The organism is Kitasatospora sp. NPDC058190 (assembly GCF_042883685.1).
Lineage (GTDB): Bacteria > Actinomycetota > Actinomycetes > Streptomycetales > Streptomycetaceae > Kitasatospora.
This window is the reverse complement of sequence record NZ_JBHVVI010000014.1, coordinates 56,380-111,421: the sequence shown is the minus strand read 5'-3', so window position 1 is coordinate 111,421 and position 55,042 is coordinate 56,380. Positions and strand designations below refer to the sequence as shown.

At 72.4% G+C, this 55,042-nt stretch carries 56 protein-coding genes and 2 pseudogenes; 25 read left to right on the top strand and 33 right to left on the bottom strand.

Going from position 1 to position 55,042, the window contains the following annotated elements; all coding sequences use genetic code 11:
* Positions 1-235: 235 nt before the first annotated feature.
* The 10 genes from ACFVWU_RS09465 to ACFVWU_RS09420 all read right to left on the bottom strand — a co-directional run bounded on the left by ACFVWU_RS09465 (position 236) and on the right by ACFVWU_RS09420 (position 9,129).
* Entirely contained in the window at positions 236-1,456 is a 1,221-nt protein-coding gene (locus tag ACFVWU_RS09465; protein ID WP_387617463.1) for an IS701 family transposase, read from the bottom strand.
* Between the two features lie 363 nt (positions 1,457-1,819).
* A complete protein-coding gene (locus ACFVWU_RS09460; protein WP_387617461.1) occupies positions 1,820-2,488 on the bottom strand; it encodes a TetR family transcriptional regulator in 669 nt (222 codons plus the stop codon).
* Positions 2,489-3,090: 602 nt separating this feature from the next.
* Positions 3,091-3,363, bottom strand: a complete 273-nt coding sequence (locus ACFVWU_RS09455; protein ID WP_387617459.1) for a DUF6253 family protein — start codon at positions 3,361-3,363, stop codon at positions 3,091-3,093.
* The gene (locus ACFVWU_RS09450; protein ID WP_387617457.1) at positions 3,360-4,169 is read right to left on the bottom strand and encodes a maleate cis-trans isomerase; all 810 of its coding nucleotides are present in this window, start codon (positions 4,167-4,169) and stop codon (positions 3,360-3,362) included. The genes ACFVWU_RS09455 and ACFVWU_RS09450 overlap by 4 nt, the downstream gene beginning before the upstream one ends.
* An 8-nt stretch (positions 4,170-4,177) precedes the next feature.
* On the bottom strand, positions 4,178-4,852 hold the full coding sequence (locus tag ACFVWU_RS09445; protein WP_387617455.1) for a transglutaminase family protein: 675 nt from the start codon (positions 4,850-4,852) through the stop codon (positions 4,178-4,180).
* 17 nt (positions 4,853-4,869) lie between these two features.
* A complete protein-coding gene (locus tag ACFVWU_RS09440; RefSeq protein WP_387617453.1) occupies positions 4,870-5,988 on the bottom strand; it encodes an acyl-CoA dehydrogenase family protein in 1,119 nt (372 codons plus the stop codon).
* Between the two features lie 217 nt (positions 5,989-6,205).
* Complete coding sequence (locus tag ACFVWU_RS09435; protein WP_387617451.1) at positions 6,206-6,580, bottom strand: ectoine synthase; 375 nt, start codon at positions 6,578-6,580, stop codon at positions 6,206-6,208.
* A 136-nt stretch (positions 6,581-6,716) separates the two neighbouring features.
* Positions 6,717-6,983, bottom strand: a complete 267-nt coding sequence (locus ACFVWU_RS09430) for a phosphopantetheine-binding protein (protein ID WP_387617449.1) — start codon at positions 6,981-6,983, stop codon at positions 6,717-6,719.
* Complete coding sequence (locus ACFVWU_RS09425) at positions 6,980-8,449, bottom strand: AMP-binding protein (protein WP_387617448.1); 1,470 nt, start codon at positions 8,447-8,449, stop codon at positions 6,980-6,982. The genes ACFVWU_RS09430 and ACFVWU_RS09425 overlap by 4 nt, the downstream gene beginning before the upstream one ends.
* 230 nt (positions 8,450-8,679) lie before the next feature.
* Positions 8,680-9,129 (bottom strand): MarR family winged helix-turn-helix transcriptional regulator, encoded by a 450-nt coding sequence (locus ACFVWU_RS09420; protein WP_380611378.1) that lies wholly within the window; start codon positions 9,127-9,129, stop codon positions 8,680-8,682.
* 242 nt (positions 9,130-9,371) lie between these two features.
* On the opposite strand from ACFVWU_RS09420, the gene ACFVWU_RS09415 reads away from it, so the two are divergent.
* Both ACFVWU_RS09415 and ACFVWU_RS09410 read left to right on the top strand, forming a co-directional pair.
* Complete coding sequence (locus ACFVWU_RS09415) at positions 9,372-10,367, top strand: FkbO/Hyg5 family chorismatase (protein ID WP_387617445.1); 996 nt, start codon at positions 9,372-9,374, stop codon at positions 10,365-10,367.
* Positions 10,355-11,122, top strand: a pseudogene (locus tag ACFVWU_RS09410) (LLM class flavin-dependent oxidoreductase); the annotation flags it as partial. The gene ACFVWU_RS09415 and the pseudogene ACFVWU_RS09410, both read left to right, overlap by 13 nt.
* Positions 11,123-11,201: 79 nt before the next feature.
* On the opposite strand, the gene ACFVWU_RS09405 reads toward ACFVWU_RS09410, so the two are convergent.
* Positions 11,202-12,602, bottom strand: a complete 1,401-nt coding sequence (locus ACFVWU_RS09405; protein WP_387617443.1) for an RNA-guided endonuclease InsQ/TnpB family protein — start codon at positions 12,600-12,602, stop codon at positions 11,202-11,204.
* Between the two features lie 134 nt (positions 12,603-12,736).
* On the opposite strand from ACFVWU_RS09405, the gene ACFVWU_RS09400 reads away from it, so the two are divergent.
* Positions 12,737-14,029: an MFS transporter gene (locus tag ACFVWU_RS09400; RefSeq protein ID WP_387617441.1), complete on the top strand. Its 1,293-nt coding sequence runs from the start codon at positions 12,737-12,739 to the stop codon at positions 14,027-14,029.
* A 213-nt stretch (positions 14,030-14,242) separates the two neighbouring features.
* On the opposite strand, the gene ACFVWU_RS09395 is transcribed toward ACFVWU_RS09400, so the two are convergent.
* Positions 14,243-15,556: an MFS transporter gene (locus ACFVWU_RS09395; RefSeq protein WP_387617439.1), complete on the bottom strand. Its 1,314-nt coding sequence runs from the start codon at positions 15,554-15,556 to the stop codon at positions 14,243-14,245.
* Positions 15,557-15,731: 175 nt separating this feature from the next.
* On the opposite strand from ACFVWU_RS09395, the gene ACFVWU_RS09390 reads away from it, so the two are divergent.
* Entirely contained in the window at positions 15,732-16,541 is an 810-nt protein-coding gene (locus tag ACFVWU_RS09390; protein WP_387617437.1) for an aminoglycoside N(3)-acetyltransferase, read from the top strand.
* A 64-nt stretch (positions 16,542-16,605) separates the two neighbouring features.
* Here the strand turns inward: ACFVWU_RS09390 and ACFVWU_RS09385 are convergent, their stop codons facing one another.
* From ACFVWU_RS09385 to ACFVWU_RS09365, 5 genes are all read right to left on the bottom strand, one after another.
* Positions 16,606-18,132: a M1 family metallopeptidase gene (locus ACFVWU_RS09385; protein ID WP_387617435.1), complete on the bottom strand. Its 1,527-nt coding sequence runs from the start codon at positions 18,130-18,132 to the stop codon at positions 16,606-16,608.
* Between the two features lie 213 nt (positions 18,133-18,345).
* Positions 18,346-19,218 (bottom strand): sulfurtransferase, encoded by an 873-nt coding sequence (locus ACFVWU_RS09380; RefSeq protein ID WP_387617433.1) that lies wholly within the window; start codon positions 19,216-19,218, stop codon positions 18,346-18,348.
* A gap of 105 nt (positions 19,219-19,323) precedes the next feature.
* Positions 19,324-20,454 carry a class I SAM-dependent methyltransferase gene (locus tag ACFVWU_RS09375; protein WP_387617431.1) on the bottom strand — a complete coding sequence of 377 codons (1,131 nt, stop codon included), beginning with the start codon at positions 20,452-20,454 and terminating at the stop codon, positions 19,324-19,326.
* Between the two features lie 147 nt (positions 20,455-20,601).
* Entirely contained in the window at positions 20,602-20,928 is a 327-nt protein-coding gene (locus ACFVWU_RS09370; RefSeq protein WP_387617429.1) for a hypothetical protein, read from the bottom strand.
* Between the two features lie 188 nt (positions 20,929-21,116).
* Positions 21,117-21,725, bottom strand: coding sequence for a polysaccharide deacetylase family protein (locus ACFVWU_RS09365; protein ID WP_387617427.1), 609 nt, complete (start codon positions 21,723-21,725; stop codon positions 21,117-21,119).
* Between the two features lie 7 nt (positions 21,726-21,732).
* On the opposite strand from ACFVWU_RS09365, the gene ACFVWU_RS09360 reads away from it, so the two are divergent.
* A complete protein-coding gene (locus tag ACFVWU_RS09360; RefSeq protein ID WP_387617425.1) occupies positions 21,733-21,903 on the top strand; it encodes a hypothetical protein in 171 nt (56 codons plus the stop codon).
* A gap of 338 nt (positions 21,904-22,241) precedes the next feature.
* A complete protein-coding gene (locus tag ACFVWU_RS09355) occupies positions 22,242-23,102 on the top strand; it encodes an SAM-dependent methyltransferase (protein WP_387617423.1) in 861 nt (286 codons plus the stop codon).
* A 59-nt stretch (positions 23,103-23,161) separates the two neighbouring features.
* Here the strand turns inward: ACFVWU_RS09355 and ACFVWU_RS09350 are convergent, their stop codons facing one another.
* Positions 23,162-24,031 carry an Fpg/Nei family DNA glycosylase gene (locus ACFVWU_RS09350; protein WP_387617421.1) on the bottom strand — a complete coding sequence of 290 codons (870 nt, stop codon included), beginning with the start codon at positions 24,029-24,031 and terminating at the stop codon, positions 23,162-23,164.
* 232 nt (positions 24,032-24,263) lie between these two features.
* Here ACFVWU_RS09350 and ACFVWU_RS09345 point away from each other — a divergent pair, with 232 nt between their 5' ends.
* The 4 genes from ACFVWU_RS09345 (at position 24,264) to ACFVWU_RS09330 (ending at position 27,024) form a co-directional block, all read left to right on the top strand.
* Positions 24,264-24,737 (top strand): SRPBCC family protein, encoded by a 474-nt coding sequence (locus ACFVWU_RS09345; RefSeq protein ID WP_387617419.1) that lies wholly within the window; start codon positions 24,264-24,266, stop codon positions 24,735-24,737.
* A gap of 98 nt (positions 24,738-24,835) precedes the next feature.
* Positions 24,836-25,495, top strand: coding sequence for a hypothetical protein (locus ACFVWU_RS09340; protein WP_387617417.1), 660 nt, complete (start codon positions 24,836-24,838; stop codon positions 25,493-25,495).
* 105 nt (positions 25,496-25,600) lie between these two features.
* Positions 25,601-26,395 (top strand): DsbA family protein, encoded by a 795-nt coding sequence (locus tag ACFVWU_RS09335; RefSeq protein WP_387617415.1) that lies wholly within the window; start codon positions 25,601-25,603, stop codon positions 26,393-26,395.
* Positions 26,392-27,024, top strand: a complete 633-nt coding sequence (locus tag ACFVWU_RS09330; protein WP_387617413.1) for a vitamin K epoxide reductase family protein — start codon at positions 26,392-26,394, stop codon at positions 27,022-27,024. Before ACFVWU_RS09335 ends, ACFVWU_RS09330 begins: the two co-directional genes overlap by 4 nt.
* 70 nt (positions 27,025-27,094) lie before the next feature.
* On the opposite strand, the gene ACFVWU_RS09325 is transcribed toward ACFVWU_RS09330, so the two are convergent.
* From ACFVWU_RS09325 to ACFVWU_RS09315, 3 genes are read right to left on the bottom strand one after another with little or no spacing between them, the layout of a single operon-like run.
* Complete coding sequence (locus ACFVWU_RS09325) at positions 27,095-28,093, bottom strand: adenosine deaminase (RefSeq protein ID WP_387617411.1); 999 nt, start codon at positions 28,091-28,093, stop codon at positions 27,095-27,097.
* A 50-nt stretch (positions 28,094-28,143) separates the two neighbouring features.
* Positions 28,144-29,439: an MFS transporter gene (locus ACFVWU_RS09320; RefSeq protein WP_387617409.1), complete on the bottom strand. Its 1,296-nt coding sequence runs from the start codon at positions 29,437-29,439 to the stop codon at positions 28,144-28,146.
* Positions 29,436-30,029, bottom strand: a complete 594-nt coding sequence (locus tag ACFVWU_RS09315; RefSeq protein WP_387617407.1) for an ArsR/SmtB family transcription factor — start codon at positions 30,027-30,029, stop codon at positions 29,436-29,438. The genes ACFVWU_RS09320 and ACFVWU_RS09315 overlap by 4 nt, the downstream gene beginning before the upstream one ends.
* A gap of 152 nt (positions 30,030-30,181) precedes the next feature.
* Between ACFVWU_RS09315 and ACFVWU_RS09310 the strand changes: the two genes are divergently transcribed.
* Both ACFVWU_RS09310 and ACFVWU_RS09305 read left to right on the top strand, forming a co-directional pair.
* Entirely contained in the window at positions 30,182-30,463 is a 282-nt protein-coding gene (locus ACFVWU_RS09310) for a DUF6158 family protein (RefSeq protein ID WP_387617405.1), read from the top strand.
* A gap of 117 nt (positions 30,464-30,580) precedes the next feature.
* Positions 30,581-31,969, top strand: coding sequence for an NADP-dependent succinic semialdehyde dehydrogenase (locus ACFVWU_RS09305; RefSeq protein ID WP_387617402.1), 1,389 nt, complete (start codon positions 30,581-30,583; stop codon positions 31,967-31,969).
* Between the two features lie 30 nt (positions 31,970-31,999).
* Here ACFVWU_RS09305 and ACFVWU_RS09300 read toward each other — a convergent pair whose 3' ends face one another.
* Positions 32,000-32,284: a hypothetical protein gene (locus tag ACFVWU_RS09300; RefSeq protein WP_387617400.1), complete on the bottom strand. Its 285-nt coding sequence runs from the start codon at positions 32,282-32,284 to the stop codon at positions 32,000-32,002.
* Positions 32,285-32,343: 59 nt separating this feature from the next.
* Positions 32,344-33,276: a Ku protein gene (locus ACFVWU_RS09295; RefSeq protein ID WP_387617398.1), complete on the bottom strand. Its 933-nt coding sequence runs from the start codon at positions 33,274-33,276 to the stop codon at positions 32,344-32,346.
* Between the two features lie 117 nt (positions 33,277-33,393).
* Here ACFVWU_RS09295 and ACFVWU_RS09290 point away from each other — a divergent pair, with 117 nt between their 5' ends.
* A complete protein-coding gene (locus tag ACFVWU_RS09290; protein ID WP_387617396.1) occupies positions 33,394-33,615 on the top strand; it encodes a hypothetical protein in 222 nt (73 codons plus the stop codon).
* Positions 33,616-33,866: 251 nt separating this feature from the next.
* Positions 33,867-35,306 (top strand): amino acid permease, encoded by a 1,440-nt coding sequence (locus ACFVWU_RS09285; protein ID WP_387617394.1) that lies wholly within the window; start codon positions 33,867-33,869, stop codon positions 35,304-35,306.
* An 89-nt stretch (positions 35,307-35,395) separates the two neighbouring features.
* Here the strand turns inward: ACFVWU_RS09285 and ACFVWU_RS09280 are convergent, their stop codons facing one another.
* Positions 35,396-36,352: a hypothetical protein gene (locus tag ACFVWU_RS09280; RefSeq protein ID WP_387617392.1), complete on the bottom strand. Its 957-nt coding sequence runs from the start codon at positions 36,350-36,352 to the stop codon at positions 35,396-35,398.
* A 554-nt stretch (positions 36,353-36,906) separates the two neighbouring features.
* On the opposite strand from ACFVWU_RS09280, the gene ACFVWU_RS09275 reads away from it, so the two are divergent.
* Together ACFVWU_RS09275 and ACFVWU_RS09270 are read left to right on the top strand one after the other, a co-directional pair.
* Entirely contained in the window at positions 36,907-37,578 is a 672-nt protein-coding gene (locus ACFVWU_RS09275) for a transglycosylase SLT domain-containing protein (RefSeq protein WP_387617390.1), read from the top strand.
* A 199-nt stretch (positions 37,579-37,777) separates the two neighbouring features.
* Positions 37,778-38,782 (top strand): glycosyltransferase family 2 protein, encoded by a 1,005-nt coding sequence (locus ACFVWU_RS09270; protein WP_387617388.1) that lies wholly within the window; start codon positions 37,778-37,780, stop codon positions 38,780-38,782.
* Positions 38,783-38,788: 6 nt separating this feature from the next.
* Here ACFVWU_RS09270 and ACFVWU_RS09265 read toward each other — a convergent pair whose 3' ends face one another.
* Entirely contained in the window at positions 38,789-39,415 is a 627-nt protein-coding gene (locus tag ACFVWU_RS09265; RefSeq protein ID WP_387617386.1) for an HIT family protein, read from the bottom strand.
* Positions 39,416-39,536: 121 nt separating this feature from the next.
* Between ACFVWU_RS09265 and ACFVWU_RS09260 the strand changes: the two genes are divergently transcribed.
* Positions 39,537-42,452 carry an FAD-binding and (Fe-S)-binding domain-containing protein gene (locus tag ACFVWU_RS09260; RefSeq protein ID WP_387617384.1) on the top strand — a complete coding sequence of 972 codons (2,916 nt, stop codon included), beginning with the start codon at positions 39,537-39,539 and terminating at the stop codon, positions 42,450-42,452.
* A 2-nt stretch (positions 42,453-42,454) separates the two neighbouring features.
* On the opposite strand, the gene ACFVWU_RS09255 is transcribed toward ACFVWU_RS09260, so the two are convergent.
* Positions 42,455-42,961, bottom strand: a complete 507-nt coding sequence (locus tag ACFVWU_RS09255) for a hypothetical protein (protein WP_387617382.1) — start codon at positions 42,959-42,961, stop codon at positions 42,455-42,457.
* 42 nt (positions 42,962-43,003) lie between these two features.
* The gene (locus ACFVWU_RS09250; protein WP_387617492.1) at positions 43,004-43,321 is read right to left on the bottom strand and encodes a hypothetical protein; all 318 of its coding nucleotides are present in this window, start codon (positions 43,319-43,321) and stop codon (positions 43,004-43,006) included.
* Between the two features lie 38 nt (positions 43,322-43,359).
* Here ACFVWU_RS09250 and ACFVWU_RS09245 point away from each other — a divergent pair.
* Both ACFVWU_RS09245 and ACFVWU_RS09240 read left to right on the top strand, forming a co-directional pair.
* Positions 43,360-43,611, top strand: a pseudogene (locus ACFVWU_RS09245) (TetR family transcriptional regulator C-terminal domain-containing protein); the annotation flags it as partial.
* Positions 43,612-43,643: 32 nt separating this feature from the next.
* Complete coding sequence (locus ACFVWU_RS09240; protein ID WP_387617380.1) at positions 43,644-44,054, top strand: PaaI family thioesterase; 411 nt, start codon at positions 43,644-43,646, stop codon at positions 44,052-44,054.
* Between the two features lie 85 nt (positions 44,055-44,139).
* Here ACFVWU_RS09240 and ACFVWU_RS09235 read toward each other — a convergent pair whose 3' ends face one another.
* A complete protein-coding gene (locus tag ACFVWU_RS09235; protein ID WP_387617378.1) occupies positions 44,140-44,592 on the bottom strand; it encodes a CBS domain-containing protein in 453 nt (150 codons plus the stop codon).
* A 76-nt stretch (positions 44,593-44,668) separates the two neighbouring features.
* Positions 44,669-45,679: an SPFH domain-containing protein gene (locus tag ACFVWU_RS09230; RefSeq protein ID WP_387617376.1), complete on the bottom strand. Its 1,011-nt coding sequence runs from the start codon at positions 45,677-45,679 to the stop codon at positions 44,669-44,671.
* Positions 45,680-45,842: 163 nt separating this feature from the next.
* On the opposite strand from ACFVWU_RS09230, the gene ACFVWU_RS09225 reads away from it, so the two are divergent.
* On the top strand, positions 45,843-46,616 hold the full coding sequence (locus ACFVWU_RS09225) for a uracil-DNA glycosylase (protein WP_387617374.1): 774 nt from the start codon (positions 45,843-45,845) through the stop codon (positions 46,614-46,616).
* A gap of 47 nt (positions 46,617-46,663) precedes the next feature.
* On the opposite strand, the gene ACFVWU_RS09220 is transcribed toward ACFVWU_RS09225, so the two are convergent.
* Complete coding sequence (locus ACFVWU_RS09220; protein WP_387617372.1) at positions 46,664-47,542, bottom strand: CHAD domain-containing protein; 879 nt, start codon at positions 47,540-47,542, stop codon at positions 46,664-46,666.
* A 159-nt stretch (positions 47,543-47,701) separates the two neighbouring features.
* Here ACFVWU_RS09220 and ACFVWU_RS09215 point away from each other — a divergent pair, with 159 nt between their 5' ends.
* From ACFVWU_RS09215 to ACFVWU_RS09205, 3 genes are all read left to right on the top strand, one after another.
* Positions 47,702-48,376 carry a hypothetical protein gene (locus ACFVWU_RS09215; protein ID WP_387617370.1) on the top strand — a complete coding sequence of 225 codons (675 nt, stop codon included), beginning with the start codon at positions 47,702-47,704 and terminating at the stop codon, positions 48,374-48,376.
* Positions 48,377-48,520: 144 nt separating this feature from the next.
* The gene (locus ACFVWU_RS09210) at positions 48,521-49,336 is read left to right on the top strand and encodes a DsbA family protein (RefSeq protein ID WP_387617368.1); all 816 of its coding nucleotides are present in this window, start codon (positions 48,521-48,523) and stop codon (positions 49,334-49,336) included.
* Between the two features lie 84 nt (positions 49,337-49,420).
* Complete coding sequence (locus tag ACFVWU_RS09205) at positions 49,421-50,077, top strand: vitamin K epoxide reductase family protein (RefSeq protein ID WP_387617366.1); 657 nt, start codon at positions 49,421-49,423, stop codon at positions 50,075-50,077.
* A 606-nt stretch (positions 50,078-50,683) separates the two neighbouring features.
* Here the strand turns inward: ACFVWU_RS09205 and ACFVWU_RS09200 are convergent.
* The 3 genes from ACFVWU_RS09200 to ACFVWU_RS09190 are packed head-to-tail and all read right to left on the bottom strand — an operon-like array spanning position 50,684 to position 52,719.
* Positions 50,684-51,757, bottom strand: coding sequence for a serine hydrolase domain-containing protein (locus ACFVWU_RS09200; protein ID WP_387617364.1), 1,074 nt, complete (start codon positions 51,755-51,757; stop codon positions 50,684-50,686).
* Between the two features lie 29 nt (positions 51,758-51,786).
* A complete protein-coding gene (locus ACFVWU_RS09195; protein ID WP_387617362.1) occupies positions 51,787-52,302 on the bottom strand; it encodes a GNAT family N-acetyltransferase in 516 nt (171 codons plus the stop codon).
* A gap of 24 nt (positions 52,303-52,326) precedes the next feature.
* Positions 52,327-52,719, bottom strand: a complete 393-nt coding sequence (locus tag ACFVWU_RS09190) for an ankyrin repeat domain-containing protein (RefSeq protein ID WP_387617360.1) — start codon at positions 52,717-52,719, stop codon at positions 52,327-52,329.
* 385 nt (positions 52,720-53,104) lie between these two features.
* On the opposite strand from ACFVWU_RS09190, the gene ACFVWU_RS09185 reads away from it, so the two are divergent.
* Together ACFVWU_RS09185 and ACFVWU_RS09180 are read left to right on the top strand one after the other, a co-directional pair.
* Positions 53,105-53,299, top strand: a complete 195-nt coding sequence (locus tag ACFVWU_RS09185; RefSeq protein WP_355669189.1) for a hypothetical protein — start codon at positions 53,105-53,107, stop codon at positions 53,297-53,299.
* Between the two features lie 111 nt (positions 53,300-53,410).
* A complete protein-coding gene (locus ACFVWU_RS09180; RefSeq protein ID WP_387617357.1) occupies positions 53,411-55,024 on the top strand; it encodes a hypothetical protein in 1,614 nt (537 codons plus the stop codon).
* Positions 55,025-55,042: the final 18 nt, after the last annotated feature.

Here is a 55,042-nt window from a genome sequence, read left to right as displayed (position 1 = left end):
ATGGAGTCCCCAGTAGTTGCTTGTATGTACATGTTCTTTGAGCCCGCAAGAGACTTGAGCGAGCAGATAGAGCTTGCATGAACATACATCTTGCTGTCAATCGCTACTACTCAGAACATTGCCCGATGCCTGGTCATCGGGGTGCGGGGTGACGGTCCGGCACGCGAGCACCGGACCGACCGACCAGCGAAGCCCACCACCGCGAAGCCCGCCACCGCGGGGCCGGACGACAGCCTCAGACCGCGACCGGATAGCTCAGGGCATTGTCCTGCGTCCACAGCGCGCGGGGCCCGAGCGGCGGCCTGGCCCGGCCGTCGCCTCCCGCGCCGAGGCCGGGACGGGCGTTCTGCCGGTCGGGGTCGGCCGCCAGGCGGCTGTAGGTGAAGGCGGCCGAGACCAGCGCCATGTGGTGGTGCCAGCCCGGAAACGAGCGACCCTCGAAGTCCCTGAGGCCGAAGCCCCGTTGGAGCAGATCGACGGTCTCACCGGTCGCCGGGTGCCGCTCCGCGTACTCCAGGAGCTCGTCGACCGGCCGGTGCGCCATATTGGTGATCCACAGCTGTCCCGGCCCCGCCGGGTGCCCGTCGGGCCGGGTGAACAGGCGGAACGGCTGGGGCCGTTGGTCGGCCGCGACAGCGCCGGGAATCTGGACCAGAGCGTCACGAACGGGCCCCCGCCCCGGTCTCACGCCGCCGGGGCGGACCTCCGCGCTCCGGTCGCTCAGCACCCGGGCGGCCGCCGTCACCGGTCGGCGGGAACCGGAGGCGTGGGGTTCGAGCGGGGCGAGCGGGAAGCCGTCGGGGATCGCCACGACGAAGTCCAGCCGGCGCTTGATCAGTCCGTCCAGGAGCCGGCGCGAGTCCATGTAGCCGTCGAGGTCGACGACGACCGGGACGGGGTCGTACTGCGAACGCTGTACCATCGCGTCGAGCACGTAGAGGAGTTGGCTCTCGGTCGAGGCCGTGGCCGTCTGTGGGACACGGGCCCGCTCGCGCAGGGGGCCCTGGGCCCACGGCTCGGGCAGGAACAAGCACCAGCCCACGGGAAACTCACCCGCGTCGGTCGACATGAAGACCGCCGCCCCCACTTGGCAGTTGACGGTCCGTCCGGTGTGTGGGATGAATCGGCGGTGCACTCCGCACGATTTCTCACCGCGCTTGGGCAGGACGACAGGGGCGGCCGTCCACGCCCGGGGCCGGACACGGCCCTCGACCCACTGGCGCAACTGGTCGCACACCGGCTCCCACTCCCAGGGACTCTCGTTGATGAACTGGTGCAGAGCCTGCGATGCCGTCGGGGAGTCGCTCGCCACGGCCGCGAGCCGGCGGATGGACTTCTTGCCGGGCGTGCTGAGAAGGCCTTGGACATATGCGTGGGCCCACCTGCGCTGGTCGGCCCGACGCAAGTGTCCGAAGAGCTGGTCAGTGAACAGGGCGACGGAGTCCCATCCCCTCATAGTTTCCCCTCCCGTGTTGCGGCTGCGGGCTTTCACACAGACGCATCCACAATAAAGAATGAGCACTATTTTTTTCTGGGGGAAAGGGTTTCCTGCCGCCACTTCGCCAACTCCGCACGCACCATGGCGTGAACCCGCCGGGTCGGATCCGAGGGCGGGAGCGGCCAGGCCTCGCAACGGGTGATGTCACGGAGTTGCGCCTGCGACTCGGCTTCCGCGGAACGCCGGAACGCCGGAACGCCCACGAACGGTGGTCGTCGAGCTCGATTTCGCGCACGGTCCGGGCGCACGGGAGCGCGCGGGTCGACGTCGAAGGTCACACGACAGGGCGCGTCCCGGCCGGGCGACCGGAGTGCCGTTCGATCACCCGTCGTTCCGCCCGGACCCCTTCCGGGATTCGCCGTGCGAGAGGGGCGGCGCGGGCATCCGATCGTGCTCGCGGGGGTCGCGCTCGCGGTCCGGTCGGGCACTGAAGCCCGCGGCGGCCCGCTGCCACAGCTGGCCGAGCTCGTGCTCCACGGCCCGCACCGGGTGGCCGGAGCGCAGCCGCGCCTCGGCCCCGGCCAGCAGGTAGGCGACCAGCAGCTCGATGTCGGCGAGCTCCGCGTCGGTGGTGCCGCCGGCCCGGGCCAGGTCGAGGGCGTGCAGCAGGGTGGGACGCCAGGCCTCCTCCCAGGTGGGCTGGGAACCGGGGCACTCGTACGCGAGTCGCATGGCCGCATGGGCCCGGACGTCCTGGTTCAGGAAGGCGGCCAGTGACTGGGTGAGCCGGCTGACCGCGGTCAGCCCCGGCGTCGTGAGCTGCTGCACCTCGTGCAGCGCCGAACGGACCGCTGACGCACCGGCCTCGACGACCGCGAGCGCCAGGTCCTCCTTGGTCAGGAAGTGGAAGGTCAACGCCCCCGAGGTGACGCCGGCGGATTGGCTGATGCGCGCCAGAGTGGCGCCGGTGTAACCGTGCCGGGCGAACTGTTCGGCCGCGGCGTCGATCAGGGCGGCCCGGGTCTGCTCCGCGCGCGCCTGCCTCAGCACAGCGGCGCGCTCCGGTACCGCGTGACGGGCGCGGCCGCCGACCGCCGGGCGTCCTGGGGACTTCGTGTGAGTTGCATAGCCCCTCCGACTGGTTCGTGTACCTGCCCCGCGACGACGCGGCAAGCATACCCCGGCCCGCCCGGGGCCTGACGCGTCATCGAATCCCCGTTCGCCCGGCCGGCACCGGCTGCGTCCGTCTCCGCTCGCGTTGGAGTCCGACCGTGCGCTCGGACGCCGGAGGACCGGGGCACGTGGGCCCACGGGGCGTGGGGCCCGGCCGTGCCGAACCGCACCGACCGGGGCGAGGAACGTCGTTCGCGTCCGGACTGATCGCGCGCGACGTCACCTCGCCTCGCCCCGGGGTGCGGTGGATCCGACCCACCCGCCGAAGCGCCGGGTGCGCGGCGCCCCGGCACATGGCGGGGTCTTCCATTCGGACCGGCGGCGAATACCCGTCGAACGGATTCCGAATAGGGGTAAGCGGGTTGAATACCGGCAGCCGGGAGAAAGGGGGGAGCCGCCGGATCCCGTTATGAGCGTGGGGAGTTCACAAGGGGGCCCGACAACCCGCACTTGCCTGCGCCTTTACGAGCGCGCGGACGTCACCTCAGGGCCGACAGGTGCGTACCGTCCGGCCGGCCGTCCACCGCCGCAGCGTCGAAGGCGGGCGGGGCCTCGTGTCGACACGCACTGCGCCGGCAGTCGTACTGGAGGAAGTTCCGCAGCTGGTCCGTCCGCCGCAGATGGCCCTTGACCAGGACCATGCCGTACATGTGGTCCCCGTCCTCCCGCCAGCAGATCAGCGGGATGCGGTAGGTGTCGCCCTCCGGGGTCCCGAAGACGGCCTCGTAGCCGTGTGCGTCCAGCAGGGTCACGAATGGTCGTCCTTCGGGGTCGTGGCGAACAGGTGCCCGTACTCGGTGATGCCGTGGGCGGTGGCCGCGGCACCGGCGAGGTGGAGGGCGTGCCAGAGGATCACCTGGTTCGCGGTGACGACGTTGAAGCCGAGCTCGTCCTCCAGGGCCTTGATGGTGCCGACCGCCCGGATGCCGTTGCCGGCGACGAGGACGGCCTCGGGCCGGTGGGCGGCCACCGTGGTGCGGATCCACGCCGACAGGTTCTCGGGCGTGATGGCCTTCTGGTTGGAGGGCAGGCCGCAGGGGCCGTGGTAGACGACGTCGTAGCCGAACTCGCCGAAGTAGTCGGCTCCCTGGCCCGAGAGGGTGTCGTCGAACCACGGCGGGTTGACCACCGCGATCCGGCGGGCGCCCAGCGCGTCGAACGCGGCGCGCGCGGCCCTGGTCGTGCCGGTGATCGGCAGCCCCCGGGTGACGGGCAGCAGCCGCTCGTACAACTCCCGCTCGCCCTGCGCCTTCAAGGCGTAACTGGAGGAGGTGAAGCCGAGGGTCAGCGCGTGCAGCGGGGAGGCCGCGAGCAGCTCCACGGCGTTGTCCAGGTACGGGGCCTGGACGAAGGCCAGGATCGGGTCGTGCGGGATCTTCTCGTCCATCTCACCGCCCGGGCGCATGGCGGCGAAGTGGATGCGCGAACCGTGGATGGACACGGAGGCGGGGGCGACGGCCTGCAGTTCGGCCTCCGGGCCCACATCGGCATGCGGCACGACGACGCCGATGCGGGTCGAGGCGTCCCATCCGTCGACGGGCGAGGGCGTACTGGTCATGGAGACTCCTACCGGGTGAGCGTGGATTCGTCGGCCAGGCGGCCGCCTCGGACGGTGCCGGTGCCGCCGGCGTCGAGGAACCTGGGGTGCTTGCGGCGCATCGCTTCGAGGACGAAGTCGTAGGGGACGTCGTCGAAGGAACCGTGGTCGGTGAGGAACTCCATGGCGCCGCCCCCCTCGTGGGGGTGGTAGAGGCTGTCGCTGAGCCCGTCGAACTCCAGGGCCCGCATGCCGTACAGCTTGCAGAGCAGCTTGTTGAACACCGGCGTGGCCTTGACCCACTTGCCCTCCAGGTGGACCTGGGTGAGCCCGTGGAAGAACACGTCGCCGCCGATGTGCTCCAGGAGGCGGGGCGAGGCGAGGTGGTTGCGCACGTCGCCGTACACCAGGCGGGAGGGGACGCCCAGGGCGCGCACGGCGGCCGCGTACAGCGCGGACTTGTGCAGACAGAAGCCGGACTTGGTGGTGGCGGTGTGCGAGGCCTTGAGGCCCTCCCGGGACAGCGGGGCGCCGTAGACCTCGTAGTCGACGCCGTCGCGCACCGCGTAGTACAGCTCGATCGCGTTGGTCCGCCGGTCCGCGGAGCGGTCCTTGACGGCGTGGTCGATGAAGGCCTGCACCTCGTCGGTCTCGTAGTCGAGGAATTCGGTGGGGCGCGTGAGGTGGTCCAGCTGGTCGGTCATGTCGGGATTCCTGTCGCTCAGAGTCCGAGGAGCATGGCGATGCGGTTGCGCTGGATCTCGGAGGTTCCGGAGTAGATCGTTCCGGCGATCGAGTTGCGCAGGTCGCGCTCGATGCCGTGCTCGGTGAGCACGCCGCGGCCGCCGTGGATCTGCACCGCGTCCAGCGCGGTCTGCACGTTGGCCTCCGACACGACGGTCTTGGTGGCCGCGAGGTCGAGCGAGGCGTCCTCGTTGCGTTCGACCTTGGCGCCGGTGTCGGTGAGCCACTTGCGGGCCGTCTCCACCCGGATCTTCATGTCCGCGATCTTGTGGGAGATGCCCTGGTAGGAGCTGATGGGCCGGCCGAACTGGCGGCGCTCCTTGGCGAAGGCGATGGTCTCCTCCAGGCGCCGGGTCATCTCGCCCAGGGTGATGGAGAAGCCGAAGAGGACCTCGCGCTTCATCACGTAGTCCAGGACCCGGAAGCCGGCGCCCTCCTGCCCGACCCGCCGGCTGACCGGGACGCGCAGCTCGTCGAAGGCGAGCGTGCCGATCGGGCTGGTGCGCAGACCGATCTTGTCCATCGAGGGGCCCACGGTCAGGCCGGGGCTGCCGGCCTCGACGAGCAGGGTGGTGAGGCCGAAGGGGCCCGGCTTGCCGGTGCGGACGTACAGCAGGAACAGGTCGGCGACCGGGGCGTTGGTGATGAACATCTTGTCGCCGCTGACCACATAGTGGTCGCCGTCACGGCGGGCGACGGTCGCCAGGTTCATCGCGTCCGACCCGCCGGACTGCTCGGTGATCGCGTGCGCGGTGATGGCCTCACCGGACATGATCCTCGGCAGGTACTTCTCCTTCAGTTCCTGGCTGCCGAACCGCTGCAGGGGCGTGCCCACGGACACGATCTGCGTCGAGGCGGAGAAGGAGAGGCCGGCGTCGTTGGAGGTGTGGCCCAGACCCTCCAGCGCGCGCATGGTTTCGGTGAGGCTGTGGCCGGCGCCGCCGAACTCCGGCGCGAACGGGACGCGCAGCAGGCCGGTCTCCTGGAGCGTCTTCCACTTCTCGTGGGGGAAGACGCCCGCCGCGTCCAGCTCGCGGGTACCGGCGTTGAGCTGCTCGGCCCACGGGGCGGTGAGGTGAAAGAGGTCATCGGTCACGGGAGATCCTGGGGTCCCTTTCAACGGTGTATCGGGGCGGGTGCGGATCGGGGAAACAGTGGATCGAGGTGAGGCCATGACGACGTTCCATGGCCCGGCCGACGGCCACGCGCTCGCACGCCCACGCGGCGTGACATGGCCCGGCCCCGACCCGAAGCCCGCCGGGGAGCGGGCTTCGGGCCGGGACTGGTGGACTGGCGGCCGGTGGGGCGGCGGCTCAGTACTGGGAGAACCCGTCCTCGGACAGGGTGTGCTTCTCGTCGCCGTTGATCGGCGGGTTGAAGATCGACACCAGGTGGAGGTCCTCGTCGGCGGAGGCCACCAGGTAGTGCGGGTCGTGCTGGTTGAGGACGTAGATGGTGCCGGGGACGATCTTGTGGCGGGTGCCGTCCTTCTCCACGACCTCGCCGGAGCCACCGATGCAGTAGCAGGCCTCCAGGTGGTGGCGGTACTGCAGGGCGCTCGAAGTGCCCTTGCGCACGAGGGTGTCCGCGACGGCGAAGCCCATGCCGTCGATCTTGGTGAGGAGTCGGTAGCTCAGGCCGTTGCCCCACTCGACAGGGGCGACGTCATCGAGGCTGCGGGTGAACATCTCTCTGGTTCTCCTTCGGGATCGGGTTGTGCGGCGGTGAGGTGCGGTCGGTCGGGCGGGACGGCTCAGTCGTCGGACGGGACGCTGTGCGGTCGGCCGGACCGGGCGGAGCGGTCGGAGCGGTCGGACCGGTCGGTCAGGCGGCCGCGGCCGGGCGGTGCTCCGCGATCATGGCGACGATGGCGTCGAGGGTTCGGAAGTCGTCCGGGCCAAAGTCGATGTCGTCGACCGGGATCTGATAGGCGGAGGTGAGGTGCCCGAGCATCTTCACCAGGCCGAGACTGTCGATGACTCCGGAGTCGAGCAGGTCGTAGTCGCCGGTGAGGTCCGAGACGTCCTCCCCGGCCAGGAACTGGGCCACGACGTAGGCGCGGACCTCAGTGGCGATGGCTGTGGTGCTCATGCGTCGCTCTCCTTCAGGCGGTTCTGCTTGATCAGGTTTCGGTCGGGCTTGCCCGTCGAGGTGCGGGGCAGCGGAGCGGCGGTGAGGTGCACCGACGCCGGGATGGCGTGCCGCGGCAGCTGCCGGCCCAGGTGGGTGCGCAGTCGGAGACTGGTGAGGCCGCTGCCCGGGCGGTGGGTGACGTGGGCGTGCAGGCGGACGCCGGCCTGCGGGTCCGGCAGCGGCACGACCACGGCCTCCGCGACGTCCGGGTGGGCCGTGATCACGTTCTCCACCTCCTGCAGGTTCGTGCGGACGCCCCGGACTTTCACGTGCCAGTCCGCGCGCCCTTCGAGGAAGTACAGGCCCTCGGTGGTGCGGGTGACGATGTCGCCGGTGCGGTAGAAGACCCGGCCCTCCAGGTGTGTGAACACCGCGTCGTTCAGGTCCCGGCGCAGGTAGCCGCTGGTCTGGAACGGCGTGGACACCAGGAGTTCGCCGGTGCCGGCCGAGGCGAGGGCTTCGCCCTCGGCGTTGACGACCAGGGCATCGGTGCCGCGGATGGGAAGGCCGATGGGCATCGGGCCGTCCACGGCGGTGGGATCGACGCGGTGGATGAAGGAGTCGTTGGTCTCCGTGCAGCCGAACACGTTGTGGAACGCGGCCCGGGGGAAGGCCGGCGCGACACGCCGCAGCAGGTCGGCCGGCATCCGGTCGCCGGTGAAGATCGCGTGACGTACGGCGGCGAAGGTGTCGCCGTTCTCCAGGAGCAGGCGGTACATCATCGGCACGCCCTGGACGAAGGTGACGTCGTGCCGGGCGGCCAGCGCGGCCAGGTGCGCGGCGTCGGTCGCCCGCTGCTGCTCCACCAGGACGACGCACGCTCCGAGCTGGAGGAAGGTCCAGACATCGAGCAGGGCGAGGTCGAAGTTGAGGGGTGCGTACGACAGCGCGGTCTCGTCGGGCGTCAGGGCGAACTCGCCGACGGCCCAGTCGGTGAAGGCGTCGAACCCGGCGGTCTCGATCGGAACGATCTTGGGGGTACCGGTCGAACCCGAGGTGGTCAGCAGCAACCGGGTCCGGGCCGGATCCGGCACCGCGAATCCCTCCGCCTCGCCCTCGTCCGCCGGCACCGGCGCCGCGGTGAGTTCGCCGTCGGCGGTGGCGGTGAGCAGGTGGGAGACCCGCGCCTGGTGTGCCAGGCGCTCCAGCGCGGCGCCGCCCAGGTCCGGGGAGGGGGCGAGGGCGATGTGGCCCTCGTGGAAGACGGCCAGCAGCAGCGCGACGGTCTGCGGGTTCTTGTGCGCCGGCACGCAGACGGTGCTGCCTGCCGGGAGGTTCAGCTGCGACAGATGACCGCGCAGACTCCGGGTCAGGTCGTTCAGCCGGCCGTAGGTGACGGCCTGGTCGTTGAAGTGGAGCGCGATGTGGTGGGGCCGGTCCTCGCCGTGGGCGGCGACGGTCTCGGCCAGGAGGGACGATGGCACGGCGGGATTCCTCGCGGTCGGCTCAGCCGCCGGCAACAGGTACCGATCGACTGTTCGAATCGTGCGGTGTCGAGGTTGACGGTACCTGGGCAAGTGCATGCTTGGTCAAGCATGCACTTGGCGAAGTGGGTGTGACGCAGGACACCGCAGTTGCATGTCCAAGCAAAAACCCCGAACGCGAAGTGCGTTCGGGGCTGAGGTCGGAACGGGGCCGGCCGAGCCGGCGCGGGTCAGACCTGGGTCGCGCGGAGGGCCTGGACCGTGGGGCCCAGCTCGGGGTCGGCGGTGAAGGTGTTCAGCGCGGACGACAGGACCTCCGCGTAGGTGGCGCGCGCGGCCTGGTAGCGCTGGCGCCCCTCGTCCGTGATGACCGCGTAGACGCCGCGCTTGTCCGACGGACACAGGTCCTTGAAGGCGAAGCCGGCCGTTTCGAGGCGGCCCACCAGGCGCGTCACCGACGACTGCCCCAGACCGACCTTGTCGGCCAGGTCCTGCATGCGCAGCTCGCTCGTCTTGGAGTGGTGCAGGTGCTCCAGCGAGCGGTACTCCGAGAGCCCGATCCCGTGCCGCCGCTGAAGGGCCAGGGCCAGTTCGCGCTCCACGTACGCGTGGAGCGCGAGCACCCGGTTCCATGCGGCCTGATCGGAGGTGCGTAGGGGCGCGTGGGATGAAGTTGCCATAGGTGCCTCCGTTGCAAGGGTGTTGCTTGACAGAAGAGTACATGCGCATGCAAGATCCTGGCGCCCCAGAGTTTGCTTTTTCGAAGATTTACGGGCCAAGGCTGGTTGCACGTACAAGCAATCTCTTCGATGGACGCACCGCCCACAAGCCTCAGGCGACCAACGGCTTCAACCGCGCCGGCTCGTGCTCCATCCGCCCGCCGACCACGGCACCGCCCACCGCATCGAAGGACGCCGCCGACATGAGCATCCGCGCCCATTTCACCCCGATCGATCAGTCACCCCACCCGGAGCGGGACCGCCACGTCCTGGCCACGGTGACCTACGGCGACATCGCCGGCCTCAGCCGCTTCCAGCACGGCCACCCCGACCTGACCATTCCGATGGCCGTCACCGGTGGCGACGCCTTCCGCGAGGTGTGGACCGTGGCGGACCGGCCGCGCTGGGTCCTGCGCGAGGACAACGCCTACGCCCACGACGGCCGCCACCTCTTCGTCGCCGGGCTCCTCCCGGAACAGGACGTCTACACGCCCCCGGTGCGCGCCCTCTACGAGAAGGCCTTCGCCCTGGTCAACCACCTCGACTACGGCCACATCTTCCGGATGTGGAACTTCGTCGGCGACATCGTCGGCACCAACGCCGAGGGCATGGAGGTCTACCAGGACTTCGTCCAGGGCCGCGCCCAGGCGTTCCACACCTACATGGGGGACAGCACCGCCCAGCTCCCCGCCGCCACCGGAATCGGCACCCAGGGCCGCGGCATCGCCTTCTTCCTGCTGGCGACGAGAAGAGGAGTGCCCCGGCACATGGAGAACAGCCGGCAGACGTCCGCCTACCACTACCCCGACCAGTACGGCCCCAAGTCGCCGAGCTTCGCCCGGGCCACCGTCCTGGACGACACGCTCTACGTCTCCGGTACCGCGTCCATCCTCGGCCACGAGACCGTCCACCACGGCGACGTGCGGGCCCAGACCCGGGAAACCCTCGACAACATCGCCCACCTGATCTCCCGCGAGAACCTCGCCCCCCAGGGCATCGACGCGGGCCACGACCTGAAAGACCTCCGAATGATCAAGGCATACGTACGACATGAGGGCGATATTCCGGCGGTACGCGCGGTCTGTGAAGAGAAACTTGGTCTTGGCGTTGAGGTGAAGTACCTCAACGTCGCCGTCTGCCGCGACGACCTCCTCGTCGAGATCGAGGGCCTCGTCCCCGCTCGGGGGTGGGACCTGTGACCGACCTCAAGGTGGGCATCGTCCTCCCCGGACGCGAATGCGTCATCGACGAGGGCCCCTACCCCGCCAACCTCGCCTCCATCGCCGCCCTGGCCGAGGAGTCCGGCTTCGACTCCATCTGGGCCGGCGAATCCCCCCTCGCCCGCTCGCGGATGAACCCGCTGCTCGCCCTCGCCGCGGCCGCCACCGCCACCGAACGCCTCCAGCTGGGCACCGCCGTCCTCATGCCGCTGCGCCCTCCCGTCCACCTGGCGCACGAACTGGCCTGCCTCGACCGGATCTCCGGCGGTCGGCTCGTCGCCGGCATCGGATCCGGCTTCGCCTCCCCCGCGACGGAACGCGAATTCGCCAACTACGGGCTGGACTTCACCACCCGCTTCGGGCGGATGCGGGAGACCGTCGAGATCTGCCAGGCCCTGTGGGCCGCCCGCGGCGAGCCCGTCTCGTACGAGGGACAGCACTACCGGCTCCAGGACGCGGCCCTGCTGCCCCTGCCGCACCAGCCGCAGGGCCCCCCGCTGTGGATCGCCCACTCCGGGCCCAAGATGCTGCGGCGGGCGGGGCAGCACTTCGACGGCTGGATGCCCACCTCCACCACCCCCGAGAAGTACGGCGAAGGCTGGGACCAGGTCGACGCCGCCCGCCAGGAGGCGGGCCGCCCCGCCGACGCCGTCACCGGCGCCGTCTACCTCTCCGTCGCGGTCAACCGCGACCGCCAGCGGGCCGAGGACACCCTGTGGTCCTACTTCGACGCCTACTACGGCCTCCCCCTCACCACCATGCGCACCACCCAGGGGATCTTCGGCGGAACCCCGCAGGAGGTCGCCGACTGGCTCAACCGGTACATCGAGAACGGCGCCCGCCACCTGATCCTGCGCCTTCCCACCGACGAACTGACGGAGGCCGGCTACCGCACCGCGCTCCAGCGGACCGCGCAGGAACTGCTCCCGATCCTCCGCAGCCTTTGACATCCTCCCCGTCCTGATGGACGGGGATTCCTCCCGCTCCTGCGGCACGGTCGCCCGTGGTCCGCTGGTCGCCGAGGCGGGTTCCCCGTTCGACGGGCCGCGCCTGGCATGGGATCGCCACGCCAGGACTTGCCGGCCCTCCAGGGGCGTTTAGCCTGTCCGCCTGCCCGGCGGCCAGGATGTTCCGAGCAGCATTGAGGTCACGGTCATGCCACACACCACACGCCCCGCAGACCCACTCGCGGACCGCGAGCGGCTTGGGCCCGTCACGGTGCCCGCACTCCGAGCAGAGCTGGGAGGACGGGAACGCGCGGTGCACGATGCCGATGTGGCGCCCGTACCGGACTGCCTTCTCCTCCAGCAGTCGCCGGAAGGTGGACCATCCGGCATCGTGAGCGGACTTGGCCACGCGGCCTCGGGCGAGGCCGTGCACGTTCAGATCCTCCAGGTACACCGCTTGGGTTTCACGGATGATCCTGGTGGTCTGCTTGTGCAGCCAGTCCATGCGGGCGTCGGCCACCTTGGCATGGGCCTTGGCGACCTTGATGCGGGCCTTCGCCCGGTTCTTCGAGCCCTTGGCCTTGCGGGACAGCTCCCGCTGCGCGGCCTTCAGACGCTTCTCCGCCTTGCGGAGGAAGCGAGGGTTGTCAATCATGCTGCCGTCGGAGAGGACGGCGTAGGTGGTCAGCCCGAGGTCGATGCCGATCTCGGCATCGACCTCGGGCAGGTGGTTCGGTTCGACGTCCACGACGAAGCTGGCGTGGCACCGCCCGGACGGGTCCAGAAGGATCGTCACGGACGACGGGTCAGCGGGCAGTGCCCGAGACCACTTCACCCGCACGTCGCCGATCTTCGCCAGGTTCAGCTTCCCGTTGCCCCGGATGCGGAACCCGTTGCGGGTGAACCGCAGGCTCTGCCGGGTGTCGCGCTTCGACTTGAACCGGGGCAAGCCTACCGGGCGCCCCTGCCGCTTGCCGGACACCGAGTCGAAGAAGTTCCGGTACGCGGTGTCCAGATCCCGAAGGGACTGGATCAGCGGATCCACCCCGACCGAGGCAAGCCACGCCCGCTCCGGGGTCTTCTTCGCCGCCGTGATCACGGACTTCTGCAAGTCCGTGGACTTCGGGTACGGCAGGCCACCCTTGCGGGCTTCCTTCCGCACCGAAAGAGCGTCGTTGTACACCACCCGAGCACACCCGAACGTCCGCGCCAGCGAAACACGCTGACCCTCCGTCGGGTAGAGGCGATAGGAGTACCTCAGATGCACACAAACAACCTACCGGCAGGCACTGACAACGACTCATGTCAGTACCTCCGGAGATCGCTCCGCTGCTTCGCGGCTCCGATCCAAGGAGCCATTCCTCCCCGGCCTGAAGGCCGGGGCATCCAGGGAGACCAAAGGTGAACCGCGAAACGCAGGCGCCGGCCTGGGCGGTGTGGGCGGCGGCCTGGCCGATCACCGCCGTGTTCATGCTGTCCAACATCCCCACCCCGCTGCTCGGCGTCTGGCAGGAACGCATCGGCTTCTCCACCGGCACCGAGACCGTCATCTTCGCCGCCTACATCGGCGGCCTGCTCCTCGCCCTGCCCTTCACCGGGGCCCTGGCCGACCGGTACGGCACCCGCCGCGTCCTGGTCCCCGCCCTGGCGGCCGGCCTGATGTCCTGTGCCCTGTTCATGACGGCCACCCACGTCCTCGCCCTGATCGTCGCGCGACTGCTCACCGGTGTGGCAGTCGGCGCGGCGCTCTCGGCCGGGACCGCGGCGGTCGCCCACGTCGGAGGGCCCGAGCGGCGCCCGCAGGCGGTCCTCGCCGGGTCGGTGGCCATCGGCACCGGCCTGGCGACCGGCCCCCTGCTCGGCGGCAGCGTCTCCCAGTACTGGGCGGCCCCCACGGTGACCGTGTTCGTCCTCGAAGGCGTCCTGCTCCTGACCGCCCTGGCGGTCGTCCACACCCTCCACCTGCCAGCCGCGCCGGCCTCCCGGGAGGCGCCCACCGCGGGATGGCTGCGCCTGCCGTCGGTCCCCCGCGCCAACCGCCGCGGCCTGGCCACCAGCCTGATGGCCTACATCCCCGGCATGACGGGCACCTCCCTCCTGCTCGCCCTGGGTCCGATCCTGCTCGGCTCGCTCCTGCACACCGGCAACCGCCTGATGACGGGCGGGATCGGCTTCATGATGTTCGGAGCGTCCACCGGCATCCAGTTCGCGATCAAGAAGCTGCCGCTCGGGCGCATCCTCACCATCGCGGGCGTCGTCACCGGGATCGCCATGCTCGCCACCGCCACCGCCGTCCGCACCCACTCCCTCGCCCTGCTGTCCGTCGCGGCGATCCTCGCGGGCATCGGCCAGGGCATGGGCCAGTACGGCGGCTTCTCCCGCCTGGGAACCGAGGTCACCCCCACCCGCCTCGCCGAGGCCAACGCGGCGCTCAGCGCGGGCGGCTACCTGTTCGCCGGCATCCTGCCCATCCTCACCGGCTACCTGAGCGACGCCACCGGAATCGCCACCTCCTCCACGGTGTTCGCGGCCCTCACCGGCGCCGCGGCACTCACGGGATCGCTGCTGGTGAACTCGACCCGCGTGCGGACACCCCGGCCCACCGGGGGCACGGCGGACGCCCCACCGACGGCGGCCACCGCCTCCGGCTCAGCCCAGCTCACGCCCAACCGCCCTTCCCACTCCGGGAGATGACCTCCACCCGGGCCCGACCCGGCACGCCTCCCCAACGGCGCGCCCCCACCGGGGGCAGCCGACCGAGCAGGTCGACGGCGGCTTCGCCGGCCCCGCGAACGGCGCCCGCCGTCGTCCGAGGGGCCGGCCCCGGCGGTTCGACGACGAGGCGCCGGTCCCGTCGCGAGGCCGGAAGTCGGCGCCCCAGCGCCGAACGCGGGGCGTCGAGCCGGGTCATCCCACGCCCACCGGGACGCGTTCCGGCGCCGCCACCGCCGCCAGCCGTCGCAGGCTCGCCCGACGCTGGACCACACTCAGGCCGGTGGAGGCGACTCCCAGAGCCAGCCAGCCGACCGGGCCGGCCACCATCACCGCGCCGGTCAGCAGCATCGGGCCCACCGACCTCTGCACCGACTGGGACATCCCCGCCACCCCCAGGTACGAGGCCCGGGCACGCGGCGGCGCCAGGCTGACCGCCAGCTCCCAGGAGCTGACCGAGCGCATCAGCTCCGCCAGTGTGACCAGCGCCGCGGCGGCCAGCAGGGCGATCGTGGCGGTCCAGGGGCCGCCGCCGGTCGAGAGCGCGATCAGCACGCAGGTCGCGAGCAGCAGCACCCCGTACCAGCCCACCGCCGTGGTCGCCCCGCGCGGGCGCTCGGCCCAGGCGGAGACGCGCATCTGCAGCAGCACCACGAGCACGGTGTTGAGGGTCAGGAAGACCGGGACGACGGCGTGCGGGGCGTCGGTGTGGTGGATGAGCCAGAGCGGCAGGCCGACGTTGAGGATCGAGTCGTCCAGGCACATCGGCAGGTCCAGCAGGACGAACAGCAGGTAGCCGCGGTCCCGCCAGGGGCTCGGCGCGGCGGACGGCTCGCCCGCCGGCGGCCCACCGGCCGTCGATCCGGCAGCCGCTCCGTCCACCGACTCGGCGGCAGCCGTCACCAGCCCGCGCCCGTCCGGCTCCTCGGTGCGCCAGATCATCGTCGCGGCCAGGACGTACGAGAGCGCGTTGGCCACGATCAGCGCGCGGTAGGCGGTCGTGGTGCCCACCGCCAGGCCGACCGCCGCGATGCCCGCGCCGACCGCGTACCCGGCGTTGGCCACGCTGCGGAACAGCGCCTGGTACGTGCCGCGCCGCTCACCCGCGACCCGGGTGGCGAAGAGCATCTCCAGGGTCTTGGCGCCCCGTTCGGCCAGGCAGGTCAGGGCGACGACCACCAGCAGCGCGGCGTAGTGGTCGACCACCAGCAGCAGGCCCATCGTCCCCAGCCGCAGCAGGTGGCATCCGATCAGGAGCCCGCGCACCGGCAGCCGCTCGGCCGCCCGCCCGGCCAGCGGCGACCCGGCGATCCCCGCCACCGCGCCGACCCCGAGCAGCAGCCCGAGCCGGCCCGCGTCCATCCCGCAGACGTAGGTGAAGTACAGCACCGAGGCCGCCGCCCAGACTCCGGTCCCGGTCCGGTCCACGCCCCCTGCCAGCAGCATGATCCGCGCGTCCCGCCCACCCGGCGGCCGCCGCAGCTGCGCCAACAGTCCGTTCCCCCGCATGCGCAGGTCCCCCGTTTCACGATCACCATCAATCTCGACGTCAAGATACTTCATATCGAGAGACATGGGGAACCCTCGACGGCCGGCGCCTCCGGCGGCACCTCCTCCGTCGGCCGATTGTCAGTGCCGCCCGCTATGGTCGCGCCCTGACATGCCATCACCAGGGGGAACCACCATGACCGCACCGGGCAGCAGCCCGCTCACCATCGCCGAACTCGTGGACGGCTGGCGCCGGGTCGGCGTCCGCGAGGGCATGGCGCTGATCGTGCACTCCTCGCTCTCCAGCCTCGGCCGGGTCGAGGGCGGCGCGCAGGCCGTGGTGGCCAGCCTGCGCGAGGCGGTCGGGCCGGGCGGCACCGTCGCGGCGCCCGCCTTCACCACCGGCACGGTCTGCGACCCGGCGCCGGAGCAGACCGGCGTACCCACCCCCGAGGTCGCCGAACTCCGCGCCGCCGTCCCGCTGTTCCACCCCGACCTGCCCTCCCGGATGGGCGCGGTGGCCGAGGCGCTGCGCGCCCTGCCGGAGAGCCTCCGCAGCACCCACCCGCAGGCCTCGGTCGCCGCCGTCGGCGCCCACGCCCGGGAGGTCACCGCCCGCCGATCGCTCGGCTTCGCCGTCGGCCGGGAGTCGCCCTTCGGTGCCCTGCACGACCTCGACGGCTACGTGCTGCTGATCGGCGTCGGGCACAACCGCAACACCTTCCTGCACTACGCCGAGACCTTTGTCCCCAACCGCCGGCTCAAGCTGCGCCGCTTCCCGATGGCGATCCAGGGCGAGCGGGTCTGGATCGAGACGCTCGACGTGGGCAACGACAACGACACCCACTTCCCGGTCGTGGGGCGAGAGTTCGAGGAGCAGGCCGGCATCCGCGAGGTGCTGGTCGGCAACGCGCCCTGCCGTCTCGTCCCAGTCCGCGAGCTCATACCCTTCGCCGTCCGCCGCCTCACCGAACTCCTGGCGGCGGACGGCCCCGGAGCGGCGTAGCCCGGCCACGCACGTTTCCGTGAGCGGCCGGGCCGTGTCCGTCACCCAGCTACGCGGCTCGGTGTCAGTGCTGCTCGTCGTGCAGCGAGTTGGTGTCCTGGATCTTCTTCCAGGACTTCGGCTCCACCGGCAGCTGCCCGTCACCCCGGTCCGCGCCCGGCGCCAGCGAGGCCGCGGCCGGGGTGCCCGCCGGCACCGGTCCGACGGCGGGCTTGGCGGCGGTGAACAGCCAGGTGGTGAAGAGGTCGCCGAGCTTCTTCCCGGAGACCTTCTCCGCGTACGCCTGGAACTCCGGGATGGTCGCGTTGCCGTAGCGCCGCTCGGTGGGCCAGCCCTTGAGGATCTGGAAGAACTTCTCGTCCCCGACGGCGTTGCGCAGCGCCTGGATGGCCACCGCGCCCCGGTCGTACACGGCGCTCGCGAACTGGTTCTGCGCGCCCGGGTCGCCCGGCTTGACGGTCCAGAACGGGTCGTCGGCCGGGTGCGAGGCGTAGACGTAGTCGGCCAGCTCCTGCGCGGTGCCCTCGTCCTCGTGCTCGGACCAGAGGAACTGCGCGTACCGGGCGAAGCCCTCGTTCAGCCAGATGTCGCTCCAGCGCGAGAGCGAGACGCTGTCGCCGTACCACTGGTGGGCCAGCTCGTGCACGACCACCGAGGTGTTGGCGCCCTTGGAGAACTGCCGGGGGCTGTAGAAGACCCGGGTCTGGGTCTCCAGGGCGAAGCCGGTCGGGACGTTGGGGACGTAGCCGCCGACCGAGCTGAACGGGTAGTCGCCGAAGATGCCGCTCAGCCAGTCCACCAGCTCGCCGGTGCGCTCGACACTGGCCCGGGCCGCGTCCCCGTTGTCCCCGAGGTCCTTGCTGTACGCGTTGTAGACCGGCAGCCCGCTCGGCGTGGTGTCCGTGCTGATGTCGAACTTGCCGACCGCGAGCGTGGCCAGATAGGTCGCCTGGGGCTTGTTCTCGCGCCAGCTGTAGCGGGTCCAGCCGGCCTGGGAGGTGGCGCCGGCCAGGATGCCGTTGCTGATCACCTGGTTGCCGTCCGGCACCTGCACCGAGACGTCGAAGGTGGCCTTGTCGCTCGGGTGGTCGTTGCTCGGGAACCACCACCAGGCCGACTCGGGCTCGCCCGCCGCCACCGCGCCGTCCGGTGTGCGCAGCCAGGCGGTGAAGCCGTACTTCTTCACGGTGGACGGCACGCCCTTGTAGCGGACCACCACGGTGGCCTGGCTGCCCTTGGCCAGCGGCCGGGCCGGGGTGACCTCCAGCTCCTGCTCGCCGCTGGTGGCGAAGGTCGCGGGCCGCCCGTTGACCCGGACCTCCGAGACGTTCAGCGCGAAGTCGAGGTTGAACCGGGACAGGTCCTGGGTCGCCGTGGCGAGGATGGTGGTGGTGCCCTCCAGTTCGTCGGTGGCGGGCTGGTACTTCAGCCGGATGTCGTAGTGCGAGACGCGGTATCCGCCGTTGCCGTAGGTCGGGTAGTAGGGGTCGCCGACCCCGGCCGCGCCGGGTTGGAAGTCGGCGGCCGAGGCGGGGACGGCCAGGAACAGGCTCAGGGCACTGGCAGCAGAGACGATCAGCCTCTTGCGCAACGTGGTCCTCCAGGATCACCGGAACGATGGGTCGGATCGATCCTTGTCCCGGTGGCCCTCGGCCCACTCCCCAATTGTGAGATGTTCATGAAAAGAAACGCGCCGAAATGACGCCGCCGCAGTACTGTCACCCGTCCCGGCCGTCACCCACGCCCCACGGCCGTGCGACCCGAACGGCCGCCGCGCCGGCTGCCCCGCCCCGAGGGCGTTCCGCTACGCCCCCAGCACCACCGGCGCCCGGACCAACGAGCCGTACTCCGTCCACGAGCCGTCGTAGTTCTTCACGTGCGGGTACCCCAGCAGCTCGGTGAGCGCGAACCAGGTGTGCGCGGACCGCTCGCCGATCCGGCAGTAGGCGATCACCTCGCGCTCCGCCTCCACGCCCTTGCCCGCGTACAGCGCCCGCAGCTCCTCGGCCGAGCGGAACGACCCGTCGTCGTTGGCGGCCTGCGACCAGGGCACGTTGACCGCCCCGGGGATGTGCCCCGGCACCTGGGCCTGCTCCTGCGGCAGGTGCGGCGGCGCGATCAGCTCGCCCCGGAACTCCGCCGGGGAGCGGACGTCCACCAGCACCGCGTCCGCGCCGGGCTTGGCGAACACCTCGGCCTTGGCCAGCACCTCGTCCCGCAGCGCCCGCAGTTCGGGCCGCTCCGGCCCGGTCAGCCGGTAGCCGGTGTGCTGGTAGTCCATCACTTCCCGGGTGAGCTCCCGCCCCTCCAGCTCCCACTTCTTGCGCCCGCCGTCGAGCAGTCGCACCGGCCCGAAGCCGCGCAGCCGCAGCAGCCAGTAGGCGTAGGCGGCGAACCAGTTGTTGTTGCCGCCGTACAGCACCACGGTGGTGTCGTCCTCCACCCCGGCCGCCCGCAGCAGGCGCTGGACGCCCTCGCGGTCGACGTAGTCGCGGCCGACCTGGCTGTGCAGGTCGGTGGTCCAGTTCCAGCCGACCGCGCCGGGAATGTGGTCCCGGTCGTAGGCGGTGCTGTCCTCGTCCACCTCGACGACCCGGATCGTCCCGTCGTCCAGGTGGTGGGCCAGCCACTCGGTGTGCACCAGCGCCTCGGGGTGCGCGTAGCCGTTGCCGGTCATCCCAGGCCCTCCTTCGCTCTGCCCAGGCTGCGGCGCCCGACCACGGGCGGGGCAGGCCGCGCTGGGCACGGCGAGGCTCCGGCGACCGGGCCGGACAGTTCGAAGCTACGCCGACCCTCCGGCCCGGTCCACTCCGGCCCGGACCGGCCCCGTCAGCCGGCCCGCCGCGCCGTCCAGCCGGGCCAGGTAGTACAGGTTCAGCACGTCCCCCTCGACGCGTTTCACGTCCACCAGCCGGAACCCGGCCTCCGCCAGCATCCGCCGGGCCGTCTGCTCGCCCCAGACCGTCCCGAGGCCCTCGCCGTCCTCACCGAGCGAGACCGTCATGCAGAAGAAGGTCGAGAAGGTGTACAGCGCGGGCGCCAGCGGGTGGTCGATGTTCTCCTCCAGCTTGCTGCTGGCGTCGATGTCGCCCATCAGGAAGACGCCGCCTGGCCGCAGCGCGCCCGCGATCGCGGCCAGGGTGCGGGTCGGCCGGGCCAGGTCGTGGATCACGTCGAAGGCGGTGACCAGGTCGTACCTGCCGGTCAGCTCGGCGCAGTCGGCGACCTCGAACCAGGCGTTGTGGAGGCCGAGTTCGGCCGCCGCTTCGCGGGCGGCGGCGACGCCCTCGGCGGAGATGTCGATCCCGGTGAACCGGCTCGCGGGGAACGCCTCGGCCAGCACGGTGACGGCGTGTCCCTGCCCGGTGCCGATGTCCAGCGCGTCGATGCCGGCCCGTAGCCGCTCGGTCAGCCCGGGCACCATCGGCACGATCGCGTCCACCAGCGCCAGGTCGTACACCCGGGCGGTCTCCTCGGCCTCCAGCTGCTGGAAGCGCGGGTAGGCCGAGTACGGCATTCCGCCGCCGGTGCGGAAGTGGCCGAGCAGCTCCTGCTCGACCTCGCCCATCATCGCGAGGAACGGCATCATGCCCGCCAGGTTCGCCGGGCCGGCCGTTCTGGTCAGTGACGCCGCGTGTTCGGGCGGCAGCGTGTAGCGGCGCTGTTGCGGATCGTACTCGACGAACCCGGCGACCACCATGCCGCCCAGCCACTCGCGCACGTAGCGCTCGTTCAGCCCGGCGGCGCGGGCGATCTCCTCGCTGGTCGACGGCGCGAGCCCGGCCATCAGGTCGAAGAGCCCGGTCTGGTGGCCGATGCTGGTCAGGAGTCCCAGGCAGGCGTCGTTCAGGACCTCCAGCACGCGTCCGGCGAAGTCCTCCTGCTTCGCCACATCCAGATCCCGTACGGACATCACTCCTCCTCCGTAGCCGGGACGGCGACCCCCTCCCTGTCACGCTACGCGCATGCCATCCGGGCGGGCAGCCCGACGATTCCAGGCGGTCGCCGAACTGCCCCGCACGTCGCCGGAGACCGGCCGGATCGGAGAGGCGTCAGTGGGTCAGGAGAAAATCGCCGAGCGCAGCTTCAGCCGGTCGCCGAGCTTCTTTCCGGGGTTCATGACGTAGAAGACGTCACCGTTGCAGTCGAAGTCGAGGAACACCGTCGCCGTGGAGGTGGTGAGGTTCTCCGGAGCGAAGCCCGGATTCTCCTCGGTGGTGAACGGAAGGTTGACGCACTTGCCGCTCTCCGGGTCGGCGAGGCCGGTCGGAACACCCGGACCGACCTTGTAGAGGAAATCACCGGTGGCGGCGTTGGCGGACATCGGAACGGCAAGGACCAGGGCGACGGCACTGGCGACGGCGAGCGCGGCATTGCGGAGACGCATGGGTGAGGGCCTTTCAGGTGGTACGCGAGGTACCAAAGGAATTGGTGCGAGATCACCCTAGAGGCCCAAAATCCGCAGAAACGGTTCTCCCAATCCACTCGTTCGAGTGGTTTAAAGAGCAAAGCCGCTACTCACCTCGCTCGCCAGTGCCTGTCCGTATCAGACGCCCGGTTCCCGGATTCCGCAGGTCAGTTCGGCGGCGCCGTGAACAGGTACCCGGAGTCGATCAGCGCCGGGAGGTACGACCTCAGCGCCGCCACCGTCTGCGAGCGGTCCCCGCCGCCGTCGTGGTTGAGCACGATCGACCCGGGCCGGACGTCCTTGAGGATCCGGTCGGTGATCGCCGAGGTGCCCGGCTGGGCCCAGTCCCGCGGATCCACCGACCAGCCCAGGTTCCGCATCCCGAGGTCGGCGCTCACCTTGAGTGACACCGGCGACCAGTCCCCGCCCGGCGCGCGGAACCAGGTGGGCTGCCGGCCGGTGGTCCGGTGCAGCAGGTCGGAGGTGCGCTCCAGCTCGTCCCGGACCTTGTCCTCGGACATGTGCCGCAGGTCCGGATGGGTCCAGGTGTGGTTGGCGATGTGATGGCCGCGGTCCGCGATCTCCTTCACCAGGCCCGGGTGCTCGACGACGTTCTCGCCGATCAGGAAGAAGGTCGCGCGGATCCCGTGCTGCTGCAGCAGGTCCAGCACGGCGGGCGTGTACCGGGGGTCCGGGCCGTCGTCGATGGTGAGCGCCACCACCCGCTGCGCCGGGTCCAGCTCGTACACCGGCTTGCTCTCCGCATCGGTGAGCACCCGGCGAATGGGCTCCAGGCCCGGTGCGGAGGCCGAGCCGAAGGGCGGCACCGGTGAGGGCACGGCGGGCGAGACGGACGGCCACGGCGACGGTGTCACGAGCGACGCGGCCGAGGGCGCCGGGGCGCCGGGCCCACCCGCCGCCGCGGTCTCCGGAGCGGCCGCCGAGGTGGCGTGATCCCCCTCGTTCCAGGGGCTCTTGCAACCGGCGGCCGCGCCCAGCAGGGACATCCCCGCGGCGACCAGCAGCAACCTACGCGAGGTGATCCGAGATGTCACCGAGGCTTTAATCTGACGATCTGACAGCATTCTGGATGCTTCCCCCGCCGGTCACCGCCGATCTCCAAGGGCAACTCCGACGGACCCGATCACCACTCCGACGGCCCAGGGCGACCGGCCGTACACCCCGCACGCCCGGCCCTTCCCCGGCTCTTCCCCGACCGGACGCCCGGCCTCCCGCCGAGGCCGCTACGCTGTGCTCCCCAGTGTGATGATCCGCCATCAGAGGACGTGGCCATGACGACGAGTCAGGACTTCCCCCAGCAGGGCCCGCAGGACGAGGACGCCGCCGAGCCGAGCCAGTGGGAACGTTTCGGCGTCGACACCACCACTCCGCACTCAGCGCGCGTGTACGACTACTGGCTGGGCGGCAAGACCAACTTCCCGCCGGACCGCGCCATGGGGCAGGCCATCGAGGAGGCCGTGCCGAGCGTCAAGGAGATGGCCAAGGCCAACCGCGCCTTCCAGGGCCGGGCGGTCCGCTACCTGGCCCAGGAACACGGCATCCGCCAGTTCCTCGACCTCGGCACCGGCATCCCCACCTCGCCGAACACCCACGAGATCGCCGAGGCGGTCAGCCCCGGCACCCGGGTGGTCTACGTCGACAACGACCCGATCGTGCTCGCCCACGCCCGCGCCCTGATGGTCTCCAGCCCGGCCAGTCGTACCACCTACATCCACGCCGACCTGCGCAAGCCGGAGGAACTGTTCGTCGACCCGGCGCTCACCTCCACCCTGGACCTCACCCAGCCGGTCGGCCTGCTGATGATCGCCGTCCTGATGCTGATCGCCGACGAGGACGACCCATGGGGCCGGGTCGCCGCGCTGCGCGACGCCCTGCCCGTCGGCAGCTGCATCGCCCTCACCACCCCCACCCCGGACTTCGACCCGGAGGCGGTCGGCAAGGTCGCCGAGGCGGCCCGGGCCGGCGGGATGACCCTGGTGCCGCGCGGCTACGACGACGTGCTCCGCTTCTTCGACGGCTGGGAGCTGGTCGAGCCGGGCGTCGCCCCGGTCCTGGCCTGGCGCCCGGACGGCGAGCCGCCGGCCGACCCGAAGGCGGCGTACTACTGGGGCGGCGTCGCCATCAAGCGCTGACGCCGTCGAGCGCTGAGCACCCCCGGGCGGGACGGCCGCGCGCCGTCCCGCCCAAAACGTCACTTCAGCAGCCGCGACAGCCGCCGGTCCGCCAGCGGCTTGCCCCCGGTCTGACAGGTCGGGCAGTACTGCAGCGAGGAGTCCGCGAAGGACACCTCCCGCACGGTGTCCCCGCAGACCGGGCAGGGCCGGCCGGTCCGCCCGTGCACCCGCAGCCCGAGCTTCTTCTCCGCCTTCAGCTCCCCCGCCGCCAGCCCCCGCGAGCGCTCCACCGCGTCGCGCAGCGTGCTGCGGAGCGCCTCGTACAGCCGCGCCGTCTCCTCCTCCGTCAGGCCGGCCGCCAGTTTGTACGGCGACATCCGGGCCGCGTGCAGCACCTCGTCCGAGTAGGCGTTGCCCACGCCCGCCAGCACGCCCTGGTCGCGCAGCACTCCCTTGAGCCGGCGGCGGTCGCCCCGCATCAGGGCGGCGAAGTCGTCGAAGGTGAAGCCGGGGTCGAGCGGGTCCGGGCCGAGCCTGGCCACGCCCGGCACCTCGGCCGGATCCTTCACCACGTAGACGGCGAGCCCCTTCTTCGTCCCGGCTTCGGTGAGGTCGAAGCCGTCCCCGGCCTCGCCCTCCAGGCGCACCCGCAGGGCGAGCGGGTTCCTCGGGCTCGGACGCGGCGGCTCGGCGGGCAGGCCGTCCTTCCAGCGCAACCAGCCGGCCCGGGCCAGGTGGACGACCAGGTGCAACCCGCCGACCTCGATGTCCAGGAACTTGCCGTGCCGGGTCACCGGCCCGACCGTCCGCCCCTCCAGGGCCGTCACCGGCGGGTCGTACGTCTTCAGCGCGCTGATCGCCACCGGCTGCACCCGGGCGATCACGCGCCCGGTCAGCCGCTCGGACAGGAAGGCGCTCAACGCCTCCACCTCGGGCAGCTCCGGCATGCGCCCAGTCTCCCCCACCCCGCGCCGCCCCGCTCCCGCGTCAGCCGCCCCTCCCCACCACCTGCCCCGGCCCCCCTTTTGCCTCCCCCCGTCCCGAAGAGCAGGCTGGGACCCGAGGAGGCCCCGCAACGAGGGAGCGCGACATGGAGGTCCTCCCGGCCGAAGGCCGGGGAAGATTCACCGAGGGGCGCGCGTTGTGCCAAGCGCCCACCCAGCGCAGCGAGGAGGGCTCATGAGCACTCTTGAGGAACAGATCGACATCGCCGCCCCCGTCCTCGCCGCCTGGGAGCAGCTGCACCGGGTGCGCGAGTACCCGCAGTTCGTGGACGGCGTCCGCAGCGCGCACCCGCACGGCAGGAACCTCGCACACCTCGGGGTGCAGGTCAGCGGTACCGAGCACTCGGTCGACACCGAGATCACCGATCTCGGCCGGGGCCGGGTGATGTCCTGGCGGACGCTGAACTCCGCCCATCTGCGCGGCGCCTTCGCGCTGCTGCCGCTCGACGCCCGGCACACCCGGTTGCAGATCCGGGTGGAGTACGACCCGGAGGCGGTGCAGCGGGAGTTCGGCGGCCCGCGCGGCTTCGCTCAGGCCGGGGCGATCGAGCGGGCGGTGCGCGAGGACCTGGAGCACTTCCGGGAGCTGGTCGAGGCCCGGGTGAGTGCCGCCGACGGTCACCGGAAGGACTCCCACAACGCCCCGTAAGAAACACATAAGCCCAGCTCAGGACGGGCGGTGAGGCTGTTCACAGCCCGCCGTCCGGCCGACCGTTCCGCTTTCGACCTGTGGCAGACTCGGATGCCATGGACATCGGCCCGGTCACCAGGACGCTCCGCGCGGCGGTCTTCGCCGCGCTGGTCGTGCTGCTCGCCGGGCTCGGCCAGGTGCTGGTCACCGGCCGGGCGCTGCCGGTCGGCACGATGGGGCTGGCCGCCGTCGCCGTGTTCGTCGTGGCCTTCGCCCTGGCCGGCCGCGAGCGCGGCTACCCGGCGATCGCGGCGGTGTTCCTGCCGCTGGAGCTGGGCGTCAGCGCACTCTTCGACCTCGCGCAGAGCACCTGTCCCTCCCTGCCGCCCGGCGCCGCGCACGGCTTCCAGCCGCTGCTGTGCGGCGGCGGCTCGCTCGGCGGGTTCCTGCTCGGCCACGGCGTCTCCCAGCAGGCCGGCGTCCTGCTGCTCCTGCTGCTGCACACGGTGATCGCGCTGGCCGGCGCGTTCTGGCTGCGCCGTGCGGACGCCGCCCTGACCGGGCTCGCCCGCGCGGTCCGGATGCTGGGCGAGTTCCTGCAGCGCCACCTTCCGGCCGCCGCCCGCTGGTTGCTGCTGCTCGCCGCGCCCGTCCCGGCCCGCCCGGTGGCGCGGGTGCCGTTCCCCCGGGCCAGCCGCGCGCTGGTCCCGGCCGAGGACGTGGTCGTCCGTCCGGCCGTCCGGCGTGGTCCGCCGGTGTTCGCCCTGGCCGTCTGAGCGTCCCTTCGCTCGGCCGGTCCTCGCTCCCCCGCGCGGACGCAGATCCGTTGCGCCCGCGCCTGCGCATGCCCGAGAGCACACGAGAGCACAGGACGACACCCCATGAGCAACACCCGTAAGACCGACAAGCAGACCACCGCCACCGAGCGCATGCGCGCCGCCCGCGCCCAGGCCGAGCGCTCCGGTCGCACGCGCCGCCGGGTCGTGGTCGGCGGCGCCTGCGCCGCCGTGCTCGCCCTCGCGGCGGGCGTGGCCTTCGCCGTCGGCGGCTCCTCCGGCTCCTCCTCGGACGCCGCCGCGAACGGCCCGCTGGTCGTCCCCGCCAACGCGACCGGCACCAACGGCACCGTGATCACCTACGGCAAGGCCGACGCCCCGCACACCCTGGAGGTCTACGAGGACTTCCGCTGCCCGTTCTGCGAGCAGCTGGAGACCACCACCGGCAAGACCGTCCAGCAGCTCGCCGACAACGGCACGTACAAGATCGAGTACCACCTGGCGACGTTCCTGGACAAGAACCTCGGCGGCAAGGGCTCGCGCACCGCGCTGGCCGCGGCCGGCGCCGCGCTCAACGAGGGCGTGGACAAGTTCAAGCAGTTCCACGACGTGCTGTACGCCAACCAACCGGACGAGCACAGCGACGCCTTCGGCGACGTCAACCACATCCTCGACCTGGCCGGCCAGGTGCCGGGCCTGAAGACCGACGCCTTCGTCAAGGCCGTCCAGGACGGCACCTACGCGCCCTGGGCGGCCAAGGTCAACGAGGAGTTCGACAAGAGCGACGTGACCGGCACCCCGACCGTCAAGCTGGACGGCAAGAAGCTGGACGTCCTCAGCAGCGGCAAGGCCGCCTCCCCCGAGCAGTTCACCGCGATGGTCAAGCAGGTGACCGGGTGACGGCCGCCGCCCCCGCCGCGCCGCCGAACTCCGCGCGGACCTACGGCGCGAGCCGTCCGTTCGCGTGGCTGCTGGTGGTCGGCGGCCTGGTCGGCCTGATCGCCTCGACGGTCCTCACCCTGGACAAGATCCGGCTGCTGCAGGACCCGTCGTACGTCCCCAACTGCAACATCAATCCGATCATCAGCTGCGGCTCGATCATGCGCAGCGACCAGGCGGAGGCCTTCGGCTTCCCCAACTCGCTGATCGGCCTGGTCGGCTTCGGGGTCGTCGTCGCGGTCGGCGCCGGGCTGCTCGCCGGGGCGACGTACCGGCGCTGGTTCTGGCTCGGCCTGCAGGCGGGGACGGTCTTCGGGATCGGCTTCGTCAGCTGGCTGATGTACCAGGCGCTGTACCGGATCGGCGCGCTCTGCCCGTACTGCATGGTGGTGTGGGCGGCGATGATCCCGCTGTTCTGGTACACCACCCTGCACAACCTGCGCAGCGGGGTGATCCCGGTGGGCCCGAAGGCGCGGGTGGTCGTGCGGGAGGCCGCGCGCTACCACTGGGTCGTCCCGGCCCTGTGGTACGCGGTGATCGCGCTGCTGGTCCTCAACCGGTTCTGGTACTACTGGAGCGCCCTGATCTGATCCCCCTCCGCCGCCCCCACCTGCCACGGCCGGGGGCGGCGGTGGTCCCCGCCGCGCCCGGCCCGGTTGGTCAGCCCTCGACCGGGGCGAAGGTGAACTTCTCGACCTCGGCGAGGAGTTCGGCCCGGCGCCGGTCGTCGATGAAGGAGGCGCGGAAGGAGTTGGCGGCCAGCCGGCGCAGGGTCTCCTGGTCGAGGGCGAGGGCCTGGCGGACGGCGCGGAAGTTGTCCTCGACGTAGCCGCCGAAGTAGGCCGGGTCGTCGGAGTTGACGGTGACCAGCAGGCCGGCGTCGAGCATCTCGCGCAGCGGGTGGTCGGCGAGGGTGTCGACGCAGCGCAGGCGGACGTTGGAGAGCGGGCAGAGGGTGAGCGGGATCTGCTCGCGGACCAGGCGGGCGACGAGGTCGCCGTCCTCCAGGCAGCGCAGGCCGTGGTCGATCCGCTCCACGCCGAGGACGTCCAGCGCCTCGGTGATGTACGAGGCCGGGCCCTCCTCGCCCGCGTGGGCGACGCGGCGCAGGCCGGCCTCGGCGGCCCGCCGGTAGACCTCGCGGAACTTCGCCGGCGGGTTGCCGACCTCGGCCGAGTCCAGGCCGATGCCGGAGATCCGGTCGAAGTAGGGGCGGGCGGCCTCGAAGGTCTCCAGCGCGGAGTCGGCGGACTCGTCGCGCAGGAAGCACATGATGAGCTGGGTGCTGATGCCGTACCGCTCCTCGCTGCGCGACAGCGCCCGCGTCAGCCCGTCCACCACCACGCCGAGCGGCACCCCGCGTGCGGTGTGCGCCTGGGGGTCGAAGAAGATCTCGGCGTGCCGCACGCCCTGCTCGGCGGCCCGGGCCAGGTACGCGTCGGCGAGGTCGGCGAAGTCCTGCTCGGTGCGCAGCACGGCCATCAGCGCGTAATAGAGGTCCAGGAAGGACTGCAGGTCGCTGAAGGAGTACGCCTTCCGCAGCTCCTCGGTGTCGGCGTACGGGAGCGCGACGGCGTTTCGCTCGGCGAGGGCGAAGGCGAGTTCGGGCTCCAGGGTGCCTTCGATGTGCAGGTGGAGTTCGGCCTTGGGAAGCGGCATCAGCGATCTGTCCGAAGGTAGTGGGGCGAACCTGAAGGTACGTGAAGAATTCATCCTACGATCTCCCCCTCCGGTGGGGGCGCTGTCGGCAACTCCCGGACGGTCCGCAGGGGCGAGAACAGCGGCAGCGTGCCGGCCAGCGTGAGCAGGCCGGTCATCACCCACATCGTCTCCCGCAGACCGATCACCGCGCCCAGCGCGCCGCCGGCCAGGGCTCCGAGCGGGATGGTGGCATGGACGGCGAACATCGATCCGGCCGCCACCCGGGTGAGCAGCTCGGGCGGGGTGTAGGACTGACGGAAGCTGCCGAGCACGATGTTGCAGAGCGCCACCGCCGCGACGACGGCGAGCGATCCGAGTACGAACAGCACCGTCCCGGGGCCCGGCCCGGCCAGCGGCATCAGCAGCCCGAACGGAACGACGGTGAGCAGCACGATCCGTGTCCCGCGCGCCGCCCCGAGCCGGCGGCACAGCGGGCGGGCCGCCAGCGAGCCGAGCACGCCGCCGACCGCGGCGGCGGAGGCGAAGGCGCCGACCCAGCCGGGGGCGATCCCGGCCGCCCGGACGAGGAACAGCGCCAGGATCGACTGGTAGCCCATGAGCGCGAAGTTCGCGGCGGCGCCGAAGCACAGGAAGGCGCGCAGGTACGGGTCGCCCAGCAGGAAGGACAGGCCCTCCCGGACCTGCCCGAGCATGCCCGCCTGCTCGCGGACCACCGGCTCCGGCCGGGGGCGGATCCGCAGCAGGGTGCCGGCCGCGATCAGGAAGCTCACCGCGTCGATGAGCAACCCGGCTGCCGCGCCGACGAGTTGGACGATCAGCCCGGCCAGTCCGCGCCCGGCGACCTCGGCCGCCGAGCCGCTGCCCGTCAGTTTGGCGTTGCCCTCGATCAGGTCCTCCGGCGCCACCAGCTCGGGCAGGTACGCCTGGTCGGCGGCGTCGAAGAACACCGAGGAGACCCCACTGAGGAAGGCCACGGCCAGCAGGTGCGCCATGGTGAGCACCCCGAACCAGCCCGCCACCGGCACGCTCGCGAACAGCGCCGCGGAGCCGAGGTTGCAGCCGATCATCACGGCCCGCCGGGACACCCGGCCGACCCACACCCCGGCCGGCAGGCCGAACAGCAGCCACGGCAGCCAGATCGCACTGGCCAGCAGGCCGGTGGCGAGCGGCCCGGCGTCCAGGGTGAGCACGGCGACCAGCGGCAGCGCGACGGTGGTGACGCTGCTGCCCAGCCGGCTGACGGTCTGCCCCGCCCACAGCAGCCGGAAGTCGCGTTGGGCGAACAGGCCCCAGCGGGAACGGACTTGAGGGCTTTCGGACGGCGGGGAGAGGGTGGCGGTCACGGCTTGGCCGGGACACTGTGGGAGAAGGCGAGGACGGTCTCGCGCTCCCGCCCGTCCTGGGGCACCGGCCGGTCGGCCCACTTCTGGATCACCGCGTGGAGGTCGGCGGCCAGCTCCCGGGCCTCGTCCGGGGTGAGTCGCAGCCAGGCCTGGGTGGCCACCGAGCAGCCGTCCTGCCAGTCGGGCCCGTACCCGCCGCGCCGGGCGGCCCATTCGCGGACCAGCTCGACCTGGCGTTCCAGCAGGATCGATCCGGCCGCGTCCGCGACGGCCTCGGCGACCGGGTCGCCGTCGAAGTCGGCCCTGGTCCAGCTGAGGTCCTTGTCGGCGAGCCGCCACCAGCGCTCGCGCCGGTCCCGGGCGAGCTCGGGCGCCTCCGCGATCAGTCCGCTCTCGGCCAGCACCTTCAGGTGGTGGCTGACGTTGCCGACCGCCTGCTCGGTGCGCTCGGCGAGCTGCCCGACGGTGGCCGGACCGTGCACCTTGAGCAGGTCGAGCAGCCGGCGGCGCAGCGGGTGGGTGAGGGCGGCGAGCACCCGGGAGTCGGAGATCTCCCGGGTGCCGCGCGGTTGGTCCGTCGTGTCGTCCATGGCTGGAGAATATCCACAAGAGCTCTTGTACGACATCTCTTTTACAACTTCTCTCGTGCAACTCGTCGACACATCCCACTCACCAGCACGGGTGTACGGGCAGGGGCCACCGGGCACCCGGTTAAGGGGGCTTCCGTCGAGGAGGTACCGAGATGCGGCACGCCAACGACCCGCACATCCGGCCCGAGGGCGTCTCCCCGCACGCTCTGGGCAACGACACCCTGCTGCACGAGCTGGAGCAGCTGCACCGCACGCGCCACGAGACCTTCCTCTACGGCTCGGAAGAGGCACTGAAGCGCCATACGCTGCGCACCGGGGAGCTGGAGGCCGAGTACCTGCACCGCTTCCCCAACCGGCAGGTGACCGCCGCGCGGACCAGGGCCGGAGCCCGGGCCCGGGAGGCGGCGGCCCGGGTGGAGTCGCTGCCGGAGTGACCGACCGGCCCTCACCCCCGGCGGGACACGCCGGGCGGCGGTGGCGCGCCCGGGGCGGGCCGTCGGGGAGGGTGTGAGGGCAGACGCACCGGACCCGGACCCATCAGGGAGCCCCGCATGCCCATCGCCAGCGTCAACCCCGCGACCGGCGAGACCGTCCAGACCTTCGAACCGCTCGACGCGGCCGGGATCGAGCGGCGGCTGGCCCGCGCCGAGGCCGCCTTCCACAGCTACCGCAACACCTCCTTCGCCGCCCGCGCCGAGCTGCTGCGCCGGGCCGCCGACCTGCTGGACCAGGACCAGGAGGCCGTCGCCCGCACCATGACCGAGGAGATGGGCAAGCCGCTCGCCGCCGCCCGGGCCGAGGCCGCCAAGTGCGCCAAGGCGATGCGCTGGTACGCCGAGAACGCCGAGGAGCTGCTCGCCGACGAGCACCCGGCCCAGGCCGACGTGGCCGACTCCGGGGCCGCCCGCGCGTACGTCCGCTACCGCCCGCTGGGGCCCGTCCTCGCCGTGATGCCGTGGAACTTCCCGTTCTGGCAGGTGATCCGCTTCGCCGCGCCGGCCCTGATGGCGGGCAACGTGGGCCTGCTCAAGCACGCCTCCAACGTGCCGCGGACGGCGCTCGCGATCGAGGAGCTGTTCCGGCGGGCCGGCTTCCCCGAGGGCTGCTTCCAGACCCTCTTGATCGGCTCGGGCGCGGTCGAGGGCGTGGTCCGGGACCGCCGGGTCGCCGCCGTCACCCTCACCGGCAGCGAGCCGGCCGGGCGGTCGGTCGCCGCCGTCGCGGCGGACGAGGTGAAGAAGGCGGTGCTGGAGCTGGGCGGCAGCGACCCGTACGTGGTCATGCCGAGCGCCGACCTGGAGGCGGCGGTGGGCACCGCCGTCCGGGCACGGGTGCAGAACAACGGCCAGTCCTGCATCGCCGCCAAGCGCTTCATCGTGCACACCGACGTCTACGACCGCTTCACCGCGGCCTTCACCGAGGCGATGCGCTCACTGCGGGTCGGCGATCCGATGGACGAGGCCACCGACGTCGGCCCGCTGGCCAGCCGCCAGGGCCGGGACGACCTGGAGGAGCTGGTCGAGGACGCCCGCACCCACGGCGCCCGGGTCGAGTGCGGCGGCGGCCGCCCGATGGGCTGGGACACCGGCTACTTCTACGAGCCGACCGTGCTGACCGGCATCACCCCGGCGATGCGGATCCACCTGGAGGAGACCTTCGGCCCGGTCGCCACCGTCTACCGGGTCGCCGACCTGGACGAGGCGGTGGCCGTCGCCAACGACACCCCGTTCGGGCTCAGCTCCAACGTCTGGACCACCGACCAGGCCGAGCAGGAGCGCTTCGTCCGCGACATCCAGGCCGGCGGGGTGTTCTTCAACGGCATGACGGCCTCCCACCCGGCACTGCCCTTCGGCGGCGTCAAGCGCTCGGGCTTCGGCCGGGAGCTGTCCGGGCACGGCATCCGGGAGTTCTGCAACGTCACCACGGTGTGGATCGGCTGAGCCCTCCCGGACGCCGTTCCACCGGCCGGGTCAGGAGGCCGCCATCCGGTGCCTGCCCCGGCCGGGCGTCGCCCAGCGCGCGACGACGCCGACCAGGGCGATGAACGTCAGGAACCAGAAGAAGGCCATCAGGCCGATCATCGGATCCCACTCCGTCTGGACCTCGATCATGAGCAGGCCGATCGAGAGCGCGACCATGAAGGTCACGACGGTGGGGCTGAGGCTGAGCAGCCAGCGCCACGCCCGGTGCCCGAGGCTCGGGTTCGGCGGGGCGTCGGGGCCGGTTTCGGCTTCCTTGTAGGTGAGCAGGTCCATCGGGATCGCCTCCAATGCTGGACGGGACGGTGGGCGGGACGGAACGCCTGGCCCGGAGGTCAGGAGGCCTTGCGCGGAGCCGTGGACTTACGGGCGGGTGTCTTCGCGGGTGTCTTCTTCGCCGAGGTGGTCTTCTTGGCGGCCGCGGCGGTCGTCTTCGCCGGGGCGCGCTTGCGGGGCGCGGGCTTCTCCTCCGGCTCCGCGGCCGGCGCCCGTCCGCCCTTGGCCTGCTTGAGGCTGCTGCGCAGCGCCTCCATCAGGTCGATCACGTTGTCCGGCGCCGGGCCGGGCTCCTCCTCGTGCGGCAGCTCGACGCCCTCCAGCCGGGCGGTGATCACCTGCTGGAGCGCCTGCTGGTAGTCGTCGTGCAGTTGGGCCAGGTCGAAGTCCTCGGAGAGGGTGTCCATCAGCGACCGCGCCATCTTGAGCTCCTGCGGCCGGACGGTGACGTTCTCCTCGGGCGCGATCCCGGCCGCCGGGCGGACCTCGTCGGGCCAGATGCAGGTCTGCAGCACCAGCGTCCCGTCGTGCACCCGCAGCACGGCGGGCGACTCCCGGGTACGCAGCGCGATCTTGGTGACCGCGATCTGCCCGGAGTCCACCAGCGCGTCGCGCAGCAGGGCGTACGGCTTGGCGGCCGCCTGGTCGGCGACGCCGACGTAGTACGCCTTGGAGAACATCAGCGGGTCGATCTCGCCCGCGTCCACGAAGGCCAGCACGTCGATGATCTTCTTGCTGGGCAGCGGCAGGTCCGCGAGGTCCTCGTCGGTGAGGGTGACGGTCCGGCCGTCCGGCGACTCGTAGCCCTTGGCGATCTCGGCGTACGGGACCTCCTTCTCCTCCCGCTCGCAGTACCGCTTCATCCGCACCCGACCGCCGTCCTTGGCGTGCACCTGGTGCAGCGGGACGTCGTGCTCCTGGGTCGCGGAGTAGAGGTGGACGGGGATGCTGACCAGCCCGAAGCTGATCGTCCCCTTCCAGGTGGTCTGCATGGGGTCGCTCCTGAAAAGGCCGAGCGGCGTCGGGATTGCCCCGAGACTCCCACTCTGCCCGGGTTTGCGTCGATCGGCCACACCGCGTCCACAATGGGCCGGAGGAGGTCGATGCGGATGACCGCCACGCGCCGGACCGACCCGGCCCCGCCGCCGGAGCGGACCACGTACCGGGCGGTGTACGCGGTGCGCGGCGAGGCCGTGGCTCGGCGGGCCGAGGTGACGCTGCTGCCCGGGTACTCCCAGGAGTCCGACATCCCCCGGATCCTGGCCGCCCGCCTCACCGGGCGACCGGCGGACGCCGAACTGATCACCGTCCTGGAGCTCCGCCCGGGCTGAGTTCCGGATCCCCCGCAGGGCCTGGCGACCTTCCGCCACCCTGACGACTGGTCAGATTTGAGCTTTTCCCGCCACCTCCGCACCCACTCTGACCTGGCCCTTTATGTTCGGTAAGCGAACAGTTATCAAAAGATTGTTCCGATACTCGGGCGTAGAAGTTACGTTTCACCGCATTGCGCGGGTCTGTCCCCCACCCTCCGGCACGACGAGCCGAGGGTCATGCCGCGCTGGAAAGGCACAGGGCACCCTTGATGAGTGCGAAGACCACCAAGCCGGCGGTAGCCGACTCGGCTCCCGGCCAGTCGGGCCCGATCGGACACGGCGGCGACGGCCACCTGAAGGCCGGGCTCAAGAACCGCCACCTGTCGATGATCGCCATCGGCGGCGTGATCGGCGCCGGCCTGTTCGTCGGCTCCGGCGCGGGCATCGCGTCCACCGGCCCGGGCATCCTGCTCTCCTACACCCTGGCCGGCGTGCTGGTCGTGCTGGTGATGCGGATGCTGGGCGAGATGGCGGCGGCCGACCCGCAGAGCGGCTCCTTCTCGGCGTACGCGGACCGCGCGCTGGGCCGCTGGGCCGGGTTCACCATCGGCTGGCTGTACTGGTTCTTCTGGGTCGTCGTGCTCGCGGTCGAGGCGACCGCCGGCGCCAAGATCCTCAACAACTGGGTGCCCGGCGTGCCGCAGTGGGGCTGGGCGCTGATCGTGATGGCGGTGCTGACCGCCACCAACCTCTTCTCGGTGTCGTCCTACGGCGAGTTCGAGTTCTGGTTCGCCGGCATCAAGGTGGTCGCGATCGCCGCGTTCCTGGTGATCGGCGCGCTCGCGGTCTTCGGCGCTCTGCCGGACACCCACGCGGTCGGCATGAGCAACCTGACCGGCCACGGCGGCTTCCTGCCGCACGGCGTGGGCGCGGTGTTCACCGGCATGCTGACCGTCGTCTTCGCCTTCATGGGCAGCGAGATCGTCACCCTCGCCGCCGGCGAATCGGAGGACCCGCAGAAGGCGGTCACCAAGGCCACCAACAGCGTGATCTGGCGCATCGGCGTCTTCTACCTGGGCTCGATCCTGCTCGTGGTGACCCTCCTGCCCTGGGACTCGGCCGAGGTCAAGGCCAGCCCGTACGTGGCGGTCCTGAACCACGTGGGCATCCCGCACGCGGGCCAGGTGATGGACGTGATCGTGCTGACGGCCGTGCTGTCCTGCCTCAACTCCGGGATGTACACCGCCTCCCGGATGGCCTTCTCGCTCGGCCAGCGCGGGGACGCGCCGAAGGCCTTCGCGACGGTGACCTCGCGCGGCGTGCCGCGGGTGGCCATCCTCTCCTCGGTGGTCTTCGGCTTCATCGCCGTCTTCTTCAACTACTACTCGCCGGACCAGGTGTTCGCCTTCCTGCTCAACTCCTCCGGCGCGATCGCGCTGTTCGTCTGGCTGGTGATCTGCGCGACCCAGCTGCGGATGCGCCGGATCATCGAGCGGGAGACGCCCGAGCGCCTGACCGTGCGGATGTGGCTGTTCCCGTACCTGACCTGGACCGCGATGGGCATGATCGGGTTCGTGATGGCCTACATGTTCACCACCGAGGACGGGCGCAAGCAGATGTACCTGTCGCTGGTCGCCGCGGCGATCGTGCTCGGTGCCTCGGCCGTGGTGGGCCGACGGCGGCGGGCGGCGGTGGCGGCGCAGTCCTGACCCGTCCGCGCCGCACTTGAACGCCGGGCCCGGGAGCCGTTGCGGAGGCTCCCGGGCCCGGTTTGCCGTTTGCGAGGCTCCCCGGCGGCTCAGCCGGTGCAGCCGGGCACGGAGCCGGAGGGGGCGCAGTTGTTCGGGGTGTTGCCACTGATGGTGCTGCCGACGTCGGACACCTGGCCGCCGCCGACGTCGACGCCTCCGCCGGTGTTCGTTGCGGTGTTGCCGGTGATCCGGCTGCCGACGAGGTTCGTCTGACCGGCCACGTTGAGCAGGCCGCCACCCGTGTTGGCCCCGGCATTTCCCTGCACGGTGGAGTAGTTGATGGTCAGCGTCCCGCCGTTGTAGACGCCGCCACCGAAGTTGGCGGTATTGCGGCTGACCGTGGCGCCGTTCAAGACGGCCGTGGCTCCACTGTCGTTGGAGATGGCCCCGCCGTCGCCCGCCCCGTTACCGGACAGGGTCGCCCCGGCCACGGTGAGCGAGCCTTGATTGTGGACGGCACCACCGGTCTCGAAGTTAGTGACGAGCCCTCCGGTCAGGTTCACCCTGTTCAACGTGAGGCTGCCACCGGACCCCACGGAGAACAGCCGGAACAAGGGCGTCGCGGGGGCGGTGGACCGCGCGATCGTGGCACCGTACGAGACGATCCGAATGTTGCCGGCGATCACGGGCATCCCGTTGTCGTCGTTGTCGGCGTTGACCACCGTATACGTGCAGCCCGACTGCAGCGCGATGTCACCACTGCCGGAGGCGTTGAAGGCGGTGATCGCAGCCCGTAGGCCGGCGATGTCCCCGCAGGCGACGAAGGTCGAGGCGGCATGGGCCTGGACGGCGGGGACCAGGGCGAGGCCAGGGCCAGAGCGAGGGAGCCGGCGAGGCCGCCCAGGCGCGGGATGGCTTTCATGAAGGATCTCCTTGGAGCTGGTGGCAGAGAACGAGACGCATACGGTGACCGCCGGACACGTTCTGTGATCGAGCGACGCGGTTTCAGCGAACCCTCGCGCCGGTGCCCGCGCCACACGGAGTGCGCCGATCGGCCACTGCATCCCCGGTGCGCCGGGCGCGTCACGCGCCGGTCACGCTGCGCCGAAGTCGGCGCCTCGAACATGTGAGCCCGCCCACAGGGGGTTTCGCAGCTACGACCCTCCATAGTGGACGCTGCGGGCCCACCGGCCGTCCCGCCGCCCCGGCCGGAAACCGGCAGCGCCCGCAGCCGCCGCGCCCGGCCTGAAGGACGCAGGCCACCGGCCCTCGCGCTCTCGCGTTCCGTTCTTGCCGCCCGCCCGTGACCCACAGGTGAGCAATTCGGACAAATTGCCCCAAACTACTCGCCACGCCCGGCCGCGCCCTCCTCGCAGCCACTACCCGGCGTAGTAGCGAGCACCTTTGCCACCCGTCATCGGCCCTGCCAAGAATGGCCCGTCGCCAGGCAGCGCCGGCCGGCCCGTCCGCCGTGCGCAGCCCGCCAGCCCCGCCGCCACCGTCGGGGCGCCACGGCCGTCCCGGACGGCCGCGCGGGCCCCGCTCACCCGGAGCCCACGCGAAGCCCCGAGCCCAGTGCCACCGGCACGGCCCCCGACGGAAAAGGATCGCCCGCTTCATGCAGCTCAGCCATGCCCGCCGCAACTCCCTGATCACCGGCGTCGCCACCCTCGTGGTCGCGAGCGCCGCCACGGCCGCCATTGCCATCCCGCAGAGCGCGCACAACGCCGAGGCCACGGCCCCGGTGGCCGCCGTCGTGGCGGACGGCAAGCCGGCCGCCGACCAGGCCCAGGCTGACACCGCTGCCGCTGCTGCCCAGCAGGCCACCCCGCAGGCCCAGGCCGCCCAGGCCAAGGCCGAGGCGGACGCCGCCGCCCAGGCGCAGGCCCAGGCCGCCGCGCAGGCCCAGGCCGAGGCCGAGGCGAAGGCCCAGGCGGACGCCAAGGCCCAGGCCGACGCCGCCGCCTCCCGCTCCCAGCAGCGCCAGGACCTCAACAGCTACTCCGGCACCCCGCAGCAGATCGCCGCGCAGATCGTGCCGGCCGGCCAGCTGCAGTGCTTCAGCAACATCGTGTTCCGCGAGAGCAGCTGGAACCCGCTGGCCGTCAACGCCTCCTCCGGCGCCTACGGCCTGGTCCAGGCCCTGCCGGGCTCCAAGATGGCCTCGGCCGGCGCCGACTGGCGCACCAACCCGGTCACCCAGATCAAGTGGGGCCTGAACTACATGAACAGCCGCTACGGCAGCCCCTGCGCCGCCTGGTCGTTCTGGCAGGCCCACCACTGGTACTAGGCCGACCCCCGCTCGACACCCCCGGCCCGCGACCCGCACCCCGCGTCGCGGGCCGTGCCACGTTCCCGGTCGGCGTGTGCACGCCCAGAAGGCGGCGTGAAGATATGGCGCACGGTTGTACGATTTACCGCCAATTGCCCTGGGTTACGCACCGTCAGGGCTTTGCCACAGTTCGCGCGCCCTCTTACGCTCCGGCGTCATGCCCTCACCCCTGATCAGCGTCGTGCTCCCCGCCTACGACCAGCACGGACAGCTCGCCGAATGCCTGGACTCGCTGCTCGCCCAGACCCTGGCGGACGTCGAGGTGATCGTGGTCGCCGACCGCTCCCCCGAGACCCCGGGCGGGCTCGCCGACGCGTACGCGGCACAGCACCCGCGGGTGTCGGCACTGCACCTAAACGCGGCGGTCGGGGTCGGGGTGGCCCGGAACGCGGGCGCGGCGCGGGCCGCCGGCGAGTACCTGCTGTTCCTCGACGCCGACCACCTGCTGCCCCGGGACGCCCTCCAGACGCTCGCCGACCGGCTCAAGCAGACCGGCCCGGTGGACGTGCTGCTGTTCGGCCACTCCCGGCGCCACAACGACCGCGACTGGCCCGGCGGCGCCGAGGCGCTGCTCGCCGAGCCCGGCCCCGAGGTGTTCGGCCCCTTCGACCAGCCCGCGCTGTTCGGCGCGCCACCGCTGATCTGGGACCGGCTGATCCGCCGCGGCCACTGGGAGGAGCTGAAGCTCGCCTTCCCCGACGGCAGGTACGAGGAGGTCCCGGTCGTCCACGCGACGCTGCTCGGCGCGCAGAAGGCCGCCGTACTGCCGCGCGAGTGCGTCCAGCTGCGCCGCCGGGAGACCGTCCACCCGGCCGGCGGCCCCGGCAGCAGCGTCTTCGACCTGTTCGACCAGTACGAGCGCAGCTTCGCCCTGCTGGAGGACCAGCCGCACCTGTACGCGGTGCGCGACGCGCTGTTCGTCCGGATGATCCGGCACTACCTGTTCATCTTCGACCTGGCCGGCTGCGTCTCCCGGGCCGAGCGCCCGCAGTTCTTCCACCGGGCCGCCGAGCACCACCGGCGCTTCCAGCCCCCGGGCCACCGCAAGCCGGGCGGGCGCGAGGGGATCAAGTTCTCGCTGCTGGCCGGCGGCGCCTACCCGGCCTTCGAGGTCGCCAAGCTCTCGCACATCGCACGCGGCACCATCACCGGGCGGAAGTAGCCGGCCTCAGACGTGCGCCGTCCCGCCCTCGGCCGCCATCGCGGCGGCGATCCGGCGGGCGCGTTCGGCCCACACCTCGGCAGGCAGCGGCGGCAGCACGTCCATCCACAGCGGCAGGGTGGAGCCGCGCAGCTGCGTCAGGCCCTCGGGCCGGGCGATCAGCCACAGGTGCAGGTGCGCGCCGCCGTCGCCCCAGCGGTTCACGTGGACCCGGCCGATGCCGCCCAGCGACAGCACCGCGCGCTCGACGCGCTGCAGCATCGGGCCGAGCCGGGCGGACAGCTCGGCGGGCAGATCCAGCAGGTCATGGTGGGCGCGCGGCTGGAGCAGCAGGGCGGCGGGCAGGCCGGTCGGCTCGTCGGTGGCGCTGAGGCGCCAGTGCTCGTCGGTCCAGAGGAAGTCGGAATCCGGGCGGGCGCACTGCTGGCAGCTCTCCGGTCCGTCCTCACCGTGGCGGGGCGGCTCGGGCAGGACGGGCGGCTGCAGCACCCGGACGGTCAGTTCGCCCTCGTACGGGAAGATCTCCCAGGACGGCGCGCCGTCCGTCGGGACCGGCGGGCGCTCGCCGATCGGCAGGCGGGCGAGGTAGGCGTCGGGGCCGGCCGGGTCCGCGGCCGTGGGGTCGTTGATCACGTCTGCCGAGAGTGCCACATGACACCCCGTCGGCGGTACCCCCGTCGTGGCCGCTATCCGTCCGGCGCCCCGGCTGCGATCATCGGCGGAGCCGCTGCCGCACCCGCCCGGGAGGTCCCTGGTGAGCCGTCCGTCCGCCGCCCCCGGGGCCGCGCTGGCCCGTGAGCTGGCCGCCGTGCTGCGCGGGGAGGTCCGCTTCGGTGCCGCCGAGCGGACCGTCTACAGCCACGACGCCTCCAACTACCGGCAGTTGCCGCTCGGCGTGGTCAAACCCGCCGACCTGGACGACGTGCGCACGACGCTGGCGCTGTGCCGCGAGTACCGGGTACCGGTGGTGCCGCGCGGGGCGGGGACGAGCATCGGCGGGCAGGCGATCGGCCCGGGCGCGGTGGTGCTGGACTTCCGCCGCCACCTCGGCTCGGTGCTGGAGATCGACCCGCAGGCCCGCACCGCGCGCGTTCAGCCCGGCACCGTGCTGGACGACCTCCAGCGCGCCGCCAAGCCGTACGGGCTGCGCTTCGGCCCGGACCCGTCCACCCACAGCCGCTGCACGATCGGCGGCATGATCGGCAACGACTCCTGCGGCTCCCACTCACTCGCCTGGGGGCGCACCGCGGACAACGTGGAGCGGCTGGAGCTGCTGCTCGCGGACGGCACCGAGTTGACCGTCGGTGGCCGGCTCACCGCCGCCGAGCGGACAGCGCTGCGCTCCGCACCCGGGCGGGTCGGTCAACTGCACCGTGAGCTGCAGGAGTTCACCGACCGCAACCTGGCCACCATCCGGCAGGGCATGCCGCAGCTGCCGCGCCGCACCTCCGGCTACCCGCTGGACGCGCTGCTGCCCGAGCAGGGCCACGACCTGGCCCGGGCGCTGACCGGCACCGAGGGCACCTGCGCGCTCCTGCTCGGCGCCACCGTCCGCCTGGTCGAGGACCCGCCGGCGCGCGCCCTGGTGGTGGCCGGCTACCCCGACGAGGGCGCCGCCGCCGACGCCGTCCCGGCGCTGCTGCCGCTCGGTCCGCTGACCGCCGAGGGCATGGCGGCCGACCTGATCGCCGCACTGCTCGCCGCCGGCCCGCGCCCGCCCGCGCTGGACCGGCTGCCCGCGGGCGAGTGCTGGCTGTTCCTGGAGACCGGCGGCGCCACGGCGCTGGAGGCCTATCAGGCCGCCCGCCGGCTCGCCGACGCGGTGCGCCGCGAGCCCTCCGCCACCGTCGCGCTGGTCACCGACCCGGTGGAGCAGCGCCAGCTGTGGGCGGTCCGGGAGGCGGGCGCCGGGATCGTCACCCGGCTGCCGGGGGGCGGCGAGGCCTGGCCCGGTTGGGAGGACTCCGCCGTCCCGCCCGAGCGGCTCGGCGACTACCTGCGGGACCTGCGCGCCCTGCTGCGCCTGCACAGCCTGCGCGGCGTCCCGTACGGGCACTTCGGCGACGGCTGCGTGCACCTGCGGATCGACTTCCCGCTGGACGAGCCCCAAGGGGTGCTGGTCTTCCGGGAGTTCCTGGAGCAGGCGGCCGATCTGGTGGTGTCGTACGGCGGCTCGCTCTCCGGCGAGCACGGCGACGGGCAGGCCCGCTCCGAGTTGCTGCCGCGCATGTACCCGCCCGAAGTCATCGAGCTGTTCGGCGAGTTCAAGCGGATCTGGGATCCGGGGAACCTGCTCAACCCGGGCGCGCTGGTCGACCCGCGCCCGCTCGACGCCGACCTGCGCTTCGTCACCGCCCCGCGCCACCCGCTGCCGCTGGCCCTGCCGTACGAGCAGGACGACGGGAGCCTGGCCAAGGCGGTGCACCGCTGCGTGGGCGTCGCCAAGTGCGTGGACCCGACCACCGGGGTGATGTGCCCGAGCTACATGGCCACCAGCGAGGAGCGGCACTCCACCCGGGGCCGGGCGCGGCTGCTCGCCGAGATGCTGCGCGGCATGGGGGCACCTCCCGGCCGCCAGGTTGGGGGAGCGATCCCGGACGGCTGGCGCTCCGAGGAGGTCCGGGAGGCGCTGGACCTCTGCCTGAGCTGCAAGGGCTGCGCCAGCGACTGCCCGGTGCACGTCGACATGGCGACCTACAAGACCGAGTTCCTGTACCAGCACTACCGGCACCGGCCGCGTCCGCTCGCGCACTACTCGATGGGCTGGCTGCCGCTGTGGCTGCGGGCGGTGGCGCTCGCGCCCGCGGCGGCGAACTCGCTGGTCCGCTCCCCGGCCGGCGCCCTGCTCAAGCGGCTCGGCGGGATCGACCGGCGCCGGGTGCTGCCGGTCTTCCCGCCTGAGACCTTCACCCGCTGGTACCGGCGGCACCGGGCCGACCATCCCGCCCCGACGAGCGCCCGGCCGGTGCTGCTGTGGCCGGACACCTTCTCGAACCACCTGCAGCCGAACGTGCTGCGCTCGGCCGTCGAGGTGCTGGAGCACCTGGGCTTCGACGTCCGACTGCCCGACGGCCCGGTCTGCTGCGGCCTCACCTGGTACTCCACCGGCCAACTCGGCACCGCCCGCCGAGTGTTGCGGCGCAGCCTGCGCACGCTGGCGGACGCCGGGCTCCCGGCCGACACCCCCGTGGTCGGCCTGGACCCCAGCTGCACCGCCACCCTGCGCGAGGACCTGCCCCGGCTGCTCGGCGCGGACGGCCACCCGCTCGCCGAACGCGCCCGCACCTTCGCCGAGTTCATCGACGAGTACGCCCCCGACGCCCCGCTCCCCCGGATCCCGCTGGACGCCGTCACCCAGACCCACTGCCACCAGCACGCGGTGCTCGGCAGCGCCGCGGACCGCCGGGTCGAGGCCCGACTGGGCCTGCACAACCGGGTGCTGGACTCCGGATGCTGCGGCCTGGCGGGCAACTTCGGTTTCGAGAGCGGGCACTTCGAGGTGTCCGAGGCGATCGCCGAGCGGGTCCTGCTGCCGGAGGTCCGGGCGGCCGGGCCGAAGACGGTGGTGCTGGCAGACGGCTTCAGCTGCCGCACCCAGATCGCCCAACTCGCCGACGGCCGACGGGCCCTGCACCTGGCGGAGCTGATCGCCCGGGAGCTGAGGACCTAGACCTACGCGTGTTCGGCGAGGAAGGCCCCGGCGTGCGCCGCGGCCTCCTCCCGGGTCGGGTAGCCGGTGGCCGCCCCGCCGCTCGTCCCGTCGGCACCGACCGCCGTCCAGCGCCAGCCCTCAGCGACCTCGCCCCGCAGCAACTCGGCGGTTCCGCCGTACAGTTCGAGCGATCCCGGTCGGACCGCCGGGCGACTGACGGCCTCCGGCCACTTCTTCCGGGCGCCCTGTCGGGTGATGCCCCAGGCGGCGCCGAGCTGTTCGTAGCTGGCACCGTAGGAGCCGGCGGTGGCCGCCGCGATCGCGGTGAGCCGTTTGACCTCGGTGTCCACCAGCTTCCAGGCGGACAGGACGGAGAGGGCGACTTCGGCCGGGTCGGCGTTCCACATCCGCTCCTCGGGCAGCCCGGCCACCCGGGACCGCACGGCGGCGGCGAGGGGGTTGAGCGCATCCAGGAGGGCCGCGGCCAGCTCGGCCCGCTCTTCGGCGGTGATCTCCACAGCAGTCATGGCGACAACTATAGTTACCGAAAGATGAATCGACAACCAAAGTTACCGACGGAGCCGGTCCGATCCGAGTGACGGCTTCGAATCCCGCCGCTCGGGCGCGAACGGAGTCCCGGAGGAGAGCGCCCGACAGCCCACCACCAGCGCCTCCCCCAGGAAGCCGACGCCGATCGACAGCTGCACCGGCCGGGCGTCCGGGGCCAGGCCGTTGTGCTCGGCGAGCATCGCGAAGCCCGTCATCACCACCAGCGAGACCGCCGCCATCAGGAAGGTCCAGCCGGTGTAGCGCTGCCACAGCACCCCCTCGCGCCCGTAGACGCGGATGGTGGCGCCGCGGATCGCCCCGAACGCGGTGCCGAGCACGGCACCCCCTCTGGCTCTCCTTCGTCACAGCCGCCCGCACCCGGCCCGAACTGCGGCCCCGCGCCGCCGAGTTGCAGACCGGCCTGGACGCACTGGTCCGGCACGTCCTGGTCGAGACCGAACGCGCCGGCGGCCTGACCCCCGGCCTCGACCTCGACCTCGAGACCCGCCGTCTCTCCGCCCTGCTGGACGGCCTCACCCTGCAGGCCGTCCAGCACCCCGACCTGGTCGGGCCGGACGAACTGCGCACGGTGCTCCGTCGCCACCTGGAGACCCTGGCCGACTCCTGACACCGCGCCAACACTCTTGGCACAATGACCCGATGACCCTCACCCCCGCCGAGGCGGACAAACTCCTGGCCGACAACTTCGCCCCCTGGGTGCAGGCGCTCGGCCTGTCCGCCGTCGAGACCGGCGAGCGACACGCCGTGCTGCGACTGCCCTGGTCCGACCAACTCGCCCGGGAGGGCGGCGGGTTGTCCGGTCAGGCGCTGATGGCCGCCGCCGACACCGCGTGCGTGGTCGCGGTCTCGGCCGCGCGCGGCGGCTTCGCGCCGATGACCACCGTCCAGCAGTCCACCAGCTTCCAGCGCGCGGTCGCCGGCCAGGACGTCCTGGTCCACGCCCGGGTGACCAAGCTCGGACGACGGATCGCCTTCCTCGACGTCACCCTCACCGCCGAAGGCGCCGAGGAGCCCGCCGCCCAGGCCACCTCCGTCTACGCCCTGGGCTGATGCCCGCCCGGCGTCGAGGTGTGACCGGCCCCGGCGGGGCGTACGCACGCCCCGCCGGGGCCGGTCCGGTCTCCGATCAGCCGGGTCAGGCCTGCAACGCCTCCCTCTTGGGCGGCTCCTCCGCGCACACCGCCGCCACGAACTCCGCGAGCCGCGCCTGCGGCAGCCCGCGTGCGATGTCCGCCTCGCTGATCATGCCGACCAGCTTGTGCTCCGGGTGGTTGATCACCGGCAGCCGGCGGACCTGGTACTGCTCCATCACGCGCAGCACCTGCTCGCAGTCCTCGTCCGCCTCCACCGTCATCGGCCGCCCCAGCGCCAGGTCGCCCGCCGTCACCTGTGCCGGGTCGCGCCCCTCCGCGACGCAGCGCAGCACGATGTCGCGGTCGGTCACGATCCCCAGCAGCTTGTCGTTCTCCCCGCAGATGGGCAGTGCGCCCACATGCCGTTCCCGCATGATCCGGGCGGCGGCCGCGAGCGTCTCGTGCTCGCGGATGCACTCCGCGCCCGGGTGCATGATGTCGCTGGCTCTGGTCATGGTCCGCCTCCTGACCTGGCTTGCTCCCTCTCGTCCATCGTGGTCCGGGCCGATGGCGCACGCCACCGGGCACCCGTCAGGACGCCGTCTCCGGCTCCGTGCGCTCCTGCGCCCCGGCCTGACCGTCCGCCTCCACACGTCCGCGCTCCAGGTCCGCGCTCTCCAGCGGCGAGTGGGACAACAGCTCCTCCAGCGGCGGGAGTTCGTGTGCGGCTGGTTCGCGGCCGAGCTCCTCCTCGGGGACCTCGCCGCTCTCCACCGCCTGCTCCGCGGACTTCGCGGCGGCGGCGACCGCGGCGGCCGCCAGCAGATCGCGCTGCTGGGACTCCGTCGCGCTGTCCAGGAACCGCAGCAGCTCCACCGGGAACGGCAGCACCAGCGTCGAGTTCTTCTCCGCCGCCACCTCCACCACGGTCTGCAGCAGCCGCAGTTGCAGGGCCGCCGGGGTCGCGCTCATCACCGCGGCCGCCTCCGACAGCCGGGCCGAGGCCTGGTACTCACCGTCCGCCGTGATGATCCGGGCCCGCCGCTCACGCTCGGCCTCCGCCTGGCGCGCGATCGAGCGCTTCATCGACTCCGGCAGCGCGACGTCCTTGATCTCCACCCGGTCGATCTGGATGCCCCAGCCCAGCGCCGGGCTGTCGATCATCAACTCCAGCCCCTGGTTGATCGGTTCGCGGTTGGCCAGCAGGTCGTCCAGCTCGCTCTTGCCGATGATCGACCGCAGCGAGGTCTGCGCGACCTGGGAGATCGCGAAGTTGTAGTCCTGCACGTTGACCGTCGCCTTCACCGGGTCCAGCACCCGGAAGTAGACCACCGCGTCCACCCGCACGGTCACGTTGTCCCGGGTGATGCCCTCCTGCGCCGGGATCGGCATCGTCACGATCTGCACGTTCACCCGGCGCAGCCGGTCCGCGATCGGCATCAGCGCGACCAGCCCCGGCCGGCGGACCTCCTCGCGCACCCGGCCGAAGCGGAACACCACGCCCTTCTGCCACTGCTGGACCACCCGGATGCTCATGGCCGCCCACAGCGCGCCCAGCCCGGCCAGCCCCCCGAGCGCCCCCAGCACCGCATCGACGATCATCGCGGCCTCCTCGCGGCCTCCGCGCACACCGGCGTGTCCGGCCACCGCCGACCCGGCCCGGCCGGGGGCCACCGGAGCAACTGATTCCACGCTACGCCTGCCCGGCTGACGCCGGAACGCGACGTCCTGCAGACCCTCGGAGCGGAGACCCTAGGATCGGGCCATGCCGCAGTCCCCCGCCGACGACCCCGGCCACCCCCGCCACCCCGCCGAGGCCGCCGCCCGGGCCGCCGGACTCACCGCGCTGGACCGCGTCGTCACCGGCTGCCGGGCCTGCCCCCGCCTGGTCGAATGGCGCGAGGAGACCGCCCGCACCAAGCGCCGCGCCTACCAGGACTGGGACTACTGGGCCCGCCCCATCCCCGGATTCGGCCCGCCCGACGCCCCGCTCGTCCTGGTCGGCCTCGCCCCCGCCGCCCACGGCGCCAACCGCACCGGCCGGATCTTCACCGGCGACCCCTCCGGCGACCTCCTCTACGCCGCCCTCTACGACCTCGGGCTCGCCAACCGCCCCGAATCCGTCCGCTACGGCGACGGCCTGGAACTGTACGGCGTGCGGATCACCGATCCGGTCCGCTGCGCCCCGCCCGACAACAAGCCCAGCACCGCCGAACGCGACACCTGCCGCCCCTGGATCACCCGCGAACTGCAACTGCTGCGCCCCACCGCACGAACCGTCGTCGCCCTCGGCGGCTTCGCCTGGCAGGCCGTGCTCCCGGCGATCGCCGACGCCGGCTGGCAGGTCCCCCGCCCCCGCCCGGCCTTCGGCCACGCCGCGCGGGTCACCCTCCCCGCCCGTGACGGCGGCCCCGACCTACGGCTCTACGGCTGCTACCACGTGAGCCCGCGCAACACCAACACCGGCCGCCTGACCACGGCGATGCTCCGCGAGCTGCTCCGCGACGCCGCCCGCTCGGCGGGGCTCAGCCCGCGGTAGCCCGTCCCGACACCGCGGCCGGACCGGCCGCACCCGGGGGACGCGCCCTACCCGAACCGCGCCAGCTTCCGCTTCCCCGCCGGCGCCCACACCTCCACCAGCCGGCCGCGCGCGGCCTCCGCCGCCGCGAGCTGGCGGGCGTACAGGGCGCCGTAACCGAAGGGCTCGCCGCCCGCGTCCGGCTGGGCGGCGAGGGCCGCGGCGGCGACCACCGCGTCCTGGTGCTCGCCCAGGACCTCCTGGACGGCCTTCATCCGCTCCGCGTACAGCTCGGCCGCCGGGCCGACCGCCGCGGCGGCGGTCTCGCCGGCGTAGCGGGCCCGTTTGGCGCACTTGCGGGCCTCGTGCAGCGCCCGGTCGCGGTCCTCCGGGTCGGCGGTGAGGGCGGCGTGGACCCGTTCGGCCGTGCGGCGCTGCTCGCGGGCCGCGACCCGGGACAGCTCGGGGACGGCCGGACGGTCCGCACGCCGCCGTAGTGGGGGGTCGGCGAGCAGGGTGGTCAGGGCCTCGGCCAGAGCGCGGCGACGGGGGCTGTCCAGGGCCGCGGCCACCTCGGGCCGGACCCGGCGGTACTCGGCCTCGCCCCACCGCTCCAGCGCGCCCGCGACCCGCTCCGGTCCGCACTCGGCCGGCAGCTCGCGGGCCTGAGTGGCCAGCCGCTCGGCGAGCACCTCGCGGTCCCGGGCGCGGCCCAGGGCGGCGCCCAGCCAGCGCAGGTCGGCGACGACACCGTCGGTGGTGCCGGGGGCGAGGAGCCGGCGGAAGGTCCGCAGGGCGCTGCGCAGCCGCCGGCAGGCGACCCGCATCCGGTGGACCGCGTCGGGCTCGTCCGCCCGGACGGCCTCGTCCAGTCCGGCCAGCACCACGGCCTGGGCCTCGATGCGGTCGAGCAGCACCTGTCCCACCGTGGTTTCGGGCCTCGCCATGTGCGTCCACCCCCTCGTCGGGGTCGCCGGGAACGCCTTCCAGGCTAGTCCGGTAGCTGCCGCTGTCGACCGCGCTTGGGCCGCTGAGGGGACGTCATGCGAGCGCGAACGACCATGCGCCCTCGTGCCGGGCGTCAGTGCCATGGCATACTCCCGAGCGTGACGACCTCCACCCATGCGACCAGGGCCCTGCGGGCCGCGGTGTTCACCGCGCTCGCCGTGCCGATGGCCGCGTTGGGCCAGGTGGTCATCACCGGCCGCCCGCTGCCGCTGTCGCTGGTGGCCACGGCGTGCGTCGTCGTCTTCCTGGTCGCGGCCGCGCTGGCCGGCGGGGAGCGGCGGCTGCTGCACATCTCCGGTGTGATGGTGCCGGTCGAGCTGCTGCTCAACACCACCTTCAACCTGGGCCAGACCGGCTGTGGGCCGGTCCTGTCCGAGCACGTGTCCGCGCGCGGGGTGAACCTGCTGGTCTGCGGCGGCGGTTCGGTGGACGGCTCGCTGCTGGGCGGCCCGCTGGGCCACGCCGGGCAGTTGGCGCCCGCCGCGACCCAGCTGCTGCTCCTGGTGGTGCACCTGGCGATCGCGCTGGCCGCCTCGGCCTGGCTGCGGCTGGGCGACGCGGCGCTGTCGGGCCTGGCCCGGGCGCTGCGCGCGCTGCGCCAGTCGCTGACCCGCCCGCTGCGGGCGCTGGTCGTCCTGCTGCTCCCCGCCCCGGCGCGCCCGGTGCTGCGGGTGCCGCTGCCGGTGTCGGACCGTGAGCGGCCGCGCCGCGAGGACGTGGTGCTGAGCCCGGCGCCCCGGCGCGGTCCGCCCTCCTTCGCGCCTGCCTGCTGACCCGGTCACGACCGAGGTTCCGTCCCGTACATCCCGTACGCCCGCAGGCAGTGCGCACGACTCCCGCGTTCACCGACCCCGCCGCACCCGTGTGTGCGGCTCCCCGCGCGCACCCGCGCGCCGCGTACAGGAGTTGACTTTCCCGTGGCTCAGTCCCCGACCAAGCAGCAGGCCAAGCGCATCAGCGCCCGTGAGCGGATCCAGGAGGCACAGCGCCGCGAGCAGCAGGCGGCCAAGCGCCGCCAGCGGATCGTCGTGACCGTCTCCGCCGTCGTCGTCCTCGCCCTCGCGGGCGGTGTCGCGCTCGCGATCAACACGGGCTCGAAGAAGGACGACAAGGCCTCCGCGGCCTCCTCCGCCGCCCCGCTGGTCGTCCCCGCCAACGCCTCCGGCCCGGACGGCACGGTGATCACCTACGGCAAGGCCGACGCCCCGCACACCATGGAGGTGTACGAGGACTTCCGCTGCCCGGTCTGCAAGCACTTCGAGGCGGCGAACGGCCAGACCGTCAAGGAGATCACCCAGGAGGGCCAGATCAAGGTGGAGTTCCACCTGGCCGCCTTCCTCGACAAGAACCTCGGCGGCAAGGGCTCGCGCACCGCGCTGGCGGCGGCCGGCGCCGCGCTGAACGAGGGCGTGGACAAGTTCAAGGCCTTCCACGACGTGCTGTACGCCAACCAGCCGGACGAGCGCGCGGACGGCTTCGGCGACGTCAACCACATCCTCGACCTGGCCGGCCAGGTGCCCGGGCTGAAGACGGACGCCTTCGTGAAGGCCGTCACCGACAAGACCTACGCGCCGTGGGCGGCGAAGGTCGCCGACGCGTTCAACGACAGCGGGGTGACGGGCACTCCGACGGTCAAGGTGGACGGCAAGCCGATCAACCTGTTCGCCGGCAACTCCGCCGCGACTCCGGAGCAGTTCACCGCGCAGGTCAAGCAGGCCGCCGGCCTCCAGTAGGCCGCACCGCACCGCACGGCACCACCGGCCCGGCCGAACTCCCGGCCGGGCCGGCCCTCCCGAGCCAGCCACCGGAGTGCTGCCATGACCGCCGCGACCACCGTTCACCTGTCCCAACCCGCCCCCGACGCCGCCGACGCCGGCCGAGCCGCGATCGGCGCGAGCCGGGCCTTCGCGATCCTGCTGTTCCTCGGCGGGCTGATCGGGCTGGCCGCCTCGGCCGTCCTGACCTTCGACAAGCTCCGCATCCTGGAGAACCCCTCCTACGTCCCCAGCTGCAACATCAACCCGGTGATCAGCTGCGGTTCGGTGATGCGCACCGAGCAGGCCTCGGTGTTCGGCTTCCCCAATCCGCTGCTCGGCCTGGCGGCCTTCGGCGCGCTGGCGGCGATCGGCGCGGGGCTGCTGGCCGGTGCCGCCTACCGGCGCTGGTTCTGGCTGGGCCTGCACGGCGGGACGGTGCTGGGCGTCGTGTTCACGCACTGGCTGATCGTCCAGGCGCTGTACGACATCGGCGCGCTGTGCCCGTACTGCATGGTGGTGTGGGCGACGGTGGTGGCGCTGTTCTGGTACACCACCCTGCACAACCTGCGGACGGGCGTGATCCCTGTGGGGCCGAGGATGCGGGCGGTCGTCCGGGAGGCGGCGCGCTACCACTGGGCGCTGCCGGCGCTGTGGGCGGCGGTGATCGCGCTGCTGGTCCTCAACCGGTTCTGGTACTACTGGAGCACCCTGGTCTGAGACCCGCTCACCCCACGTACCCCGCCGAGTGCAGCAGTGCGGCGACGCCGGTCCGCCGGGCCTCCAGGGCCCCGGTGAGCCGGCGCGCCGCGCAGGGGTGCAGCAGGGCGGTGGCCTTGGCGGGGTTGTGAGCTGTTCGGCCGCGAGTGCGCGTGAGGGCGCACGCGTTGCACGCTCGCGCCCTCCGGACTGGGCTCGATCCGGTGGCTGCGGTAGCGTCGAGCCCGCGATCTGGGACGCCGGGAACGGCGCCAGCGTGCGGGGCTCCCTCTCCACCAGAGCGATGGTTTGGGAGCTCCCCGTCGCCTCTGGCCGTGCCCACCTGGCCAGGTCGCGAGGGAGCCGGCCTCCCGGGAAGGACCACTCACGGGATGCGTGTCGCCCAGCGGGGTTGAGTACGCCGGGGACCAGTGCGCCCAAGACCGTTCGGGGCGTGCGGCTCATCGGGAGTCATTCCTGATCAGTCCAGAGGAACGGTGAAGTAGCCGTGGTCGGCGATCTCCTCGACCTGGAGACGGACCACCGCACCCGCCGCGACCACGCCGCCGTCGAACATGAAGTGCACGGCGGGGTTGGCGTGTCGGCCCTGGTCGGGGATCGCCTCGCTTACCCGAACACGGCTTGCCGGAAGGCGTTGCGCAGGTCGGTGAGCGGCTGGGTGGTCCGGTCGTAGTGCACCTTGTTGGTGAGCAGCAGCGCCCAGCGGCCGAGCCGGCGGGAGACCCAGATGCCGGTGCCGGTGAAGCCGTAGTGGACGAAGGTGCCCTCGGCGGGTTCGGTGCCGGGGGCGTACAGCCAGGACAGCCCGCGGGCGGGGGCGAGGCCGCCGGTCTGCTCGCGCAGTGATTCGGTGATCCACGGTTCGCCCCAGGGCAGTTGGGGTGGCGGGGCGAGCAGGGCGGTGAGGAAGCGGGCGAGGTCGTGGGCGGTGGAGAAGACCCCGGCGTTGCCGGAGACCCCGCCGAGCAGCCGGGCGGAGGGGTCGTGCACCACACCGCGCAGATGGGCGCCGACCGACTCCTCGTACTCGGTGGGCGCGGTACGGGCGTTCGCCGCGGTGTCGAGCGGGCCGTACCGGGTGTCGGCCATGCCCAGCGGCCGCCAGACCCAGCGCGCGGCGAGTCGGTCCAGCGGCGCGCCGCCGAGGTCCTCGACCAGGTAGGTGAGCAGCACGGCGGCGCGGTCGGTGTACTCGACGGCCACGCCCGGTTCGCGGTGCAGCGGGGCGGCGATCACCCCGGCCCGGATCGCCGCGAGGTCCCGACCGTAGCGCTGCTCGAAGCGGGTGCGCGGGAGCATTCCGGCGGTGTGCGCGAGGAGTTGACGAGCCGTCACGGTTCCGGACGGGTGCCCCGCGGCGGGCTGCCACCAGCGGCCGAGCGGTTCGTCCAGTGGCAGCCGCCCGAACTGCCGCAGCACGCCCGCACAGGGCCAGAGCGCGACGATCTTGGTGAGGCTGGCGAGGTCGTACAGCGTGTCCGGCCCGGGCACGAGCTCCGCGTACCGGCCTTGCCCGAGCACGCCTTGGCTGCCGCCGCCGAGCGTGCCGCCGGCGTCACCGACGGCCCAGACGGCGCCCGCGCCGACGGTGCGCACGCCCTCCCGGAGCAGTCGGTCCAACTCCCCGCCGGGCTCGGCCAGGGCGGGGAGTCGTTCGGTTTCGGGCGGTCGGTGGCTCACCACGGGTGTCTACCCGGCGCGGCGGCCGCTCAGACCGCCTCGACGAGCTCCTTGCCGAGGCAGACGCTCAGCGGGTGGTCCTTGTAGATGCCGAACTTCCGGATCGCGACGTAGCCCTCGGACTCGTACAGCGCGATGGCCTCGGGCTGCTCGGTGCCGGTCTCCAGGACGAAGCGGGTGCGCCCGGCCTCGACGGCGGTCCGCTCCAGGCGGCGCAGCACCGCCCGGGCCAGGCCGCGACCGCGGGCGTCGGGTATCACGAACATCCGCTTCAGCTCGGCGTCGCCGTCGCGCAGCCCGTCCGGCCCGGCCTGCTTGGCCCGCCAGCCGCCGCAGGCGACCGGGCGGCCGTCCAGGTAGGCGATCATGAACAGTCCGGCCGGTGCCTCGAAGTCCTCGGCGTGCAGCACGGTCTCGTCCGGGTCGCCGTAGCGGCGGACGTACTCCTGCTGCACCTCCGCCGACAGGGCCTGGGCGTCGGGGTGGGCGTAACCGGTGACGCGGAACTCGACGGTGCCGGTGTCCTTGGTGGCGGTGCTCTCCATGGTTGGAAAGCCTACGATCCCTCCTCAGCGACCCTCGAACCGGGCGAGCAGCTCGGTCTTGCCGAACATCGCGGCGGCCTCGACGGCGGAGGGGTAGCCGGCCTTCGGGTCCGCGCCGCCGGCCAGCAGGGCGCCCACGACGTCCACGGTGCCCTTGAAGACGGCTCCGGCCAGCGGGGTCTGGCCCTTGTCGTTGGCACGGTTCGGGTCGGCGCCGCGCGCGAGCAGCGCCTCGACGGTGTCGGTGTGGCCGTGGTAGGCGGCCAGCATGACCAGGGTGTCGCCGCTGCCGTTGGTGAGGTCCGCGGAGACGCCCGCGTCGACGGCGGCGGTCAGGGTGTCGGTGTCTCCGGTCCGGGCGGCGTCGAAGAGCTTCCCGGCGAGCGCGATCACCTCGGCGTCGGGGGCATCGGTCATGGCGGGCTGCCTTTCCTGGGAACTGGCGAGGGAGCGGTGCGTACCGCACCGTATCGGCCGGCGCGAAACCGGGCCAGCCGGTGTCCGGATTCCGGATGACGGCCGGCCCCGGCGGGGCACCCGGCCGCGCGGGTTGCGCAGCCGTTCGAGCGAACTTCCCGGAGCCCCCGGAAACCTCCCGCCCGCTCCCCGGGAATGCCTCCCGCACCGAATCCGCGCGACACAAGGCCCCCACCCCGGCCGGTTCGCATACCCCCGTCCGTTCTCCCGAACGGCATTGAACGGCAGAACCACCCGTTTGCACCGTTCCATCAGCTATTACTTTTTGTCACGATTAGGGCACTTTAAGTAACACTGTCCCCGCCCCCTCCCCGAGGAGCAGAACGTGATCCTCAATGTCTCCGCGCTCGTCCTGTTCGGCACCGTCGCCTTTCTGTTTTTCCGCAGAGACGGCCTGAAGATGTCGCACGCCATCGTCTGCGCCCTCTTCGGCTTCTACATCGCCGGTTCCTCGATCGCCCCGAGCATCACGGCGGGCGGCGCCAGCCTGGCGAGCCTGCTCGGCGGCATCAAGTTCTAGGACCGCCACTCCCCGTACGGGCCCGGGCGCGGATCCCACCGCCCCGGGCCCCGTCGTACCCGAGCAGTCCTCCCTCACCCCACCCGTCCCACTCGCCCGGGGAGTCACGGAATGCCGCTCCACCGCCATCTCACCAAGGGCCGCGAGATCGCCCGAACCGCCGGGGACCACGCCTCCGACATGTTCGCCCCGCTCGCCGTGATCGGCCGGGGCCTGCGTCACCACGCCGACTGGGCCCGGACCCGCTGGCAGGCCACCCCGCAGGAACGCCGCGGCCCGACCCTGTTCCTGACCGCCGCGACGCTGATCGGCATCTACCTGCTGCCGCACGGCCTGCTGTTCGCACTGGTCGCCCTGATGGCCAGCTCCGCCTGGACCGGCCGGCCCCCCAAGGCCGCGCCCGCCCCGCCCGCGCCCGACGTCGCCGAGATCAAGCTGAGCGCCCTCTACTCGGCGCTCACCCCGTACCTGTGCGGGCCCGAGGACGCCAACCCGCTGTACCACTTCGAGGGCAGCTACAAGAGCGCCTTCAGCTCCTGGGAGTTCGACGGCGAGGGCCGGCTCTCCCGGCTGGAGCTGGGCTACCCGGCGTACTTCACCGACACCGAGCCGGCCGCCCGCGCGCGGATCGAGCAGGTCGTCCAGGGCAAGGCCGGGCGGGCCCGGGAGTACCGCTTCGACTGGGACGAGGAGTCCAACCGGCTCCGCATCGCCGCGATGGCACCGCTGGCCACCGACATCGTCGCCCAGCGCTTCGTGGCCGCCCCGGGCGAGATCGTGCTCGGCTTCACCGACGAGGACGGCACCGCCCGCACCATCCCGGTCAGCCAGGGCGGCACCACCGCCCAGCAGCCGCCGGTGGTCTGGCGCACCGGCCCGCGCTCCTCCGAGCCGCACCTGCTGGCCCTCGGGGTCGCCGGCTACGGCACCTCCAGCCTGCTGCGCTCGCTCGCGCTCCAGGCCCTCCCGTACGCCGACCTGGTGGTGATCGACGGCGCCGGCACCGGAGAGCACGCCTGCCTGGTGAACCGGCCCGGCGTGCACACCGTGGAGACCAGCCTGCACGGCACGCTGGCCGCGCTGGAGTGGGCCGCCAGGGAGACCGACCGCCGGCTCGCCGCGCTGAACGCCGCCCGGCACGCCGGGACCGCCCCGCCGGAGGACGCCACCCGGCCGCTGTGGCTGCTGCTGGACCACCCGACCGAGCTGAGCGAGCTCGCCCACGCCGAGGGCCGACCCGACCCCCAGGACCTGCTGGAGCTGCCGCTGCGGCACGGCCGGGCCGCCCGGGTCACCGTGGTGATCGCCGACGACATCGAGGCCCGGGACCGGCTCACCCCGACCGTCCGGGCCACCACCCGGGCCCGGGTGGTGCTCGGCCCGGCCGGGCCCGAGGAGGGCCACGCCGCACTCGGCGCACCGCTGGACATCGTGCCCGCCGCGCACGCCCCGATCGGCCGCGGCTACGCCCGGATCGGCAACGGCGCCCCGGTCCGGCTCCAGGTGCCCGCCACCGTCGACCCGCTGGACGACGAGGCCCCGCCGCAGCTGCGGGACGCGGTGATCGCCCTGCTGCCGCACCGCGACAGCCGGACCGAGGCCGCCCCGGGAACGCCGCCCCGCCCGGAGCACCCGCCGACGGTCCCGGCCGACGGCGCGCCCGAAGCCCGCCCGGTCGACCTCGGCAAGACCGAACCGATGATCCGTTCCCGACCGATCTCCTGAACACGGGTAAGAGGGGGC

Coding starts and splice junctions, on each gene's coding strand:
- ACFVWU_RS09465 (WP_387617463.1), bottom strand. CDS start 1,456: ATGAGGGGATGGGACTCCGTCGCCCTGTTCACTGACCAGCTCTTCGGA.
- ACFVWU_RS09450 (WP_387617457.1), bottom strand. CDS start 4,169: ATGACCAGTACGCCCTCGCCCGTCGACGGATGGGACGCCTCGACCCGC.
- ACFVWU_RS09445 (WP_387617455.1), bottom strand. CDS start 4,852: ATGACCGACCAGCTGGACCACCTCACGCGCCCCACCGAATTCCTCGAC.
- ACFVWU_RS09435 (WP_387617451.1), bottom strand. CDS start 6,580: ATGTTCACCCGCAGCCTCGATGACGTCGCCCCTGTCGAGTGGGGCAAC.
- ACFVWU_RS09430 (WP_387617449.1), bottom strand. CDS start 6,983: ATGAGCACCACAGCCATCGCCACTGAGGTCCGCGCCTACGTCGTGGCC.
- ACFVWU_RS09420 (WP_380611378.1), bottom strand. CDS start 9,129: ATGGCAACTTCATCCCACGCGCCCCTACGCACCTCCGATCAGGCCGCA.
- ACFVWU_RS09415 (WP_387617445.1), top strand. CDS start 9,372: ATGAGCATCCGCGCCCATTTCACCCCGATCGATCAGTCACCCCACCCG.
- ACFVWU_RS09395 (WP_387617439.1), bottom strand. CDS start 15,556: ATGCGGGGGAACGGACTGTTGGCGCAGCTGCGGCGGCCGCCGGGTGGG.
- ACFVWU_RS09390 (WP_387617437.1), top strand. CDS start 15,732: ATGACCGCACCGGGCAGCAGCCCGCTCACCATCGCCGAACTCGTGGAC.
- ACFVWU_RS09380 (WP_387617433.1), bottom strand. CDS start 19,218: ATGACCGGCAACGGCTACGCGCACCCCGAGGCGCTGGTGCACACCGAG.
- ACFVWU_RS09375 (WP_387617431.1), bottom strand. CDS start 20,454: ATGTCCGTACGGGATCTGGATGTGGCGAAGCAGGAGGACTTCGCCGGA.
- ACFVWU_RS09370 (WP_387617429.1), bottom strand. CDS start 20,928: ATGCGTCTCCGCAATGCCGCGCTCGCCGTCGCCAGTGCCGTCGCCCTG.
- ACFVWU_RS09360 (WP_387617425.1), top strand. CDS start 21,733: ATGGGCTCCAGGCCCGGTGCGGAGGCCGAGCCGAAGGGCGGCACCGGT.
- ACFVWU_RS09355 (WP_387617423.1), top strand. CDS start 22,242: ATGACGACGAGTCAGGACTTCCCCCAGCAGGGCCCGCAGGACGAGGAC.
- ACFVWU_RS09350 (WP_387617421.1), bottom strand. CDS start 24,031: ATGCCGGAGCTGCCCGAGGTGGAGGCGTTGAGCGCCTTCCTGTCCGAG.
- ACFVWU_RS09345 (WP_387617419.1), top strand. CDS start 24,264: ATGAGCACTCTTGAGGAACAGATCGACATCGCCGCCCCCGTCCTCGCC.
- ACFVWU_RS09340 (WP_387617417.1), top strand. CDS start 24,836: ATGGACATCGGCCCGGTCACCAGGACGCTCCGCGCGGCGGTCTTCGCC.
- ACFVWU_RS09335 (WP_387617415.1), top strand. CDS start 25,601: ATGAGCAACACCCGTAAGACCGACAAGCAGACCACCGCCACCGAGCGC.
- ACFVWU_RS09325 (WP_387617411.1), bottom strand. CDS start 28,093: ATGCCGCTTCCCAAGGCCGAACTCCACCTGCACATCGAAGGCACCCTG.
- ACFVWU_RS09315 (WP_387617407.1), bottom strand. CDS start 30,029: ATGGACGACACGACGGACCAACCGCGCGGCACCCGGGAGATCTCCGAC.
- ACFVWU_RS09310 (WP_387617405.1), top strand. CDS start 30,182: ATGCGGCACGCCAACGACCCGCACATCCGGCCCGAGGGCGTCTCCCCG.
- ACFVWU_RS09305 (WP_387617402.1), top strand. CDS start 30,581: ATGCCCATCGCCAGCGTCAACCCCGCGACCGGCGAGACCGTCCAGACC.
- ACFVWU_RS09300 (WP_387617400.1), bottom strand. CDS start 32,284: ATGGACCTGCTCACCTACAAGGAAGCCGAAACCGGCCCCGACGCCCCG.
- ACFVWU_RS09295 (WP_387617398.1), bottom strand. CDS start 33,276: ATGCAGACCACCTGGAAGGGGACGATCAGCTTCGGGCTGGTCAGCATC.
- ACFVWU_RS09290 (WP_387617396.1), top strand. CDS start 33,394: ATGACCGCCACGCGCCGGACCGACCCGGCCCCGCCGCCGGAGCGGACC.
- ACFVWU_RS09285 (WP_387617394.1), top strand. CDS start 33,867: ATGAGTGCGAAGACCACCAAGCCGGCGGTAGCCGACTCGGCTCCCGGC.
- ACFVWU_RS09280 (WP_387617392.1), bottom strand. CDS start 36,352: ATGCAGTGGCCGATCGGCGCACTCCGTGTGGCGCGGGCACCGGCGCGA.
- ACFVWU_RS09275 (WP_387617390.1), top strand. CDS start 36,907: ATGCAGCTCAGCCATGCCCGCCGCAACTCCCTGATCACCGGCGTCGCC.
- ACFVWU_RS09270 (WP_387617388.1), top strand. CDS start 37,778: ATGCCCTCACCCCTGATCAGCGTCGTGCTCCCCGCCTACGACCAGCAC.
- ACFVWU_RS09255 (WP_387617382.1), bottom strand. CDS start 42,961: ATGACTGCTGTGGAGATCACCGCCGAAGAGCGGGCCGAGCTGGCCGCG.
- ACFVWU_RS09240 (WP_387617380.1), top strand. CDS start 43,644: ATGACCCTCACCCCCGCCGAGGCGGACAAACTCCTGGCCGACAACTTC.
- ACFVWU_RS09235 (WP_387617378.1), bottom strand. CDS start 44,592: ATGACCAGAGCCAGCGACATCATGCACCCGGGCGCGGAGTGCATCCGC.
- ACFVWU_RS09230 (WP_387617376.1), bottom strand. CDS start 45,679: ATGATCGTCGATGCGGTGCTGGGGGCGCTCGGGGGGCTGGCCGGGCTG.
- ACFVWU_RS09225 (WP_387617374.1), top strand. CDS start 45,843: ATGCCGCAGTCCCCCGCCGACGACCCCGGCCACCCCCGCCACCCCGCC.
- ACFVWU_RS09220 (WP_387617372.1), bottom strand. CDS start 47,542: ATGGCGAGGCCCGAAACCACGGTGGGACAGGTGCTGCTCGACCGCATC.
- ACFVWU_RS09205 (WP_387617366.1), top strand. CDS start 49,421: ATGACCGCCGCGACCACCGTTCACCTGTCCCAACCCGCCCCCGACGCC.
- ACFVWU_RS09195 (WP_387617362.1), bottom strand. CDS start 52,302: ATGGAGAGCACCGCCACCAAGGACACCGGCACCGTCGAGTTCCGCGTC.
- ACFVWU_RS09190 (WP_387617360.1), bottom strand. CDS start 52,719: ATGACCGATGCCCCCGACGCCGAGGTGATCGCGCTCGCCGGGAAGCTC.
- ACFVWU_RS09180 (WP_387617357.1), top strand. CDS start 53,411: ATGCCGCTCCACCGCCATCTCACCAAGGGCCGCGAGATCGCCCGAACC.